General features: G+C 63.8%; 41 protein-coding genes (1 of these 41 running past the window's edge). 23 read left to right on the top strand and 18 right to left on the bottom strand.

The genetic code is table 11. From position 1 onward, the window contains the following. A protein-coding gene (locus CKW22_RS14140; protein ID WP_033697075.1) for a hypothetical protein crosses the window boundary here: on the bottom strand, window positions 1-181 show its 5' portion. Its footprint begins 65 nt before the window's first position; the window shows 181 of its 246 coding nt (coding positions 1-181); it begins with the start codon at window positions 179-181; its stop codon lies beyond the left edge, outside the window. A 362-nt stretch (window positions 182-543) separates the two neighbouring features. Here CKW22_RS14140 and CKW22_RS14135 point away from each other — a divergent pair, with 362 nt between their 5' ends. From CKW22_RS14135 to adhP, 7 genes are all read left to right on the top strand, one after another. Beyond that, entirely contained in the window at window positions 544-1,422 is an 879-nt protein-coding gene (locus CKW22_RS14135; RefSeq protein ID WP_033697079.1) for a YafY family protein, read from the top strand. 52 nt (window positions 1,423-1,474) lie between these two features. Continuing rightward, window positions 1,475-2,962: a hypothetical protein gene (locus tag CKW22_RS14130; RefSeq protein WP_033697081.1), complete on the top strand. Its 1,488-nt coding sequence runs from the start codon at window positions 1,475-1,477 to the stop codon at window positions 2,960-2,962. A gap of 274 nt (window positions 2,963-3,236) precedes the next feature. Further along, window positions 3,237-4,907, top strand: coding sequence for a hypothetical protein (locus CKW22_RS14125; protein WP_033697082.1), 1,671 nt, complete (start codon window positions 3,237-3,239; stop codon window positions 4,905-4,907). 85 nt (window positions 4,908-4,992) lie between these two features. Beyond that, window positions 4,993-5,322, top strand: coding sequence for a hypothetical protein (locus CKW22_RS14120; RefSeq protein WP_033697085.1), 330 nt, complete (start codon window positions 4,993-4,995; stop codon window positions 5,320-5,322). Between the two features lie 131 nt (window positions 5,323-5,453). Then, window positions 5,454-6,935, top strand: a complete 1,482-nt coding sequence (locus CKW22_RS14115; protein ID WP_160015177.1) for a GIY-YIG nuclease family protein — start codon at window positions 5,454-5,456, stop codon at window positions 6,933-6,935. Between the two features lie 3 nt (window positions 6,936-6,938). After that, the gene (locus CKW22_RS27835) at window positions 6,939-7,934 is read left to right on the top strand and encodes a hypothetical protein (RefSeq protein ID WP_241380881.1); all 996 of its coding nucleotides are present in this window, start codon (window positions 6,939-6,941) and stop codon (window positions 7,932-7,934) included. Between the two features lie 355 nt (window positions 7,935-8,289). Continuing rightward, window positions 8,290-9,300, top strand: a complete 1,011-nt coding sequence (gene adhP, locus CKW22_RS14105; RefSeq protein WP_033697090.1) for an alcohol dehydrogenase AdhP — start codon at window positions 8,290-8,292, stop codon at window positions 9,298-9,300. A 61-nt stretch (window positions 9,301-9,361) separates the two neighbouring features. Here the strand turns inward: adhP and CKW22_RS14100 are convergent, their stop codons facing one another. The 5 genes from CKW22_RS14100 to CKW22_RS14080 all read right to left on the bottom strand — a co-directional run bounded on the left by CKW22_RS14100 (window position 9,362) and on the right by CKW22_RS14080 (window position 15,394). Further along, window positions 9,362-10,876 (bottom strand): DHA2 family efflux MFS transporter permease subunit, encoded by a 1,515-nt coding sequence (locus CKW22_RS14100; RefSeq protein ID WP_033697092.1) that lies wholly within the window; start codon window positions 10,874-10,876, stop codon window positions 9,362-9,364. Continuing rightward, window positions 10,866-12,020: an HlyD family secretion protein gene (locus CKW22_RS14095; RefSeq protein ID WP_033697093.1), complete on the bottom strand. Its 1,155-nt coding sequence runs from the start codon at window positions 12,018-12,020 to the stop codon at window positions 10,866-10,868. The genes CKW22_RS14100 and CKW22_RS14095 overlap by 11 nt, the downstream gene beginning before the upstream one ends. Next, window positions 12,017-13,372 (bottom strand): efflux transporter outer membrane subunit, encoded by a 1,356-nt coding sequence (locus CKW22_RS14090; protein ID WP_081874743.1) that lies wholly within the window; start codon window positions 13,370-13,372, stop codon window positions 12,017-12,019. Before CKW22_RS14090 ends, CKW22_RS14095 begins: the two co-directional genes overlap by 4 nt. Window positions 13,373-13,618: 246 nt before the next feature. Then, entirely contained in the window at window positions 13,619-14,350 is a 732-nt protein-coding gene (locus CKW22_RS14085; RefSeq protein WP_033697094.1) for a helix-turn-helix transcriptional regulator, read from the bottom strand. 114 nt (window positions 14,351-14,464) lie between these two features. Continuing rightward, window positions 14,465-15,394, bottom strand: a complete 930-nt coding sequence (locus CKW22_RS14080; protein ID WP_033699968.1) for a LysR family transcriptional regulator — start codon at window positions 15,392-15,394, stop codon at window positions 14,465-14,467. A 94-nt stretch (window positions 15,395-15,488) separates the two neighbouring features. Here CKW22_RS14080 and CKW22_RS14075 point away from each other — a divergent pair, with 94 nt between their 5' ends. Both CKW22_RS14075 and CKW22_RS14070 read left to right on the top strand, forming a co-directional pair. Next, entirely contained in the window at window positions 15,489-16,664 is a 1,176-nt protein-coding gene (locus CKW22_RS14075; protein WP_095064254.1) for an MFS transporter, read from the top strand. 187 nt (window positions 16,665-16,851) lie between these two features. Then, window positions 16,852-17,616: a hypothetical protein gene (locus CKW22_RS14070; RefSeq protein WP_047582014.1), complete on the top strand. Its 765-nt coding sequence runs from the start codon at window positions 16,852-16,854 to the stop codon at window positions 17,614-17,616. 55 nt (window positions 17,617-17,671) lie between these two features. Here the strand turns inward: CKW22_RS14070 and CKW22_RS14065 are convergent, their stop codons facing one another. After that, a complete protein-coding gene (locus CKW22_RS14065; RefSeq protein WP_033697098.1) occupies window positions 17,672-18,295 on the bottom strand; it encodes a glutathione S-transferase family protein in 624 nt (207 codons plus the stop codon). A 201-nt stretch (window positions 18,296-18,496) separates the two neighbouring features. On the opposite strand from CKW22_RS14065, the gene CKW22_RS14060 reads away from it, so the two are divergent. Beyond that, window positions 18,497-19,231, top strand: coding sequence for a hypothetical protein (locus tag CKW22_RS14060; RefSeq protein WP_095064253.1), 735 nt, complete (start codon window positions 18,497-18,499; stop codon window positions 19,229-19,231). A 13-nt stretch (window positions 19,232-19,244) separates the two neighbouring features. Here the strand turns inward: CKW22_RS14060 and CKW22_RS14055 are convergent, their stop codons facing one another. Then, a complete protein-coding gene (locus CKW22_RS14055) occupies window positions 19,245-19,787 on the bottom strand; it encodes a WYL domain-containing protein (protein ID WP_095064384.1) in 543 nt (180 codons plus the stop codon). A gap of 169 nt (window positions 19,788-19,956) precedes the next feature. On the opposite strand from CKW22_RS14055, the gene CKW22_RS14050 reads away from it, so the two are divergent. Next, the gene (locus tag CKW22_RS14050) at window positions 19,957-20,202 is read left to right on the top strand and encodes a type II toxin-antitoxin system Phd/YefM family antitoxin (protein ID WP_095064252.1); all 246 of its coding nucleotides are present in this window, start codon (window positions 19,957-19,959) and stop codon (window positions 20,200-20,202) included. A gap of 76 nt (window positions 20,203-20,278) precedes the next feature. Here the strand turns inward: CKW22_RS14050 and CKW22_RS14045 are convergent, their stop codons facing one another. Continuing rightward, window positions 20,279-21,199 carry a LysR family transcriptional regulator gene (locus CKW22_RS14045; protein WP_095064251.1) on the bottom strand — a complete coding sequence of 307 codons (921 nt, stop codon included), beginning with the start codon at window positions 21,197-21,199 and terminating at the stop codon, window positions 20,279-20,281. Between the two features lie 167 nt (window positions 21,200-21,366). Here CKW22_RS14045 and CKW22_RS14040 point away from each other — a divergent pair, with 167 nt between their 5' ends. From CKW22_RS14040 to CKW22_RS14030, 3 genes are read left to right on the top strand one after another with little or no spacing between them, the layout of a single operon-like run. After that, the gene (locus CKW22_RS14040) at window positions 21,367-22,671 is read left to right on the top strand and encodes an MFS transporter (protein ID WP_047582020.1); all 1,305 of its coding nucleotides are present in this window, start codon (window positions 21,367-21,369) and stop codon (window positions 22,669-22,671) included. A 30-nt stretch (window positions 22,672-22,701) separates the two neighbouring features. Next, the gene (locus CKW22_RS14035; RefSeq protein WP_033697105.1) at window positions 22,702-23,943 is read left to right on the top strand and encodes a Zn-dependent hydrolase; all 1,242 of its coding nucleotides are present in this window, start codon (window positions 22,702-22,704) and stop codon (window positions 23,941-23,943) included. Continuing rightward, window positions 23,943-24,965, top strand: a complete 1,023-nt coding sequence (locus tag CKW22_RS14030; protein ID WP_033697106.1) for a histone deacetylase family protein — start codon at window positions 23,943-23,945, stop codon at window positions 24,963-24,965. The genes CKW22_RS14035 and CKW22_RS14030 overlap by 1 nt, the downstream gene beginning before the upstream one ends. Before the next feature lie 127 nt (window positions 24,966-25,092). On the opposite strand, the gene CKW22_RS14025 is transcribed toward CKW22_RS14030, so the two are convergent. Continuing rightward, window positions 25,093-26,517 (bottom strand): PLP-dependent aminotransferase family protein, encoded by a 1,425-nt coding sequence (locus CKW22_RS14025; protein WP_095064383.1) that lies wholly within the window; start codon window positions 26,515-26,517, stop codon window positions 25,093-25,095. Between the two features lie 326 nt (window positions 26,518-26,843). Here CKW22_RS14025 and CKW22_RS14020 point away from each other — a divergent pair, with 326 nt between their 5' ends. Beyond that, window positions 26,844-28,253, top strand: coding sequence for an amino acid permease (locus CKW22_RS14020; RefSeq protein ID WP_033697107.1), 1,410 nt, complete (start codon window positions 26,844-26,846; stop codon window positions 28,251-28,253). A 3-nt stretch (window positions 28,254-28,256) separates the two neighbouring features. Here the strand turns inward: CKW22_RS14020 and CKW22_RS14015 are convergent, their stop codons facing one another. Next, a complete protein-coding gene (locus tag CKW22_RS14015) occupies window positions 28,257-28,448 on the bottom strand; it encodes a hypothetical protein (protein ID WP_033699973.1) in 192 nt (63 codons plus the stop codon). Between the two features lie 107 nt (window positions 28,449-28,555). On the opposite strand from CKW22_RS14015, the gene tam reads away from it, so the two are divergent. Next, window positions 28,556-29,332 (top strand): trans-aconitate 2-methyltransferase, encoded by a 777-nt coding sequence (gene tam, locus CKW22_RS14010; protein ID WP_095064250.1) that lies wholly within the window; start codon window positions 28,556-28,558, stop codon window positions 29,330-29,332. Here the strand turns inward: tam and CKW22_RS14005 are convergent. Both CKW22_RS14005 and CKW22_RS14000 read right to left on the bottom strand, forming a co-directional pair. After that, window positions 29,322-29,693, bottom strand: coding sequence for a DUF2784 domain-containing protein (locus CKW22_RS14005; protein ID WP_033697110.1), 372 nt, complete (start codon window positions 29,691-29,693; stop codon window positions 29,322-29,324). The two genes, tam and CKW22_RS14005, sit on opposite strands and share 11 nt — an antisense overlap. Before the next feature lie 63 nt (window positions 29,694-29,756). Next, complete coding sequence (locus CKW22_RS14000; RefSeq protein ID WP_033697112.1) at window positions 29,757-30,626, bottom strand: LysR substrate-binding domain-containing protein; 870 nt, start codon at window positions 30,624-30,626, stop codon at window positions 29,757-29,759. A 245-nt stretch (window positions 30,627-30,871) separates the two neighbouring features. Between CKW22_RS14000 and CKW22_RS13995 the strand changes: the two genes are divergently transcribed. From CKW22_RS13995 to CKW22_RS13975, 5 genes are all read left to right on the top strand, one after another. Beyond that, a complete protein-coding gene (locus tag CKW22_RS13995; protein ID WP_033697113.1) occupies window positions 30,872-32,188 on the top strand; it encodes an MFS transporter in 1,317 nt (438 codons plus the stop codon). Window positions 32,189-32,202: 14 nt separating this feature from the next. Continuing rightward, the gene (locus CKW22_RS13990) at window positions 32,203-33,594 is read left to right on the top strand and encodes an FAD-dependent oxidoreductase (RefSeq protein WP_095064249.1); all 1,392 of its coding nucleotides are present in this window, start codon (window positions 32,203-32,205) and stop codon (window positions 33,592-33,594) included. Between the two features lie 95 nt (window positions 33,595-33,689). Next, complete coding sequence (locus CKW22_RS13985; protein ID WP_033697117.1) at window positions 33,690-34,400, top strand: YebC/PmpR family DNA-binding transcriptional regulator; 711 nt, start codon at window positions 33,690-33,692, stop codon at window positions 34,398-34,400. Window positions 34,401-34,537: 137 nt separating this feature from the next. Next, a complete protein-coding gene (locus tag CKW22_RS13980; RefSeq protein WP_033697119.1) occupies window positions 34,538-35,482 on the top strand; it encodes a LysR family transcriptional regulator in 945 nt (314 codons plus the stop codon). 82 nt (window positions 35,483-35,564) lie between these two features. After that, window positions 35,565-36,977 carry a DOPA decarboxylase gene (locus CKW22_RS13975; protein WP_033697121.1) on the top strand — a complete coding sequence of 471 codons (1,413 nt, stop codon included), beginning with the start codon at window positions 35,565-35,567 and terminating at the stop codon, window positions 36,975-36,977. Between the two features lie 38 nt (window positions 36,978-37,015). On the opposite strand, the gene CKW22_RS13970 is transcribed toward CKW22_RS13975, so the two are convergent. After that, window positions 37,016-38,389 (bottom strand): MFS transporter, encoded by a 1,374-nt coding sequence (locus CKW22_RS13970; protein ID WP_033697123.1) that lies wholly within the window; start codon window positions 38,387-38,389, stop codon window positions 37,016-37,018. A 466-nt stretch (window positions 38,390-38,855) separates the two neighbouring features. Between CKW22_RS13970 and quiC the strand changes: the two genes are divergently transcribed. After that, window positions 38,856-40,763 carry a 3-dehydroshikimate dehydratase QuiC gene (gene quiC, locus CKW22_RS13965; protein ID WP_033697125.1) on the top strand — a complete coding sequence of 636 codons (1,908 nt, stop codon included), beginning with the start codon at window positions 38,856-38,858 and terminating at the stop codon, window positions 40,761-40,763. A gap of 75 nt (window positions 40,764-40,838) precedes the next feature. Here quiC and CKW22_RS13960 read toward each other — a convergent pair whose 3' ends face one another. The 4 genes from CKW22_RS13960 to CKW22_RS13945 all read right to left on the bottom strand — a co-directional run bounded on the left by CKW22_RS13960 (window position 40,839) and on the right by CKW22_RS13945 (window position 46,453). Then, on the bottom strand, window positions 40,839-41,507 hold the full coding sequence (locus tag CKW22_RS13960) for a bifunctional 2-polyprenyl-6-hydroxyphenol methylase/3-demethylubiquinol 3-O-methyltransferase UbiG (RefSeq protein WP_033697127.1): 669 nt from the start codon (window positions 41,505-41,507) through the stop codon (window positions 40,839-40,841). Between the two features lie 532 nt (window positions 41,508-42,039). After that, window positions 42,040-43,368, bottom strand: a complete 1,329-nt coding sequence (locus CKW22_RS13955; RefSeq protein ID WP_033697129.1) for a TolC family outer membrane protein — start codon at window positions 43,366-43,368, stop codon at window positions 42,040-42,042. Between the two features lies 1 nt (window position 43,369). After that, on the bottom strand, window positions 43,370-44,710 hold the full coding sequence (locus CKW22_RS13950; protein WP_050506031.1) for an HlyD family type I secretion periplasmic adaptor subunit: 1,341 nt from the start codon (window positions 44,708-44,710) through the stop codon (window positions 43,370-43,372). 6 nt (window positions 44,711-44,716) lie between these two features. Next, window positions 44,717-46,453, bottom strand: a complete 1,737-nt coding sequence (locus tag CKW22_RS13945; protein ID WP_033697131.1) for a type I secretion system permease/ATPase — start codon at window positions 46,451-46,453, stop codon at window positions 44,717-44,719. A 477-nt stretch (window positions 46,454-46,930) separates the two neighbouring features. Here CKW22_RS13945 and CKW22_RS13940 point away from each other — a divergent pair. Then, a partial coding sequence (locus CKW22_RS13940; protein WP_143500734.1) for a peroxidase family protein occupies window positions 46,931-57,671 on the top strand: 10,741 nt, incomplete at its 3' end.

The raw sequence follows: 57,671 nt of genomic DNA, 5'->3' as shown, positions 1-57,671 counted from the left end.
GCTCCGCGCGCAGGGCAGACCGCAACTCGTTGTTCTCCTGCTTGTGAATGCGCGCGGTTCGCTCCAGTTCGCGATCGCCCTGCAGCAGGTTCCACATTTCACCCTGGCGGGCATGTGTCAGGCAGGCAATCAGCAGGGTGATGCCGGTTGTGCCAAGCAGGGTGATTTCGAGGGCGTCCATGGTTGCTTCCTTGAGTAGTGGCGGTTTGCCTGTAGCGAGAAGATATGTCTAGTTTGGCTACATGTCTATATTGGAGACTTGTACAGGTAAAGGAATGGTGCAGGTTTTGCTGGTTTATTCACGGCAGTTGAAGGGGGGATGACAGGCGACATGGCAGCGTGTTCTGCGCGCATGGGCGCAGCTTGCGGGGCGTGGGCGCGGTACCAGGGGGTGTGCGAGTCGCCAGGGGGGGGGCAGGGCTGCATATGCCTGGTTAGTTTACATATCCAGCCAGCCTTGCATTAAAACTGGGTGGACACGTAATATTAAGCGACACGTAAATTGGCTGAGCATGCACTGCTGCTCCTCACGCAGGAACCCGTATGAAACGCACGCAACGCATGGAGCAAACCCGTTGGGACCTGGCCCTGCGCTACCGTCTGATTGAAACGGTGGTCTGGTGGGAAGGCCGCCTGACCACCAATCATCTGATGCAGAGCTTCGGCATCAGTCGTCAGCAGGCCTCGAAGGACATCAACACCTACATCAACGACTACGCGTCGAAGAACCTGGTGTACGACAAGCAGATCAAAGGCTACGTGCCGACGCGGCAGTTCAAACCTTTGTTCATCGACGACAGTGCCAGCGCCTACCTCGACCTGCTCAACCAGAACAACGAGCGCGCACCACACATCGAAGGCCTGGCGTTGGCCTACGCCCACACCGAGGTGCTCAAGGTTCCGGACCGCTCGGTCAAGCCCGAGGTGCTGCGGCCGCTGCTCAAGGCCTGCCGCGAGAAGCGGCGCCTGGATATCGAGTACGTGTCGTTCAAAAGCCCGGAGCCCGAAGGCCGTACCATCGCGCCGCATACCCTGGTGTACACCGGGATGCGCTGGCATGTGCGGGCCTATTGCGAAAAAAACCGCATGTACCGCGACTTCGTCCTCAGCCGTTTGCGCGGTGTACCAGAGCTGCACGACGCTGAAACGGAAAACGGCATCGAGCATGACCTTGAGTGGAACACCCCGGTCGATGTGATCTTCAAGCCGGACGAGCGCCTGACACAGGCGCAGCGGGCCATCATCGAGGTGGACTTTGGCATGGCCGACGGCCAGTTGCTGGTGCGCAGCTCGCAGGCTCTGGTGAAGTATGTGGTCAAGCGCTTCCAGGTGAACCCCAACGTGCATGATGCAAGGCCCGAGGCGCAGCAGTTGGTGCTGGCGAACAGGGCGGAACTCAAGCCGTGGTTGAACCTGGACTGAATCCACAGTGCCGCAGACAGCAGAAAATCTTCTTGTAGGGTGTAGTGAACAGATGGATCGAAACACGTTTCTTGCGCAGCCGGATGTGCGTGGCTTCATCGAATGGCTTCAGGTCAACTTGCCGACACTGGATGTGCACCTGCGCTTCAAGCCCAGCCATCAGGTCAAGGGTGGCCTGAATCAGCGGGTGGTGGGTATCGAACAGGTGCTCGCGCTGTATCGCTGGGGCAGTGCCTGGCAGGATGCACAAACCGGGCAGTGGGTCACGTCCATGGACTGGGCCAGCACCACCGCTTCGTTGCAGCTTTTGCGCAGCCGGTTGGCGGCAGCGTTGGCGTCAGGCTGCGATGATGCGGCCTACAACGCCTGCTGCGCCGTACTGAAGTGGGGCGGTGTACGCGGGGCCATCCCGTTCCTGGGGGCGCTACGCCAGCAACAGCAACTGGTGAGTTACCTCAAGGCGTGCATACCGTTGTTCGACCTGGGCGCAGGCCAAACGCTCTCTGCGCTGAATGCCGGCAGCATCCAGCGCTTCGATGCGGGGCTGACCAAGATCCACTCGCTGATCGACACCACCGGCTCGCCCATCTACGACAGCCGGGTCGGCGCCGCCATTGCCATGCTCTATGCGCTGTACCGCCAAGGCAAAACCACCCCTGCGCAATTGCGTTTCCCGTCTGGCGGGGCACGCGGTGACCAAGTGCGTGACCCGGGGGCGCTAGGCTTTGCAAAAGCACCGCAGTTCTTCACCAAGGCGGTGCCGGGGTATGCGTGGGCGCGCAGCCAGGTCGAGCTGGGGTGGATCATCCAGGCTACGCTGACGGGCGCTGGGCAGCTGTTCGAAGGTTCGCTGCAGGCGCGTAGCCACAGCTTCGAAGCGGCGTTGTTCATGCTGGGTTATGACCTGCGCTGCCTGCTTCCAGAGGCTGCCTATGCGCCCGCGTCCAGTGAAGGCGCCGGGGGCGGCAGCACCCGCTCGACCTGGGTGCCGACCAGCGTAACCTTCCCGCAGGTGTTCATCGACTATCTGCACTGCAGCCAGGCTGCCGGGCACAGCGTAAGCCTGAAGGACTTCCGGCAGTGGCAGGTCGAGGTCAAGGGCCGCACGGCCAACACTGCACAAGCGTACTGTGCACCTTTGCAGCCACGCGAGTTCGACCTGGTCAGTTTCAACCTCGAGCAACTCGCGTGCATCGCGCAGGGGGGCGCGCCAGGGTTGGAAGTGCTCAGTGGCGGCGTTGCGCAGTTCATTGCAGGTGACGAGTACGAGCAGGTCTATCTGACCAACGTGTACCTGAGTGGCAAGGTTGCCGAGCTGGCGCTTGAGCATTCGGTATCGCCTGCCGAGTTGCTGGTGCGCTCAGGGTTAGCAGGCAACCCTGATACTGCGAAGCCTGAAACCGCGAAGCTGATTCTGCGCACGGGCCGTGCACTGGGAGAGCATTTTGGGTTACTGGAAAACCAGCGGCCGACGGACTTGTTCAAGGCCTTTTTTGGCGAAGCCTTGACGGATCTGGACAATCAGTTGATGGCTGTCTGAGCCAGCTGGGGCCGCGAAGTGGCCCCACAGGTTTCAAAGCCAGCAGCAAACAGACCATTAGCTTTGCCATTATTAGGCCGCTATGTATAATCCCGCCAAAACCCGCATCCCAGAGCGTTTTTACATGGATGGTCAGCTTCTTGATGCGCTTCTAATAGAGGCCCCTCCAGCCGCACTGCCCGCCACTGCATAACCCCGTTACACCCAGGCCAGTACTGAGCGTTGGCGAAGCCATGCCCAGCACCAGCCCGCACGCATTTCTACAAGGATATTCATGAAAAAGCGTTTCGTTCTCTGTGCCCTGGCGTCCGCCTTGGCAGGCTGCAACTCCGAATACAACTTCGACGAAGTCACCAGCTACACCGGCACTGTCGGTTCGCCACATGCGCTGTACCTGGAGCGCAAGTCCGGCGAGCGGCTCAATGGCACCGTGGTGCACAAGGTAGGTGACCGGGTACTGCAGTCGTTCAAGGTGGAAGACGGCAAGGCGGTCGGGGAATGGAAGGAGTTCGACCAGGATGGCAAGCTGCTGGTCGAAGGCCAGTTGCAGGACGGTGCCTTCGTCGGCCCCAAGAAAACCTGGTGCAAGGGTGAATTCGCCGACCATCTGGAAAACGTTCTGACCCTCGAAGGCGGCCGCCGCAGCGAGCAAAGCTACGACTGCGCCACCGGCCTGCAGGTCGCTGACAGCACGGTGCTTCCGACCGTTGATTTCCGCAAGCCCTCCATCCGTGTGGGCACCCAGCGCGAGTGGCGGGTCATCGACGGCGAGCAGAAGCTCACCCTGCTGGAAACCTTTGCCAGTGACGGTACCGGCAAACTCGATGGCCCGGTGGAGCACTATGACTACAAGGGCAACCTGAAAGACCGCGCCACCTACAAGGCCGGCGAGCTCGAAGGCGTGCGTGAGACCTGGACGGCGTTCACCGATGGCACGTCGGTACCGGCCAGCAAGGTCACCTACAGCGCAGGCAACAGGAACGGCCTGTCCGAGATGTACTTTGTCCGCGGCTGGCCGGCCGGCACCGTGGCGGAGAAGGGCAGCTACAAGGACGACAAGCAAGTGGGCGTGTGGGTCAGTTATCAGCCTGGGTATGCCCAGGTGCGTGATATCGACAGCCCGCCAGACACCTCGCCCATGGCCATGCGCGTATGGGATGCCGCACAAGGCCAGGCGCGCAATTCGGACTGGGCGAAAGAGATCAAGGACCTGGACGCCTTTGCCTACCTGCTCAAAAGCTCCGGCATCAACGTCAACCAACGTATCCATCATGAGAACAAGCCGCTGATCGTCGGCGCCGCCGACAACGCCTATGACTACCTGGTATCGATTGGCGCCGACCCGATGGGCCGGGATGTCAACGGCAACACTCGCCTGATCGACTGCCTGGCAGGTAGCGACTACAACAGCTGCAGCTTCGCCCACATGATCACCCTGGCCGGCAAGGAAGACCTCAAGGCCCACAACGTCTATGGCGACACCGCGCTGTCGACCTTCTGCAAAAAAGCCGGCGAGCTGCAACGTCGCCGTGGCGCGGGTCAGCAACCTGAAGCGCTGTTCCAGGCACTGCTCAAGGGCAGTGACGTGAACGCCAAGGCCTACGGTGGCGAGACGGCCCTGCACGCCTGCATGGCCCAGCGCGACCATAGCTACGCCGAGGCGTTGATCGCGGCTGGCGCGAACTTGAATGCGGCGGATGTCGATGGCACCACGCCCGTGGCCGCAGCCTTCTTCGACGGTTACAACCTGGCTGCAGGCGGGCACCGCGTGAGCTGGTCGGACAACGTGATTCGCTTCGCTGCCAGCTACCAGGGCAAGTCCGACTTCACCTTCGACACGCCGCTGGCAGGGTTCGGCAAGTCCATTCGCCAGCTGGTGCTGGAAAACGGCGATACCGCCTCGGCGATGTTGATCGACTCCCTGGTGGGTACCGCCAAGGGTTGATTGCCGTTCTGGCGGCACCCGGCTTTCGCCTAGGGCGCGAGGCGTGCCGCCGCCTCTTTAGATGAATGACTGACAAGGAATACCTATGCGTCGCTTCAAATACGTGCTGGCAGCATTGCCATTCTGTGTACTGGCTGGCTGCGGCAACGATGCGCTGGATGGCACCTACGAGGCCGAGACCACCGTGATGGGCTTCAGCGCTGGCAAGCAGACTGTCGAGTTCTCCAGTGACTACATCGTCTCTGCGGGCAACAAGATCAAGGTCGACGAGTGGGAGCGCAAGGACGATGTGGTCGTGGCCCGTGATGCCAACGGCGTTGCGCTGATCAACGTGCGCGTGCTGGACGGCGGCAAGCGGCTGGAGTCGATTGGCGGCAACAACATGGCCAAGCAGGTGTTCGTGCGGGTGGATTGATCGCCCGCGTCTTGGGGCTGCCATGCAGCTCCAAAACGCCAGTTTTCCACATTTCAAGCATCCCGGCAGTGGATCCGATGATGTCATTTTGATAGCTTTCCGCCCATGATCGAGCTATCCGGATAGGGATGATGAACCAGCCATACCAACACAGGACGCTGTCGCCGCTCGCCAACCTGATTGTCGACCGTGCGATCGAGAACACCAACCGCAAGCTCGTGGCCGGTTTTCGCAACAAAAAGAATTCCCAGCCCAACGCCAAGTCACCGGACCCGCTACAGGCCGGCAAGGACACCCTCGCTGCCACCTCGGCGCAAAGCGCCATGCAGGTTGCCAACCGGGGTGTCGCCTGGAAAGAAATCCTCTTCAAAAGCCTGTCGGCCGGTATCGGTTCGCTGGCCACGCTGCAATTCGACGGCGCGCTCTCGGTAAGCGCCAACGACGCCTCCAGCCTCAACGACTTGCCCGACAAGCCCGGCGTGTACGTGGTGTACGACGCCAGCGGCCAGCTGGCCTACATCGGTGACAGCACCAACATGCGTCAGCGCTGGCAGGACGGGCACATGAACGAATACCGCGGCCGGGCCAACAGCGAAACCCGCAAGCCCTACAAGCTGGCGGACCAGCTTGAGGGCGGGTGCACCGTCAAGTTCGTGGTCATGGATTCGGCCGAAACCGCCGCCGCCCTGGAAGCCTTCCTGATCAAGAACGAAAAGCCGCCGGTCAACCGCAAGCAAGAGCTGAAGGAAGAGCAGGGCATCCGCAGCAACATCGAAGCCAAGAAAATGAAGGACGCGATGGGCAGTGCCGGCGAGGTGGCCATGGGCGCTGGCAAGGAGGCGCTGAAAAACTCGGGGTGGCAGGTATTCGAGCAACTGACCGCTGCCGCGATCATCGCCATCAAGGATGAACTGGTCGACCTGTTCATGGGCGGCACTGCGCGCCTCAAGGCCCGAGTCGAGCGCTTTCTGCAGAAGATCTGGGCCGTGGTCGAGCGTATCGTCGCCGCGCCCCTGAAGCTGCTCAACGGCGTGGTCGAGTTCATCGTCAACGCCCTGTCCAAGGCGGTCCGCCAGGTCTACAACCTGAGCCGCAACCTGTTCGACCTCGCCCATGGCGCCTGGCAGCTCTACAAGGGGGCCCAGTCCATGCCAAGGGAAGAGCTCATCCAGAAGATCGTCGAAACCGTGGTGGTCAGTGGCACGCTGATTTTCTGGGACGGCATCGAGCCGGTCATCGAGGCGCAGTTGCTGCCCTTGGTTGGCGTGGCTGCGCCGTACATTCCCTGCGTGATCGCGGCCATCGGTTTCGGGCTGTGCAGTTACCACCTGCAAAAGGTCGTGCCACCCATCGTGGCCTTCCTGGTGGACTTCAAGAGCGGCTGGCACGAAGCGCTGGAGGCCAAGCGCGCGGCGGCGTTGCAACTGATCCAGGTACAAGAGAACGAATGGCTGATGGCCGAGGGCCTGATGGAATACGCCCAGTCGGTCGACACCCTGGCCCGTGAGGCCGGCGCCCACCGCGAGCGCCTGGCGCAGCATCGGGCAGTGCGGGCGATCGACTACTCGGCACTGCTGCAATCGAACAAAAACCGTATTACCCAGGAGTCCTGACAGGTGTTCAACACTACAACCGACCTCGCCGCCAAGCTCTTTGGCCAAGTCAGGCTGGCCGAGTCGCTGCCCGTACCCGCCCCTGCGTCGCTGCCGGCGCCCCGCGAGGAGCACGACCAGCTCAAGGACTTCGAGCACGGGCTGCGCAAGCTGCACGAGGCCATCGTCAACAACAAGGGGGCGCGCGAGCAGCTCGAGGCGTTCAAGCAGCAAGGCACCTGGGATTCGTTCTGGGGCGGCCTGACGGGCAAAAACGACAAAGACCTGGCCGACATGGTCAGGCAGGTGGGTGAGAGCCTGGCCGTGACCCAGAGCGTGGTGCAGTTGTTGACCCAGTTGCACACGGCCAACAACAAGGTACTGCGCGGCTTCAATGACGCCCTGGTGCGTGAGATCGAACGCCTGCAGGCCGACGCGGTGACGCTGGAGGGCAACCAGGAAGGGGCCCTGGTGGTGCTGTGCGAATTCAAGCAGCAGATCGACGACCTGCTGGCGATGGCCGATGGCTACGCCTATTGCACCCAGGAGGTGGAGCGGCTGGCCTGGGCCCAAGGCAAGCAGGAGACCGAACTGACGGCCCTGGATGCCAAGATCGATGCGCAACACCAGAAGCTGGTGACCAGCACCCTGGCCCGGGTGCAGAAAGAGGCCGTGATCAGGAAGAACCTGGAGCACCATCAGCACAAGATCGCCGCCCAGGAAGGGCAACTTGAGGAGCTGAAGAAAAACCTGAACGCCAGCAACCTGGCCCGGGAAAGCCTGTCGACCACCGTGACCACGGCATTGAAGAAACTCGCCCTGGCCACCAGCACCCAGGCCCAACGCGTGGACCGCATGGAGGCGCAGCTGGCCACGCTGCTGGACAACCAGCGCCAATGCCAGGCCCAGCTGGCGCAACTGGCCGCACCGGGTTGGGTTGCCTACCTAGGCCGCAATGCCGTGTCGCTGGTTGCACTGGCTGCGGCGGTGTTTGCCTTGGGGCTGAATCTGCGGGGGTGAGGCGAAGCGCTCCTGTATCCGATATCAAATAGTGTCAAAGACGCCTCGAATTCAGGCTCTGCTGCCGCGTTGCGGCATTTGGGGCCACCAGGTGCCTGGCTTGGCATTTACAGCGCCTATCAGATCGAGCGCCGCCCCACCTCCAATCCCACGACAGGCACCTAGCCGCCATCACCCTATCTCCCGACTAGCACATAGCAGCCCAACTTCCTGACATTCCGTGAAGTAACCTACCGCGCGGCCTTCCTTGACCCACTGTTCAAAACCTGACCTGCAGCAACGCCTCTTCATCAATCCGCCACTATGCTGACCCGGGCACTCTCTCAAGCTCACTCAGCCAGACACGGAGGTATTTATGAAAGCTGCTGTTGTTGCCAAAGGGCGTCGCGTGGACGTGGTGGAAAAAACACTGCGGCCGCTGGCGCACGGGGAAGCGTTGCTGAAGATGCAGTGTTGTGGCGTTTGCCATACCGACCTGCATGTCAAGAATGGCGATTTCGGCGACAAGACCGGTGTGATCCTGGGCCACGAAGGGATTGGCGTGGTCGTGGAAGTGGGGCCGGGCGTGACCTCGCTCAAGCCAGGTGACCGGGCCAGCGTTGCTTGGTTCTTCCAGGGCTGCGGGCATTGCGAATACTGCAACAGCGGCAACGAGACACTGTGCCGCGCGGTGAAGAACTCCGGTTACACGGTCGATGGCGGCATGGCCGAGGCGTGCATCGTGGTGGCGGACTATGCGGTAAAAGTGCCGGACGGGCTGGACTCGGCGGCCGCCAGCAGCATCACCTGCGCCGGTGTGACCACCTACAAGGCGGTGAAGTCGTCGAATATCCGCCCTGGGCAATGGCTTGCCATCTACGGCCTCGGTGGCCTGGGCAACCTCGCCCTGCAGTACGCCAAGAACGTCTTCAATGCCCGGGTCATCGCCATCGACGTCAATGATGAACAACTGGCCTTCGCCCGCGAAATGGGCGCCGACCTGGTGGTCAACCCGCGCGATGAGGACGCAGCCAAAGTCATCCAGGCCAAGACCGGCGGCGCCCATGCGGCGGTGGTCACGGCCGTGGCCAAAAGCGCCTTCAACTCGGCGGTCGATGCGCTGCGTGCTGGCGGTCGGCTGGTCGCGGTTGGGCTGCCACCTGAAGCCATGAGCCTGGACATTCCACGCCTTGTGCTCGACGGTATCGAGGTGGTGGGTTCGCTGGTCGGTACCCGTCAGGACCTGCAAGAAGCCTTCGAATTTGCCGCGCAAGGCAAGGTGGTGCCGAAGGTAACGCTGCGCCCGATCGAAGACATCAATGACATTTTCGAAGAGATGCAGGAAGGCAAGATCAAAGGCCGCATGGTGATCCACTTCGCCGATTAGCCCAAAGCCGGCCCGCGTTCGCGGGCCGTTTTTACACGTGCGCAGCGGGTTACAAACATGCTCATGCCGGTTGCCGGGAGCGCAGTAACAGTGCCGCTACTGCGCAGCCGATCAATGCCAGGCACGCCAGGTAGAAGGCATCACTGTAGGCCATCAAGTAAGCCTCGCGCCTGATGGTCGCGGCCAACCCTTCCAGCGCCTGTTGCTGGGCCGGCAGCCAGCTCTGCACGGTCTGGCTGATGCGCTCCTGCACACTGGGTGCGAACACCGTGACATGTTCGTGAATGCGCTCACTGTGATAGCGCTCGCGTGTTGCCACGATCTGCGTCAGCGTGGCGGTGCCGATGGCGCCACCCAGGTTGCGCAGCATCGAAAACACCGCCGAGGCCGAGCCCGCTTCACGTTTTTCCAACCCTGCCACCGCCAGTACCGACAGCGCGACCATGATGAACGGCTGGCCAATGCCGCGCACCACCGTGGACGGGATGATGACGTTATCGGCGCTGTCGATGTTCAGGCTCGCGCCCAGCCAGCAGCCTGCAGCCATGATCAGAAAACCACTGGCCACCATGAACTTGGCGCTGGTCCAGGCCATCAATTTTGGCATCAACGGCGCCAGCAGCAGTTGCACCACGCCATAAGCGATCAACGCGACCCCCACATCCCGGGCGCTGTAGCCCTGCAGCTGGGAGAGGTAGTTGGGCACCAGGAACACCAGGCCAAAGGTGGCGGCGCCAAAGATGAACATGGCGATGCTGGCGACCCCGAAGTTGTAGCGCCCCAGCAAGCGCAAGTTGATGAATGCGCGCTGGCCGTACAACTGGGTGAACACGAATACCGCCAACGCCAAGCCTGCGATGATCGACATGCCGACGATGTACGTCGAGCCGAACCAGTCCAGCCGGCCGCCTTCCTCCAGCACGATCTGCAAGCCGCCCAAGCCCAGGACCATGGCCGCTATGCCCACCCAGTCGCCCCGACGCAACAGGGCCAGTTGCATGGGTTTGGCTTCGATCGACCAGGCGATGGCGAGCAGCAGTGCGACGCCGGGAAACAGCTGCAGGTAGAAAATCCAGCGCCACGAATAGACATCGGTCAACCAGCCGCCAATGGAAGGCCCCGCCGCCTGGGCCACGCTGTTGGCCAGGCTGAACAGCGCCATGCCCATGGCCATCTTGCTGGCGGGCAGTTCGGTGATGATCAACTGAAAGGAGAGGGGGATGAGCACTGCGCCGGCTGCGCCCTGGATCACCCTGAGGGTGATCATTGCCTCCAGATTGGGCGCCCACGAGCAGGCGATCGATGCCAGTAGGAAGATGAACGACCCCGTCCACATCACCCGGCGCATGGAAAACACCTCGACCAGCCAGGCCGTCAGCGGAATCATGACAATCTCTGCCACCAGGTACGCGGTGGAAATCCACGAGCCCTCTTCGAAGCTGGCACCCAGCGAACCGCGGATTTCAGGCAGCGCCGCGCTGGTGACGTGCACGTTCATGCCGGCCATGAAGCACCCAAGCAAGCCGCCGAACACCGCCACCCAGGCCCGCAACGGTACCCTTTGCTCAGTGCTCATCGGCCGGCTCCACGGGGCGCGTGTCGACCGTGGTCACCACCGACATGCCGGGCAGTATCTGCACGCCGTCTACGGGTTGGTCGAGCACGATGCGCACCGGAAAACGCTGGACGATCTTGGTGAAGTTGCCGGTGGCGTTGTCCGAAGGCAGCAGCGCAAAAACATTGCCGGACGCCGGCGAGAAGCTCGCCACGCGGCCTTGCACAGGCTGGCTGGCGAAGCTGTCGATACGCACCTGCACCGGTTGCCCCGGGCGCATGTGGGCCAGCTGGGTTTCCTTGTAGTTGGCGACCACGTAAGTCTGCTGCAACGGCACCACCGCCAGCAACGGCTGGCCTGGCACCACATACTGCCCGGCGCGAACGCGGCGCTGACCGACTACGCCATCGATGGGCGCGCGGATGACGGTGTCCTGTTCATCCTGTTCGGCCAGCGCCTGGCGGGCCTGGGCACGGCTCAAGGCCGCCGTGCGTTGCTTGATGTCGGCATCGGCCGCCAGCGCCAGGGCCTTGGCCATCGTCAGTTGCGAACGCTGTTCTCGTAAGCGTGCCTGCGCGCCCTGCAGCGCGGCACCCGCTTGTACGGCACTGGCATTGGCCGCTTCCAGGCGCTGCACGGTGGCTGCGTTGTCACGCACCAGGCCACGGTAGCGCTGCATGTCCAGCTCGCTGCGCTGGCGCTCGGCGCTGGCACTGTGCACGGCCGATTCGGCCTGGAAGATGGCCTGCTGTTGCTGGTTGATACGCTCGCCAGCCACTTGCTGGCTGGCCTGCGCCGCCGCCAGCGCGGCCTGTGCTTCGGCCACCCCGGCAGTGGCCTGGTCGAGGCGTGCACGGTAGTCGCGGTTGTGCAGGCGCACCAGCACATCGCCTGCCTTGACGGGCTGGTCGTCCTCCACTTCAACCTTGGCCACATAGCCGGCCACGCGCGCGCTCAGGGCCACCCAGTCGGCGCGTACATAGGCATCATCGGTGGTCTCCAGGTAGCGCCCGGTAGTGAACCAGTACCCGCCGAAGGCCAGCGCTGCCAGCAGCGTCAGGCCACCACCGGCGTACAGTGCCAGGCGGCGACGGGGCCTGCGGGCAGTGACAGCCGCCTGGGGCTGGTCACCCGCCAGCGTGTTCTTTGTAACGGCAACATTCATGATTGGCTTCCAGTAGCGGGAGTGGAGCGACGCACCCGGCTTGGGGCCGGTGCCGGTGATGATTGCCAGCGCCCGCCCAGGGCGCGGAACAGGTTGATCTGGGCACGTGCCAGGCGGCCTTGGGCCTCGACATGGCTGGCCCTGACTGCGATCAGGTCGCGCTCGCTGTCCAGCAGCGCCAGTGCGTCGAGGGTGCCGGCGCGGTAGCTGCTTTGCGCCAGGGCAAAGCCGCGTTGGCCCTGCACCAGGGCTGCTGCCAGGGCCTGGGTACGTTGCCGTTCACCGTCAAAACGGGCCAGGGCCTGGCGTACATCCTTGAGTGCCGCCAACGCCACCCCGCGGTAATGAGCGATTTGCGCCTGTTGCAAGGCCTGGGCCTTGCTCACCCGTGCGCGGTTGGCCTTGATATTGGGGAACTCCCAGCGAATCAACGGGCCGATGGCAAACATCAGCGCACGGCTGTCGCCCAGGTTGGCCAGGTGGTGATCCGACGAGGTCAACGAGGCGCCGAAGCTGACCTTCGGATACAGGTCAGCCTTGACGATGTCGACTTCCAAAGCGGCAGCCTGCAGCTCGCGTTCGGCCTTGCGCACGTCTGGCCGGCGTTCGAGCAGGCGCCAGGCGTCGCCAGCAGGCAACGGCGCGGCGAGGGTCGGGATGGTCTGGCAGGGGGCGCCGTTGTCGATCAGCGCCGCCGGTTCCTGGCCACTGAGCATGCTCAGTTCGTACAGGGCCATGCGCCGGCGTGCCTCCAGCATCGGCAGTTGCGCCTGTACCTGTTCGCGTAAACCCACCAGGCGCACAGCATCGAGTTCGGTGGCGACGCCAGCCTGACGCTGGCGCTCGCTGAGCTGCACACTGCGCTGCAACGTGTCCAGGGACTGGCTGGCTGCCGCGATGCGGGCGCCGTAGACGCATTGGTCGATGTAGGCGCGGGTGGTCTGGCTGACCACCTGCAGGTGCACCAGCTCCAAGGCCTCGCGGCTGGCCTCGGCCTGTACCCGTGCCCGTTCGATGGCCGCGCGCACCTGGCCCCAGACGTCTACCTGGTAGGCCAGCTCGATGGCCGGGTTGAACGCCCATTGCGATGGCGCATGGCTGTCGGTGGCCTCGGCCAGGGTCTGGTCATCGGCGCTCTTGCCATAGCTCGCGGCAAACCCGAGGGAAGTGCTGGGCCAGCGCTTGGCGTCGAACTCGCCAATGCCGGCCAGCATGGCCTGCACATTGGCTTCGGCCTGCGCCAGGTCCTGGTTGTGCTCCAGGGCCTGCTGCACCCAGGCGTTGAGCTGCGGGTCGTGATACAACGCCCACCAGCGCGCGGGCAGCGCCTGGTCGCTGACGTCGGCAGGCAGGCGCAGCCCGGGCAATGCCTGGAAGGGGTTTGGGGGGAGGGCGCCTGTGGGGTGCCCAGTGCACGCCGACAGCACGCTGAACACGCCGATGGCGGCAGCCCGCCTGGCGGTGCTGGAAAGGGATCGAATTGGCATCACGCAAGCCGTATTAGGGGTCGTGAGGCCAGATTAACGAGGGCTGGGGTAGCCCCGCTGCCGCAAGCGGGACAACCCTGCGCGCAACTGGGACAACCTCAGCCTCGGCGCTCAGGGCGTTGGCGCGGCGCCCGTGCCTAGCACGTTGACCTGCCAGTCGCTGGGGTTGTAGCCAAGGATGCGCTTGAACATCGCGGCAAAGGCGCTGGCGCTCTGGTAGCCGTGGTCCAGTGCCACGTTCAGGATTGGCTTGCCATCGGCCAGGCACTGCTGGCTGAGGACCATGCGCGTGCGTGCTCGCCACTCGCCATACGACATGCCCACCTCACGCTGGAACAGCCGCGCCAGGGTGCGCGCGCTCATGTTCAGTTGCGCGCCGCACTGCTCCAGCGTCAGGTCCTGGGCCGGGTCTTCGAGAAAGCCCTCGCACCAGGCGCGCAGCCGTGCATGCTGCGGCACCGGCACGTAGGCATCGATGCGCTCGGCCGTTTCCAGCTCACGCTGGATCAGCGCCCGGGCGTGCTCGCCCAGCGGCTCGTCGCGCTGCAACATCCGTGACCCCGCCAGGATCAGCTCGCGCAGCAAACCGGACACGGCGATGACATGGCAGCGCGTGACGTGCGAACCCAGCAACAAGGTGCGCATCGACACTTCACCTTGCATGCGGATTTCGTGGCCGACCCCAGCAGGTATCCACAGTGCCTGCCCACGGGGGATCACCCAGTTACCGCCATCGCTGCACACCCGCATCACACCGTTGGCGGCATAGATCAGCTGATCCTCGGCGTGGCAGTGGCTGGCAACCACCTCACCGTGCCGATAGTCCATTCCCAAAGCTTGCATGCCGATCTCCCCAGCCCTGTGTGGCGCGCGATTGGATCCAATAATATCGCAAGGCAATCGGCTGTGGTTGCTAAGTGCGCAGGGGCGAGGGCGAGTTATGCATTTTAATTGCGCTCAGGGTTGCGATGTTGGCGGTGCGTGGCGCAGCGGCCAACCCTGATGATGCTCGACCAGAAAGTCCACGAACACCCGAACCCGTGCCGGCATCGCCGGGCCGCCGACGAACACCGCATGAATCGGCTCCCGGTCGCCGGGGTTGTAGGCCTCCAGCAGCGGCACCAGTTGTCCGCTGGCAAGGTCATCGCCCACCGTGAACGTACCGATGCGCGCGATGCCGGCCCCCAGCCTGGCCAATTGCGCCAGCGCCTCGCCGCTGCTGCACTCCAGGTTGCCGCTGACTTTAAGGGCAAACGCCTGCCCGTCACGGCGAAACGGCCAGTCGGGCTCGGCACGTCGGAAGTTGAAGCGCAAACAGTTATGGCGGGCCAGGTCTTCAGGTTCGTTCGGGGTGCCGCAGCGTTGCAGGTAATCGGGCGAGGCAACGATCACCTGGCCGGTGTCGCCAATGTAACGGGCACTCAGGGAACTGTCCGGCAGGTGGCCGAAACGCAGCGCGACATCGGCCTGGCCGCCGGCAATGTCGACCAGTTCGTCGCCTAGCGTCAGGTCGACCAGTATCTGCGGGTACAGGGCGCTGAACTGCGCCAGCAAGGGCACTACCGTAAGCCGGGCATGCCCCAGCGCGGCGCTCACCCGCAGGCGCCCGCGCGGTACGCCCTGGTCGGTGATAGCATCCTCGACTTCATCCATGTCGGCGAGGATGCGCCGGGCGCCACGCAAGTAGGCTTCGCCCTCCGGGGTAAGCGAAATGGCCCGTGTGGTGCGCAACAGCAGGCGGGTGCCCAGGCGCTGTTCGGTGCGCGCGATGATCCGGCTGACCGCCGATGGCGTCAGCCCCAGCGCCCGCGCCGCCGCAGACAAGCTGCCCGCGTGCGCGACCTTGGCAAAAATTTCCATCTCGCCGGACCTGCCGTTGAAGTCCATTTGTGCCTCGCGCGCAAAGGTGATTGGCAAAAATACGGTCTAGTGGATTAACGGAGTGGATCGTAGCATTTGCGGCACAGATAAGGAGCCCGTTATGCGCATCAATCCACCCCTCGTCGCACTCGCCATCGGTGCCTTTGGCATCGGTGTCACCGAGTTCGCCCCCATGGGCATGTTGCCCAGTATTGCCACAGACCTCGGGGTCTCGATACCTGCTGCCGGGCTGCTGGTCAGCGCCTACGCGGTGGGGGTGCTGATCGGTGCCCCGTTGATGACCCTGGCCACCGGCAAGGTGCCGCGGCGTTACCTGTTGATTGGGCTGATGGCCATTTTCACCCTCGGTAACCTGATGTCGGCGCTGGCGAGCGATTACGCCAGCCTGCTCGTGGCCCGCGTGGTGACCTCGCTCAACCATGGCGCGTTCTTTGGTATCGGCTCGATCGTGGCAGCCAGTGTGGTGCCGCCGGAAAAACGCGCAGGCGCCGTGGCCGCGATGTTCATGGGGTTGACGCTGGCGACCATCGGCGGTGTGCCGTTGGCGACCTGGTTCGGTGAGTTGTTGGGGTGGCGCACTTCTTTCTGGGGGATCGCGGGCCTGGGCTTGGTGGCCATGTCGGCGCTGTGGTACGCGCTGCCCAATGTGCCGCTGCCCAAAAGTGATGGGGTAATGGCCGAAATCCGCGTGCTCGGCCGTGGGCCGGTACTGGCGGCATTGGCGCTGACCGTGGTCGGCTCCAGCGCGATGTTTACCGTGTTCACCTACATTGCGCCCATTCTGCACAGCGAGGCCCAGGCCTCCACCACGTTCATCACGGTCATGCTGGTGTTGTTCGGTATCGGCCTGACCTTGGGCAACGTGTGGGGCGGCAAGGCGGCGGACCGCTCGGTCGATCATACGCTGATCGTCTCGCTGGCGGTGTTGATCGCTGTGCTGCTAGTGTTTCCGCTGCTGATGCCCTGGTCGCTGCCCACGGCACTGGCGGTGCTGGTGTGGGGGGCGGCCAGTTTTGCCTTGGTGCCGCCGCTGCAGATGCGCGTGATGGAAGCGGCCAAGGACGCGCCTAACCTGGCGTCTGCGGTGAATATCGGCGCGTTCAACCTTGGCAACGCAATAGGCGCTGCGCTGGGTGGGGCGGTGATCAATGCGGGGCTGGGTTACCCGGCGATTTCCCTGGCAGGTGCGTTGATGGCGGGTTTGGGGTTGCTGATGGTGCTGGCGTTTGCCTGGCGCGCGCGGGGCGTGGCAGCGTCGAAGGCCGCCTTGGTATAACACAGCCTGAATCGCGCCCCAGATGTTGGACACCCGCCCATCATTTGGGGCGCAGCTCAGGCGTTCCAAACCCTGGTCTGAACCTGGATAGGCGGATGGCGCTTGCCCGCAACGGCCATCGTCACTGTGCCCCGGAGCGCGCTTCAGCTAGCATGCGCTATCCCCCGCCTCAGACCTGAACCTCTGCATGACTGTCTTCTACCTCAAACTCTTCATGACCCCCACCCTGATGCTGGCCATTTCGCTGGCTGGCAAACGCTGGGGCACGCAAATTGGCGGGCTGCTTTCAGGGCTACCCGTTACCTCGGCGCTGGTCATGCTGTTTCTCAGCCTTGAACAAGGCGAGGCGTTCGCCTCATTGGCCGTACCAGGGGCATTGGCCGGGGTGGCTGCCGTGCAGGCAACCTGCTTGTTCTACTACGGGGTGACCCGACGTGTAGGCGCCTTGGTCGGCTGCATCGCAGCGCTGGCGTTCTTTGTGTTGGCGGCGTTGGCAACCAGCCACCTGGGCGGGGTGGCGTTGTCGGTCATTGCCACGCTGCTACTGGTCATCGCCATCGTCGTGGCCACCGCCAAACCGGCAGACGCCAGTGCCGCACGCTACGTGCCGACGCCTCGCTGGGTCATCCCGATGCGCATGATGACCGCCACCTTGCTGCTGCTGGTGATCACGGCCAGCGCGACCTTGCTCGGCCCTGTGGTCAGCGGGATGCTGGCGCCGGTCCCAGTCATCGCCTGGCCGCTGGCGGTGTTCGCCCACGTCCAGGGCGGGCGCCAGGAGCTGGCTGCGATCATACGCGGCAACGGCATTGGCGCCGTGGGCGTGGTCGGCTTTTACCTGACCTTGCAACACACGCTGTTGCAGTGGGGCGCGGTCATGTCGATCGCCATTGGCGTGTTGCTGGCAGTGGTGGTGACCTTCGTATTGGCGAAGGTGCTGGAGGCACGCTGAGCAGGGGGCGGCTTCAGTCAGTGCCTCCGGCCGCCCCAGCGTTAAAGGCCTGTGTTTAAGGCGTGCCGTTTCTGCCATGCAGGCAAAACGCGCGGCGCTGGCTCAGCCGCTCGTAGTAGGCCCTGACTGCCGGCAGGTGAGGGTGCTCGAACGGGGTCTCGAACCAGCGGTTGACCGACAGGCCGATAGGGATGTCGGCCAGCGTGAACCGGCTACCGGCCACATAAGCGCCGGTGGCGGCGAGCTGGCGCTCCAGAATCTGCATGTGGCGGCCCCATTCTGCGCAACCGGCGGCCAGTGCTTGAGGGTCCTGGTGGGCAGGGGAGTGCCTGACCAGCGACATGAACGCGTAGCTCCACGACCGGTTGAGGTCCGATGCTTGCCAGTCGATCCATTGATCGATGCGCGCCCGCGCTTGTGCCTCGGTGGGGTAGATGGCGCCCTGGTCATGGCGCGTTGCCAGGTAGCGGATGATGGTGTTGGATTCCCATAGGGTGAAATCGCCGTCCTGGATCACCGGGATCATGGCGTTGGGGTTCAGTGCCAGAAATTCGGGCGTGTTGGTGGGTTGGAAGCCCGAACCCCAGTCTTCCCGCTCGAAGGGGATATCGAACTCGGCACAGGCCCAAAGGACTTTTCGCACATTGATGGAAGAAGCTCTGCCCAGTATCCGTAACATGGTTTGCGTCCTTGTCTGTGGAAGCCTGATCCTCGTTCACGGCATGACCATGGTCAAGGACAAAGCGAATACGGTGATCAGGCCTATGCTGGTAGCGTCACTGCCCGTACTACCGGGGCGTTGAATGCTTGCCTGGGCGCCACGAAATTGGCACCCTTGGGCCGCTTGAATCGTCAGTACCACGACAGAAGGAAGTTTGTGTTGAGCTGGGACAAAGTCGGGAAATGCCTCGTAGCGCTGCTGATTGGCCTGATGGTCATACTGGTGGCCTATGTGGTGATCAAAGGCCGCCCTCGCCTGGAAGCCTCCCTGACCTATGCCTACCTCACTTACCCGAGCCAGTTCAGCGAGCGGATCAGCAAGGCCAGCGAGCTGCTGAAGTACGAGCAGTTGCAAGGGCGCATCAACAGTATCGGCCAGGGCGAGTTGAGCCATGAGCAGGTCGACCGGTTGATCGAACTGGCCCAGGCGCCTTATGCCCAACTGTTCGCCAAGCCGTTCGAGGCGGGGTTGGTGGACCACCGCACCGGTCTGCTCATCGACCTGCGCAACACGGGTGATGCGCCGGTGCGCCAGGTAACCATCCGCCTGCCGGCCAAGGGCCTGGTGCAAGTGCGCGATGCCGCGGGTAACGACACCATCATCGAGGCCGCCACGCCCGTGGTCGAAATACCGGCCATTGAGCCGGGTGGCGCCTGCAAGGTGTGGGTGTACTTCGATGCGGACTACTCGCAGATCCGCCAGGGCGGCGTCAGCATCCGTTACGCCGACGGCGTGGCCGATGTGCAGGTGTACCGCGAGTTCAGCGGTTTTCCCGCGCTGGTGGCGCGCTACAGCCGTGAGCTGATGGTGCTGTTGGGGGTGCTGGGGTTCGGCGTGCTGGCGTTGGCCTACGCCTGCCTGTCACGCCGCCGCATGCCGGTGTTGCCGTCCTGACGTACGTGCCCAATCACTGACAGTCATCGTGCAGCGCCAGGCTCTGGCGCATTTGTTCCAGCAAGGCCTCGCGCAGCGCTTGCGGGCCCTGCACACGTATCGACCCTGCCTGTGAAAGCAACCAGCCCATCAACGCCCGGCCGTCGTCGACGGTCGCTTGCAGCGAGGCGCCGCCGTCCTGCTGCGGGGTGAGTTGCATGTCTGTGGACAGCGGCTGGTGTTCAAGACGACGGGCAAGTGCATCGTCGACCCAGGCATGTAGCACGACCTGGCGTACCGGGCTGAGGGCATCCGGTTGCAGGTGCCGCGCCTCGCCCAGGCTCAAGCCAGGTTGCCAGTACCAGCCGTAGGGCATGCCTTTGCTGTTGCAATGCAGTGGGAACAGCGCCGACAGCTCGACCAGGTCGCGCTCGACGGTGCGCTTGCTGGTGCTGTGGCCCACGGATGACAGAGCAGCCTGCAACTGCGTGGAGCTCATGCCGGGGTGGCGGCCTGGCAGTAGCTTGAGCAACTGCCACTGGCGGGCGATGGTGTGGCGGGTAGGGTGGCTGGGCAAAGGAGGCTCGTCCATGAATGCCAGGCGCTTGGCGCTCCTGGGTGGTGGCATTTGGCTATCTCGCAGAGCATACCTCGCCAGAGGATGGGATCCAAACTTTTAGCAGGCCATGGCATGTCATTGCCCGAGGCATTGACCAAAATATAGGTCTTAATTGAGGTCGATAAATATGCAGAATATCTTCGCCGATGTAGCGGTAAGCGTGTCGGAACTGAAAAAGAATCCAACTGCGGTCATGTCCGGTGCCGCAGGGATGCCCATCGCCGTGCTCAATCACAATCGGGTGATGGGGTACATGGTGCCGGCTGAGCTTTATGAAGCCATGATGGAGCGGCTCGAAGATATCGAGCTAAGCGAACTGGCAAAGTATCGACGAGGTGAAAAAGGCGTATCGGTGTCTTTGGATGAGCTATAAGTCATCCAAAAAGCGGTAGAGGAAGGTTCGTCGCAAGCACAGCTTCATAGTGCGCGGATGATCAACCAACCCAAATCTACAGATGCCCTTTCTCCAAACACTGTTGCAACGCCTGGATAAACACCTCTTCCGCCCGACTCAGCCGCTGCTCCCTGTTCCACAACAGGTGTATATCCACATCCGCGATCCCCTCCTGCGGCGGCAGCTTCCATAACAGCCCGGCGGTCACATCCGGCGCCACCACGTGTTCTGGCAGGCAGCCGATGCCGAACCCAGCAATCACCAGGCGGCGCACCTCTTCAAGGCTGGGCGAGGACGCCACGATGCGTCCGGAAAACCCTTGCTGGTCACGGAAGATGGTCAGCGGCGAGAGCATCCCGCCAATCTGGTCGCTGGTAAAACTGACGAAGTTCTCACGCTGCAGGTCGCCCTCAAGCTGGCCGAACAAGGCATGGTGCTTGCCGCAGAAAAACGCATAGCGCTGGCGCAGAAACAGCCGCTGCTCCAGCCGCGGTTGAGGCCTTCGGTTGAGGCTCAGGCCTGCGGTGGCGGTCTTCTCCTGCAAGGCGGCGACAATGTCGGAGCTGCGCATCACGTCGATTTCCAGCTCTACCCGGGGGTGCTGGCGGTGGAAGTCGGCGAGAAAGTCGTCAAAGCGCTCGCTGACGATGCGGCTGATGATCAGCAGGCGCACTTTGCCCACCAGTTCGTCAGCCGGTTGCTCCAGCAGCCCGCCGATCTGCGACATCTGCCCGTACACCTCGCCAGCCAGCAAGAACAACTGCTCGCCCATTTCGGTCAGCACGAAGCGCGGCCCGCGGCGGGCGATGAGTTGCCGGCCAAGCTGCTCCTCCAGGCGTTTGAGCGCCTGGCTCACCGCCGGCTGGGTAAGGTGCAGGCGGGCGGCGGCGCGGCTGATGGACAGCTCCTGGCCGATGACCCGGAAGGTGCGCAGCAGGTTCCAGTCGAGGCGGTCGTTGAGCAGGCGGTCAGGCATGGTCGGGCTCGAATGATAAGCGTGGCTAATAGTGCGAATAATAAATAGAAAATTGACTAATCATAGCCCGGGGACGATAAATCGCAGCCATGCATCGACCAGGCGCCACCAGAGCGCCCCGTGATTTCCGATAACTCCTGCCAGAAAAACAAGCAAAGGAGCCCAGCATGAAGCCCACCGCTTCGCCCCAGCCGCGCCGTGCCGCCGCCGCCGCGTTCATCGGCACCATGATCGAGTGGTACGACTTCTACATCTACGCCACCGCCGCTGCACTGGTGTTCGGTGCGTTGTTCTTCCCCTCCGACGACAGCCTGTTCAGCACCATGGCCGCCTTTGGCACCTTTGCCGTCGGTTTCTTTGCCCGCCCGCTGGGCGGCGTCATCTTCGGCCATGTGGGCGACCGCATCGGGCGCAAGAAGTCGCTGGTCATCACCTTGCTGATGATGGGCATCGTCACCGTCTGCATCGGCCTGCTGCCGACCTACGCGCAGATCGGCGCCACCGCGCCGGTGCTGCTGATTGTGCTGCGTATCGTCCAGGGCATCGCCGTGGGCGGGGAGTGGGGCGGGGCGGTGCTGATGGCGGGTGAGCACGCGCCCAAGGGTCGACGCAACTTCTTTGCCTCGTTTGCCCAGCTGGGTAGCCCGGCGGGCCTGATCCTCTCGCTGCTGGCCTTTGGCGCCGTAACCCGGCTGCCGGAAGACCAACTGATGAGCTGGGGCTGGCGTGTGCCGTTCCTGGCCAGCGCACTGTTGCTGCTGGTGGGCCTGGCCATCCGCCTCGGGGTCAACGAATCGCCGGAATTCATCGCCAGCCGCGAGCAGGCCGAAAAGGCCCACCGCAAGGAGCAGGCGCCGGTGTTCGAAGTGCTGCGCACCGCCTGGCGCCCGCTGCTGCTGTGCATCGGTGCCAATACCCTGGGCATTGCCGGGGTCTACTTCACCAACACCTTCATGATCAGCTACACCACCCAACAGTTGCACCTGGATCGCTCGCTGATCCTTGAATGCCTGTTCTTCGTGGCGGTCATCCAGTTTTGCCTGCAACCGCTGGCCGCCTGGTTGTCCGAGAAAGTCGGCGCTACCCGCTTCCTGGCCCTGGTCGCACTGCTGGCGATGGCCTCGCCGTATCCGATGTTCGTGCTGGTCAGCTCGGGCCAGGGCCCGTTGATCGTGCTTGGCATCGCCCTGGCGGCGGCCTGTATGGCGTCGTTCTATGCGGTGATCGCCGGTTACGTCAGCGGCATGTTCGAAACCCGCGTGCGCTACACCGCGATCTCCCTGGCCTACCAGATCTGCGGTGCAATTGCCGGGGGCCTGACGCCGCTGATCGGCACCTGGCTGGCCCACACCTTCAGCGGCCAGTGGTGGCCGATGGCGGTGTTCTACACCTTGATCGCCTCCATTTCGCTGCTCTGCGTGCTGGCCTTGGCGCGCCAGTACACCCGTAGTCAGCAGCTGGAAATGGCCTGATCCACCCGATTCGATCTGGAGTACCTGTACATGTTGAAAAGCAATGGCGAACGCCTGTGGGCGAGCCTGATGGCCATGGCCGAAGTCGGTGCCACGGCCCGTGGCGGCAGCTGCCGCCTGGCCCTGAGCGATGAAGACAAGGCCGGCCGAGAACTGTTCAGCCACTGGTGCCGCGAGGCCGGCCTGACCCTGTCGGTGGATGCCATCGGCAACCTGTTCGCCCGCCGCGCAGGCACCGATGCGCAGGCTGCACCGGTGATGATGGGCAGCCACCTCGACACCCAGCCCGAAGGCGGCCGTTTCGATGGTGTGTACGGTGTGCTGGCGGGCCTTGAGGTAGTACGCCGGCTCAACGACCTCGGCATCCGCACTCGCAAGCCGCTGGAGATTGCCGTGTGGACCAACGAGGAAGGCGCACGCTTCACGCCGGCCATGTTCGGCTCGGCAGTGTTCACCGGTACCCTTGACCTGCAGCAGGCGCTGGCTATTCGCGATGCTGCGGGCATCAGCGTCGCCGATGAGCTGCAACGCACGGGGTATGCCGGCCAGCGCCCCTTGGGCGGCAAGGTCGATGCTTATTTTGAAGCGCATATCGAGCAAGGCCCGATCCTTGAAGACAACGCCAAATGCATTGGTGTGGTCAGTGGTGGCCAGGCGATTCGCTGGCTCGACGTGACGGTCGAAGGCATGGCCGCCCACGCCGGCACCACGCCGATGCCGCTGCGCAAGGACGCCCTGTACGGCGCGGCACGAATGATCCAGGCGGTGGAGCAACTGGCCGCCGATTTCGCCCCCCAAGGCCTGACCACGGTGGGCGAGCTGTCGATTGCCAAGTCTTCGCGCAACACCATCCCAGGTGTACTGCGCTTCACCGTCGACTTGCGCCACCACCGTGACCAGGCCATTGAGGCGATGGAGCAAGAGCTTGGTCTGAAACTGCAGGCCATCGCCGCGCAGCGTGGCCTGCAGGTACGCATCGAGCGCCATTGGATGAGCCCGGCGACGCCCTTCGACGCCGCTTGTGTGGCCGCCGTGCAACAGGCCGTGGACGGCCTGGGCTATGCCCAGCAGGCGATTGTCAGTGGCGCTGGCCACGACGCTATTCTGCTCGCCCGTTACTGCCCGACAGCCATGGTGTTCATCCCCTGCGTCGGTGGCCTGAGCCACAACGAGGCTGAAGACGTGCTGCCCGACGATGCCCGCCAGGGCGCCGATGTACTGCTCAACGCCGTGCTGGCCCGTGCCGGCCGGGTCGAACAAGGAGAAGCCTGATGCGTTGCTACTTTCACCCCGAACAGCTGCTGCACCACCCGCGCAGCTACTACTCGCGCGGCGCCATGCGTACCCCGCAGGAAGTCCCTGAGCGTGCCCAGCGCCTGTTGCAGGCGGCCAAGGACCTTGGCTTCGACATTCGTCAGCCCGAAGATGCCGGCCTGGGCCCGCTCAAGGCGGTACACGGTGAGGCCTATCTGACGTTCCTCGAAGAGGCCCATGCACGCTGGAAGGAAGTGCCCGAGGAGTGGGGCGACGAGGTCATGTCCAACATTTTCGTGCGCGAGCCCAATGCCCTGCGCGGCATTCTCGCCCAGGCTGGCCGCTACCTGGCCGACGGCAGTTGCCCCGTGGGTGAGAACACCTGGCGCTCGGCCTACTGGTCGGCGCAAAGCGCAGTGGCCGCCGCCAAGGCCATTCTCGGGGGTGAGCCTGCGGCCTATGCGCTGTGCCGCCCACCGGGGCACCATGCGCGTTTCGATGCGGCTGGCGGCTTCTGCTACCTGAACAACGCCGCCGTCGCGGCCCAGGCCTTGCGCGGCCGTTATCGCCGCGTGGCGATCCTCGATACCGACATGCACCATGGGCAAGGGATTCAAGAGATTTTCTACGACCGTAATGATGTGCTGTATGTGTCGGTGCACGGTGACCCGACCAACTTCTACCCGGGGGTGGCCGGGTTCGCGGACGAGCGCGGCGAGGGTGTGGGGGAGGGCTACAACCTCAACCTGCCGATGGCGCACGGGGCCAGTGAGGCGGATTTCATGAATCAGCTTGAGATTGCGCTGAGTGCGGTGAAGGACTTTGGTGCCGAGGTGCTGGTGTTGTCGTTGGGGTTCGATATCTACCAGCTGGACCCGCAGAGCAAGGTGGCGGTGACCACCGATGGGTTTGCGGCGTTGGGTGAGCGGGTTCGGGCGCTGCGCTTGCCGTGTGTGATAGTGCAGGAGGGGGGGTATCACCTGGAGAGTTTGGAGGCGAATGCGCAGGCGTTTTTTGGGGATAGGGTGGATTGGCGTTAGGGTTTGGGTGGGTGTCAGGGCTGCCAGGTGTTCGCCACGGCAAATTCAGCGCCTGGGAGATCGAGCGCCGCCCGCGCGACGCTCGATCTTCCAGGCGCTGCAAATGCCATGGCAAGCCCTAAACCCACTAAACCCCACCCCGCCGCACATGCTTCACCAGCACCTTCTCCAACAACTCCCACATCGCAGGGTCGGTACTGAACGCCACATTGAACCGCATCCACCCCGTCGCCTTGGCATCCACCATGAACAACTGCCCAGGCCCAAGCATGATCCCTTGCTCCAGCGCATCGTCCAGCAACGCCGCGCTATCCGGAATCGCCGGATGCCGGGTCCAGATGTACATCCCTTCGTCCGACTCGGTGAACAACTCGAAACCCAGCCGATGCAAGTGCCGGCCCACTTCCTGGTGCGCCTCGGCCAAACGCTGGCGCAGCCGTTTGAGGTGCTTGCGCCAGCGCCCGTCGATGATCGCGGCATACACCACGCGCTCCATCACCTGCGAGGTGGTGAGGCCCGAGCGCATTTTCAGGTGTACCAGTTTCTGCATCAGCTCCGGGTTGGCCATCATGTAGCCAACCCGCACGTTGGGCGAAATGCTCTTCGAGTAACTGCCCACGTACACCACCTGCTGCAGGTGGTCGAGGCTGGCCAGGCATGGCTGCGGCTCGGAGACCATGTCGGCGTACAGGTTGTTCTCCACCAGGCGGAAGCCATGCTGGCTGGCCAGTTGCAGCAAACGGTGCAGCTGCGGCAGCGGGGTGCGTGAGCAGGTCGGGCTGTGCAGGTGCGGCTGGGTGAAGAAGGCCGTCGGGCTGTGGTGCGCCAGCAGTTGTTCCAGCTGGTTGAGGTCGTAGCCGTTGGGCGTGCGCGGTACGCCGACCAGCGTCGCGCCCTGGGTGCGCAGGATGCTCATCAGGTTGGGGTAGCCGGGGTCGTCCACCAGCACCACGTCACCTGGGCGTACCAGGGTGCGCGCGGCCAGGTCCAGGGCTTGGCTGGCGCCGTGGGTGAGCATCAGTTGCGCCGGGTTGGCGACAATCGACAGCTCCTGCTGCAGGTTCTGCGCGGTCAGCGCACGCAGTTCTGCCAGGCCCATAGGGTCGCCATAGCCAGACAGCTCCAGCGGGCTCCCGGCGACCTGGCGCAACCCGCGGCGCAGGCCGTCTTCGTACATCCAGTCATTGGGCAACCAGCCGCAGCCGGGCTTGAACGGCAGTTGGCGGATCTCGAAGATCTGCTGCAGGTACCATTCAGAGTTGAACGTTGGTCGACTGGTGTCGGCCTCGGCATTGTGTTTTTCCAGCAACTCGCCGGCCGCGCGATTGATGAAAAAACCCGCGTTGCCCCGGCTTACCAGCAGGCCCTGAGCGACCAGACGATCATAAGCCTCGACCACGGTAAAGGTACTCACCGAGTAAGTCGCGGCAAAGGCGCGGATAGACGGGACCTTGGCCCCAGGCTTGAGCGTCTGGTTGTCGATCAGCTCGCGCAGTCCATCGATGATCTGGTTGACCAGCGGGGTTGGGGAGTCTGGATGTAATTCGAACATTCGGGGGCCTTCAGGGTGCTTGGCGCCAGGCGCCTGCAAGGTGTATTGCATGGGCGGCCTGTACAGTGCAGTGCGAGATTCATGCCACTGTGCATGGCTCTCTGCGTCGGACATTTTTACATTAGGTGTCGGATATCGCCACATAAAGCATGTTCAGTTCGCTCGAAGGGCAAACCTTCGGGCGCGTCAGCAGGCCGCCATGGATGGCCTGCGTGTGTTTGTTCACACCATCCTGCCCGCATTAGCACTGATGTACAGGTGAGGCCGCTAGCCATCGGGGCCTCACAGTTTTCCTTGGATAAAAAGAAGCACGGGGTACACAACTGATGGACGCAACATCCACAACCACCACCGCGAAAGGCGGGCACGAGAGCAAGCTCAGTGCCTCCCTCAAGTCGCGCCACCTGACGATGATGTCGATCGCCGGGGTTATCGGCGGCGCCTTGTTCGTCGGTTCCGGCAGCGTGATCCACAGCGCCGGCCCGGCCGCTGTCCTGGCCTACCTGGCAGGCGGCATCCTGGTGGTGCTGATCATGCGCATGCTCGGCGAAATGGCGACGTCCTCGCCTGACACCGGCTCGTTCTCCACCTACGCCGACCGCGCCATTGGCCGCTGGGCCGGTTTCACCATCGGTTGGCTGTACTGGTGGTACTGGGTAATCCTCATGGCGTGGGAAGCCTACGTGGCGGGCAAGATCCTGCACGGCTTCTTCCCTGACGTCAGTGTCAACGTGTTCGTGCTGGCCACGACCCTGCTGCTGATCACCGTCAACTTCTTCAACGTCAAGCACTACGGTGAGTTCGAGTTCTGGTTCGCCTTGATCAAGGTGATCGCCATCGTCTGCTTCCTGGTGGTGTGCACCGCCGCCGTGATGAACGTCTGGCAGTTTGGTGAAGTGCGCGGCATCAGCCAGCTGACCGCAGAAGGCTTCATGCCTAACGGCATCACCACGGTGATTGGTGCCTTGCTTGGGGTGATGTTCGCCTTCCTCGGTGCCGAGATCGTGACCATTGCGGCATCCGAAGCCAAGGACCCGGCCGCACAGATCGTCAAGGCCACCAACTCGGTGGTATGGCGTGTGTGCCTGTTCTACGTCGGCTCGATCTTCCTGATCGTCTGCCTGGTACCGTGGAACGACCCGCACCTGGGCGTCTCGGGCTATGGCGCCTACCGCCGTACCCTGGAGCTGCTGGGCGTGCCGTATGCCGAGTTGCTGATGAACTTCGTGGTCCTGACCTCGGTCAGCAGCTGCCTGATCTCCGGTCACTACACCGCCTCGCGCATGCTGTTCTCGCTGTCCCAGCGTGGCGATGCGCCGTCGTTCTTCAAGATCACCCGCGCCGGCACCGGCGTACCGGTGTACGCGATCATGGGTTCGTGCGCCGTGGCGGTAGTGTGTGCGCTGATCAACTTCAGCGAGACCCTGCGCCCGAAAGACGTGCTGGACACCCTGATGAACACCACCGGCATGATCGCGTTGCTGGTGTACCTGGTGATCGCCTTCTCGCAACTGCGCATGCGCCGCAAGCTGATCGCCGAAGGCAAGGAAGTCCGCCTGAAGATGTGGCTGTTCCCGTGGCTGACCTACCTGGTGATCGCGTTCATCGTGGCCGCCCTGGTGACCATGGCGTTCATGCCTGACTACCAGATCCTGGTGATCTCCACCGGCATCGCTGCGGCGGTCGTGGTGGCCATGGGCGTCGTGCATCAGATCCGCAGCGCCAAGCGCCACTAAGCCTTAGTCGCTGTTCGAAACGGCCGGCTCCCTTGGGGACCCGGCCGTTTTTGCGTTCAGGGCCTGGCTTTTTTCACTCGCATGCCGGTCAGGCATGTGGAAGCGCTGGTTCATCCAGGGTGAGCCGAGCAGGGCGGCGGCAGCGATCAGGGTCAGGATGGCCAGGGCCAGGTATGTTTTCATAGGCATGCGCATGTAAGGACTGACTTCAAGCATAGGCAGTCAGTTCCGGCCTGCGAGGAACCCCTAACAGGCAGCACATGGCTTATGCTCAGCGCATTGCCCGCCCAAAGGAGCCGCACATGGCCTGGTCCGCCACCCAGTATTCCCTCTTCGAAAATGAGCGCACCCGCGCCGTACGCGACCTGCTGACCGCCGTGCCGCAACGCCCGGTGCGTCATGCCACGGACCTGGGCTGCGGCCCGGGCAACTCCACCGAAGTGCTGCTGCAGCGTTACCCCGATGCCCAGGTAATGGCGCTGGACAGCGACCCCGACATGATCGACAAGGCCCGTGAGCGCAAACGGTTGTGTGTGCCCCGGGTACGCTGCGCCATTGCCGACATTGGCAAATGGACCGCGCCGCAAGCACAGGACCTGATCCTGGCCAATGCCTCGCTGCAATGGGTGCCCAACCATGCTTCGCTGTACCCGCACCTGGTCAGCCAGTTGAGCGAGGGCGGCAGCCTGGCGGTGCAGACCCCAGACAACCTCGACGAGCCGGCGCACCGGCAATTGCGCGAGATCGCCAGCCAAGGCCCGTGGGCCGCCAAGTTTGCCGACTACCAACTGCCGCCCAGGCACAATGCGGCGTTCTATTACGACTTGCTCAGCCCACTGTGCACGCGGGTGGATGTGTGGCGTACCACTTACCATCACCCCTTGGAGGGTGGCGCCGAAGCCGTGGTGGAGTGGTTCAAGGGCTCGGCGTTGCGGCCTTACCTGGCCAGGCTGGACGAGCACGAGCAGGCAGGCTTCCTGCAGATGTACCTGCAGGCGATGCAGCGCGACTACCCGCCGTCCACCGACGGCAAGGTATTGCTGCCGTTCCCGCGGTTGTTCGTGATCGCTACCCGGTAGGGCGGCGCCAGCGCCAAAGCACGTAACCGTAAATGCCGACATTGAGCAGCAACACCACGGTGCCCAGCAGCAACTGGGTCTGTGGTGTCAGGCCGGCGGGGTAGATGAGCGGCCAGATGTAATGCTCGACGAAGCCGCCCTGGTAGCCCGCATCGCCAGCGGCGCTGCGCATGCGGTTTTCCCAGCTGGTCAGCGGGCAACCCAGGTGCAGGTATTCCACCGCCAGGCCCCAGGCCAGGGCTGGAATGTGCAGCAGCAGGGCAGGGCGCCAACGCAGCACCAGTAGGCCGCCGAACAGCACCAGCAGGATGAAGGCCAGGTGCAGCAGCACCAGCGTGTCGGCGGTCAGGCGAAAGAGCATTGGCAGTTATCCAGGCGGTAGGGTGACGCGAGCTTTGCGTTAGCGGGAAGCGATGGAGCGGATTTACAACCCTTCCTGCACCATTTGCAAGAACGTCGCCACCACCCGCCGTGTACGCTGCTCGCTCAGGCACACCAGCGTCTCGGTCAAGTGCCGCTGGCAATCGACGATCGGCAACGCACACACGCGCGCATCGGCGCCAAACTCCGCCGCCGACACCACCCCCACGCCAATCCCCACCACCACCGCTTCACGTGCCGCTTCCCGGCCCTCTACCTGGATCGCCGGCCGAATCCGCAAGCCGGCCCGCTGCATCTCTTCCTCCAGCGTCTGTCGCGTCACCGACCCAGGCTCGCGCAGCACCAGCGGTGTGTCATCCAGGTCCGCCAGGCTGATCGAGCCGCGGCTGGCCCACGGGTGGTGATGGGAAACGAACGCCACCATCGGGTCGCGGCGCAGTGGCAGGCAATGCAGGCGCTCATCGTCGACATCCCGCCCCAGCAGTGCCAGGTCGGCCTGGTAGCTGAACAGCCGGGCCAGCGACTCATCGGTGTTGCCGGTCTCGATCTTCACCTGGATACCCGGGTAGCGCTGGCAGAACCGGGCGATCTGCGGCAGCACATGCACCGGTGCATCCACCGCCAGCACCAGGCTGCCGGTGTGCAGGGCGCGCGAGTCCTGCAGCAGCTCAAGGGCTTCGGCTTCGCAGGCGAACAGGCGTTGGCTGATGCCCAGCAGGCGCTCGCCCAGGTCGGTCAATTGCACCGAGCGCTTGTTGCGGTGAAACAGCAGCACGCCAAAGCGCTCTTCGAGCTTGCGCACCTGGTCGGAGACTGCCGGCTGGGTAAGAAACAGCTTTTGCGCCGCACGGGTAAAGCTGCCGTGAACCGCCACCGCGTGGAAGGCCTTGAGTTGAGCGTGTGAGACCGACATGACGACTCCAGTAACAAGCTGAGCTTATGTGTGAAATACAATAAATCGATTTTATTTATCAGTCACCAGCTGTTTCCATAGCTCTCAGCCCAACGCTGGTGCCACAAGCGCCAGCCGGGCCATGGTGCTCTTGCAGCGCCATCTGACCCGATGACGGGCCACCGTCATCGCTGTGCGCAACACAAGAACAAGACAGGCGTTTCTTCACATTCTGCCGGCACACTTGAGCAAGAGGTCAGACTCACATGAACCATTCCCTAGCCACGTTCAAACGCTGGCGTATGCAGATTTTCGCAATTACCTGGCTGGCTTATGCCGCCTTCTACTTCACCCGCAAGGCCTTCTCGGTGGCCAAGCTGGGTATCGCCGAAGACCCAAGCTTCATGCTCGACAAGGCCGCCATGGCCAACCTCGATGCCATCTACCTGGCTGCCTATGCGGTGGGCCAGTTCACCTGGGGCATGCTTGCCGACCGCTTCGGCCCCCGCGTGGTGGTGCTCGGCGGTTTACTGATTTCGGCGGCGGCGGCCGTGGTGATGGGCAGCTACGCGACCTTCCCGATCTTCGCCACCTGCATGTTGATCCAGGGCTTGGCGCAGTCCACCGGCTGGGCCGGCTTGTGCAAGAACATCGGCAGTTTCTTCCCCGCCGCGCAGCGCGGCCGGGTGCTGGGCCTGTGGAGCTCGTGCTATGCCTTCGGCGGCCTGGTGGCCTCGCCGTTTGCTGGCTGGTGGGCCTACACCCTGGTCGGTACCTGGCACGCAGCGTTTTACTCCAGTGCCGCCGTGGTCGCGCTGGTGGCCGTGCTGTTCTTCTTCCTGCAGCGCAACAAACCTGAAGACGTCGGCTTGCCCGCCGTCGAACCCGAGCCGCAAAGCATGGCGCCGGGCGCCAACCTGTGCAGCGTCTGGGCGCCACTGCGCGAGATCATGCGCAACCGCACGGTACTGACCCTGGGCCTGGCCTACTTTCTGCTCAAACCGGCGCGCTACGCCATCTTGCTGTGGGGGCCGGTAATCGTCTTCGAGCAGATGCCATCGGTGGGCAAGGTCGGCGCGGCGATTATCCCGACCGCCTTCGAGCTGGCTGGGCTGTTGGGGCCGATCATGATTGGCCTGGCCTCCGACAAACTGTTCGGCGCGCGGCGCATGCCGGCCTGCGTGATCAGCTTGCTGCTGTTGACGGTGACCTTGGCGGCGTTCATGGCGGCCATGCACAGCGGCAGCGTCGTCATGGTGGTGGGCCTGCTGTTTGTCATGGGCCTGACCCTGTACGGGCCGGATTCGATGATCAGCGGCGCGGCTGCCATCGACTTCGGTACGGCCAAGGCCGGTGCCACTGCCGCGGGCTTCGTCAATGGTTGCGGCTCGGTGGGGGCGGTGCTTGGCGGCCTGCTGCCCGGTTACTTCGACAGCGTCACGGTGTTCATCGTGTTCGCCGGTTGCGCACTGTTCTCGGCCCTGGTGCTGTTGCCGCACTGGAACAGCCGCCCTGCCAGCCTGGCCGAAGCCAATGACGTGGCACCCAACACCAGCATGGCGATCAAGCCACTGCGTACCTAAAGGAAAGCGAGCGAATGAGACCCTTCTGGCTGCAACAGGCCCTGGATTCGGAGCAGGATGCGCTATGCGCGCCGCTGCAAGGCGACGCGCGTTGCGACGTATGCATCGTTGGCGGGGGCTACACCGGCCTCTGGACTGCACTGATGCTCAAGGAGGCGGCGCCGGCGCTGGACGTGATGCTGATCGAAGCAGACATCTGCGGCGCAGGTGCCAGTGGGCGCAACGGCGGTTGCGCGCTTTCCTGGTCGGCCAAGTACTTCACCCTCGAACGCTTGTTCGGCACGGCCGAGGCGGTGCGCCTGGTGCGCGAGTCGGAGCGCAGCATCGCGGCCATTGGTGCGTTCTGCGCGGCCAATGGCATCGACTGCGACTACCGCCTCGACGGCACCCTGTACACCGCCACCAACCAGGCCCAGGTGGGCGCGACCGATGCGGTGATCGCGGCGCTGGCGCAGCAGGGCATCAACTCATTCGAACGCCTGCCGCTGGAGGCTGTGCAGCGCCTGGCCGGTTCGGCGCGGCACCTGGAAGGCTGGTTCTCCCCGGCGGCCGCCACCGTGCAGCCTGGGCGGCTGGTGCGTGGCCTGCGCCGTGTGGCCTTGCAGCGCGGGGTGCGCATCCATGAAGGCACGGCCATGGCCAGCCTGGAACACGGCGCGCCAGTGCAGGTGCGTACCGCCCACGGGACGGTGCGCGCCGACCGCGTGGTGCTGGGCCTCAATGCCTGGATGGCGCGGGCCTTCCCGCAGTTCGAGCGCAGCGTGGCCATCGTCTCCAGCGACATGGTGATCACCGAGCCGTGCCCCGACCTGCTGCGCGAAATTGGCTTGAACAACGGCGTCAGCGTGCTCGACTCGCGGATCTTCGTGCATTACTACCACAACACCTCCGATGGCCGGCTGATGCTCGGCAAGGGCGGCAATACTTTCGCCTATGGCGGGCGCATGCTGCCGGTGTTCGACCAGCCTTCGCCGTACCGGCCGCTGCTGCGCGAAAGCCTGGGCGCGTTCTTTCCGGCCCTGGCCGAGGTGCCGCTGGCGGCCAGCTGGAACGGCCCGTCGGACCGCTCGGTGACCGGCCTGCCGTTCTTCGGCCGGCTGGACGGGCAGGGCAATGTGTTCTACGGCTTTGGTTATTCCGGCAGCGGCGTCGGGCCGTGCCACATGGGCGGGCAGATCCTCTCGTCGCTGGCGTTGGGGTTGGACAACCCGTGGTCCCGTTCGCCGCTGGTCAACGGCCCGCTGGGGTTGTTCCCGCCCGAGCCGATTCGCTACCTGGGCTCGCTGATGGTGCGCAATGCCATCCGTCGCAAGGAGCGCGCCGAGGACCGCGGGCAACGGCCACGGCACCTGGATGTGCGCCTGGCGCGTTTCGCGGCGGCGGCCGGCAAGGCCGACAAAGCATAAGATTTTTTGTCGATCACAGGCCCGAGGGCGTATAAACTGCACCCACTTTTTGGCCGGTCGCTTCCTGAACTGGCCGTTGAAACAAGAGAGTCGACATGGGCGCACAGTGGAAAGCCAAACATAGAGAAACAGCGGCCAATGCCAAAGGCAAGGTCATGGGCAAGCTGTCAAAAGAGATTCAGATCGCTGCCAAATCGGGCGCCGATCCCGACATGAACCCGCGCCTGCGCCTGGCCATCGTGCAGGCCAAGAAGGCCTCGATGACCCGCGAGACTCTGGATCGGGCAATCCGCAAAGGTGCTGGCCTGGACGGTGATGCCGTGCAGTACCATGCGGTGAGCTACGAAGGCTTCGCACCGCACCAGGTGCCGCTGATCGTCGAGTGCCTGACCGACAACATCAACCGTACCGTCGCGCAGGTGCGTGTGCTGTTCCGCAAGGGCCAGCTGGGTGCAAGCGGCTCGGTGGCCTGGGACTTCAACCACGTCGGCCTGATCGAAGCCACCCCGAACGGCGATGCCGACCCGGAAATGGCCGCCATCGAAGCCGGTGCCCAGGACTTCGAGGAAGGCGAAGAAGAGGGTTCGACCCTGTTCATCACCGACACCACCGACCTGGACGCTGTGCAGAAGGCCCTGCCGGAGCATGGCTTTACCGTGGTCTCGGCAAAGATCGGCTACACGCCGAAGAACCCGGTGAGTGCTGCCAGCCTGAGCGCTGAGGCGTTGGCCGAGGTCGAGGCGTTCCTCGAGGCGATCGACGAGAACGATGACGTGCAGAACGTCTATGTCGGCCTGACTGACTGATTTGTGCCTCTGGGGCCGCTTGGCGGCCCTTTCGCGACGCAAGGCCGCTCCTACTGGTACAGCGCTGTACCTGTAGGGCGGCCTTGTGTCGCGAAACGAGGGCGCAGCCCTCGCCTGCGGCCCGGAGACGAACACCCATGAACCCAACTTTCGCCTCCCTCAGCCTCGCCCACCTGCGTACCCTCGACCACCTGCTGCAGCTGAAAAACCTCAGCCACGCCGCCGAGCGCCTGGGCGTCAGCCAATCGGCCCTGAGCCGCCAACTGGCCCACCTGCGCGAAGCCTTCGACGACCCGCTGCTGGTGCGCCAAGGCCGTGGCTACGTGCTCAGCGAATATGCCGAAGCGTTGGTCGAACCCCTGCGCCAGGTACTCGAAGAACTCCAGGCCCTGCGCCAACCGGCCGTGTTCGACCCGGCCCGTTGCGAACGGCGCTTCTGCCTGGCGGCCTCCGACTACGTCGCCGAGCACATGCTGCCGTTGCTGGTGGCGGCGCTGGAGCACGAAGCTCCCGGCGTCAGCCTCGAATACCGCACCTGGCAAGCCGGCCAGTATGCCTTGCTGGCCAGCGGCGAAATCGACCTGGCCACCACCTTGTTCGACGAGTCGCCCGCCAACCTGCATGGTCGCTTGCTCGGTGAGGATCGCGCCGTCTGCCTGATGCGCCGCGATCACCCGCTGACAGCCCATCACACGCTCAGCCAGGCGGACTACCTGGCGCACAAGCATGTGCGTATCTCCGGTGGTGGCGACAAGGACAGCTTCATCGACCGCCACTTGCGCGCCCAGGGCCTGCAGCGGCGGGTCAGCCTGGAAGTGCCGTTTTTCTCCGCCACGGTGCAGGTGATCGGCAACAGCCAGGCGGTGGCGACGGTGCCCGAGCACATTGCCCGGCAACTGTGCCGCCTGCATGACCTGGCCTGGCGGCCCCTGGGCTTTATCGACCACAGCCAGCGCTACTGGGTGGTCTGGCACCAGCGCCTGCAGGCCTCGGCCGAGCACCGCTGGTTGCGCAACCGGGTGTTCGAATTGTGGCGCCAGTCGCAGTTCGGCGTGCACGGTGGGCATGCGCCAACGCCATAGGAGGTATGCGCGAAGCGGGGTTCATTGGGGGGCAGGCGGCACTTAGACTGAAAGGCAGCAAACTGCCCAAAGGAGACCGCCCGTGACCCCCGAACAATTCCGCCTGTACGGCCACCAACTGATCGACCTGATCGCCGACTACCGCCAAACCGTGGGCGACCGCCCGGTGATGGCCCAGGTCGAGCCCGGCTACCTGAAGGCAGCCCTGCCAGCATGTGCCCCGCAGCAGGGCGAACCGTTCGAGGCGATTCTCGACGACGTCAACAAACTGGTCATGCCAGGCCTGTCCCATTGGCAGCACCCGGATTTCTACGGCTACTTCCCCTCCAACGGCACGTTGTCGTCAGTGCTGGGTGATTTTCTCAGCACCGGCCTGGGCGTACTGGGCCTGTCGTGGCAGTCCAGCCCGGCCTTGAGCGAACTGGAAGAAACCACCCTTGACTGGCTGCGCCAGCTGCTGGGCCTGTCAGGGCAATGGAGCGGGGTGATCCAGGACACCGCCTCGACCAGTACCCTGGTGGCGCTGATCTGCGCCCGCGAACGTGCCAGCGGTTACGCGTTGGTGCGTGGCGGCCTGCAGGCCCAGGCCAAGCCGCTGATCGTCTACGTCAGCGCTCACGCCCACAGTTCGGTGGACAAGGCCGCACTGCTGGCAGGTTTTGGCCGTGACAACATTCGCCTGATCCCCACCGACGAGCGCTTCGCCCTGCAGCCGGCTGCCCTGCAAGCAGCCATCGAGCAGGACCTGGCGGCGGGTAACCAGCCGTGTGCGGTGGTCGCGACCACCGGCACCACTACCACCACCGCACTCGACCCGCTTCGCCCGATCGGTGAAATCACCCAGGCCCATGGCCTGTGGCTGCATGTCGACTCGGCCATGGCCGGCTCGGCGATGATCCTGCCGGAGTGCCGCTGGATGTGGGATGGCATCGAGCTGGCCGACTCGGTGGTGGTCAATGCGCACAAGTGGCTGGGCGTGGCCTTCGACTGTTCGATCTACTACGTGCGCGACCCGCAGCACCTGATCCGCGTGATGAGCACCAACCCCAGCTATTTGCAGTCGGCGGTGGATGACGAGGTGAAGAACCTGCGCGACTGGGGCATCCCGCTGGGGCGCCGGTTCCGTGCGCTGAAACTGTGGTTCATGTTGCGCAGTGAGGGTGTCGAAGCGCTGCAGGCACGCTTGCGGCGTGATCTGGAGAATGCCCAGTGGCTTGCCGAGCAGGTCGAGGCGACGCCGGGCTGGGAACTGCTGGCGCCGGTGCAATTGCAGACGTTGTGCATCCAGCATCGGCCGGCGGGGCTGGAAGGGGAGGCGTTGGATGCGCATACCCGCGGCTGGGCCGAGCGGCTCAATACGTCTGGGGATGCCTATGTGACGCCGGCAACCTTGAATGGCCGGTGGATGGTGCGGGTGTCGGTGGGGGCGCTGCCTACCGAGCGTGAGCATGTCGAGAAACTGTGGCGGGGGCTGCAGGCAGTGGTCAAGGGCTGAAAATGCAGGGGGCCGCAAAAGCGGCCCCCTACGGTCTATCAGTGGCTTACGGTCTGGAGGCTACCTTTACGGCTGGCCTCATACGCTTCTTTGTCCATCGGCTTGGCCTGCGGATTGCCCAGGTCTTCCATCGCCATGCGGTGGGTTTCCGGTGCAATGTACGCCGCCAGGGCGCAGATGCAGGTGATGAAGAACGCCATGCTACCGACCACCAGCGGAATGTTGTCCGAGCCTGGCGGTGCCACGATGGCGAACAGCGCGGGCAACATGGCGGTCAGCATGGTGCCGATGTTCTGCGCAATGGCCATGGCCGAAACACGGTAACGGGTGTGGAACAGCTCGGGGTAGAAGCTTGGGAACACCGCGTTGTAGCCCTGGTAGACCATGCCCCACATCACGATCGAGGCGGCGAAGGCCAGCGGCACGTTCTGGATGCTGATCGCATACAGGTAGACGAAGGCCAGCAGGCCTGAGCCCAGGCACCCGGCGATCATGGTCGGGCGACGGCCGATCTTGTCGGAAAGGTTGCCGACAAAAGGAATCACCAGCACCGCAACGATATTGCCGACCACCGGGATCCACAGGTACACGCTCTTGTCGAAGCCGATGCCATAGGCCGGCTGCACCGCGTAGGCCGCGCCGAAGATGGTGGCGACCACCGGAATCACGTTCATCAGTGCCATGAACATCACCAGCACCATGTGTTTCCAGCTATGGCGGAAGGCCTCGCTGACCGGCGACTTGGCGACTTTGTCCTGCTTCTCTTCCTTCACGAACGCAGGCGTCTCGTGCACTTCCTTACGGATGATGAAGCCGGCGATCAGCACCACGGCGCTCATCAGGAACGGAATGCGCCAGCCCCAGTCATTGAAGGCTTCGCTGGGCATGAAGTAGGCCAGTGGCAGGAATACCGCCGCCGCCAGAACCTGGCCGGCTTGCACGCCTTGCAGGGTGAAACTGGCGTAGTAGCCACGTCGGCCGAATGGCGCATGCTCCATGATCATCGAACTGGCCCCGGAAATCTCGCCGGCCACGGCAAAGCCCTGGATCAGGCGCAGCACCACCAGCAAGACGGGGGCGAGGATGCCGATGTCGTGGTAGGTGGGCAGCAGGCCCACAGCCATGGTCGACAGGCCCATCAGGAACATGCACAGCAGCAGTACGTTCTTGCGCCCGCGGGTATCACCCCAGTGGCCGAGCACAAAGGCCCCGACCGGGCGGGCCAGGTAGCCGACACCGTAGGTAGCCAGCGAGGCGATGATCGCCATCTTGGGGTCGGTATTGGGGAAGAAGATCTGCGGGAAGATCAGGGCCGCAGCCTGGGCATAGATGAAGAAGTCGTAGTACTCGAGTGCCGAGCCTATCCATCCACTGGCGGTCGCTTTCTTGGCTTGAGAGCTGGAGTGAGCCATCGTTGTCTCCGTTGTTCTTGTTGGTTCCCGCACGGCGCATGGCGAACGTGGGGTTATCTCGGGAGTGGGGTCAAACGTGAAGTGCGGGGGTATTCCGCGCCAAGGCCGTGACAGACAGCCAGGAGACAGGTGCGGAACGCAAGGCCAGAGCAGTGTTCATAGGTCGGTACCCGGTTTTATTGAACTTATTATGTTGTGACGTTGGGCTTGTCAGCGCAGGTTCTGCCGAACGACCGTCTTGGCAAAGGGCATCGGTCGGTGTGCCTGCGTCTGGTTTCATGTTGACCACGGGTTGGCGGTGTAGCAATTCGCGAAATCGGGTTTTGTTCGGTAATCGAACACAAAACTAACCATTCCGTACAAAGGGATTGATGAGGCGACTTTACCTGCGAATAATCGATCGTGCCAGGTACTGTCACAGTAGGTTTCCTGCGCCGTCGTCCTCTAACAACAAGGAAATCCCGCCATGCAGCGTTCGATTGCCACCGTGTCCTTGAGCGGCACCCTGCCGGAAAAGCTCGAAGCCATCGCCGCCGCCGGCTTCGACGGCGTCGAGATCTTCGAGAACGACCTGCTTTACTACGCTGGCAGCCCGCGCCAGGTTCGCCAGATGTGCGCCGACCTGGGCATCGCCATCACCTTGTTCCAGCCGTTCCGTGATTTTGAAGGCTGCCGCCGCGAGCGCCTGCAGAAGAACGTCGACCGCGCCGAGCGCAAGTTCGACCTGATGCAGGAACTGGGTACCGACCTGGTGCTGGTGTGCAGCAACGTTCAGGCCGACGCCCTGGGCGACGAACAGCTGTTGGTGGATGACCTGCGCCTGTTGGCCGAGCATGCCGGCCAGCGAGGCCTGCGCATCGGTTATGAAGCCTTGGCCTGGGGCCGCCACGTCAATACCTACCAGCAGGTCTGGAACCTGGTGCGCCAAGCCGACCACCCGGCCCTCGGGGTGATTCTCGACAGCTTCCATACCTTGTCGCTCAAGGGCGACCCCAGCGCGATCCGCGACATCCCTGGCGACAAGATCTTCTTCGTGCAGATGGCCGACGCCCCGATCCTGGCCATGGATGTGCTGGAGTGGAGCCGGCATTTCCGCTGCTTCCCGGGGCAGGGCGAAATGGACCTGGCCGGCTTCCTCGCCCCAATCCTTACCACCGGCTATCGCGGCCCGCTGTCACTGGAAATCTTCAACGACGGCTTCCGCGCCGCGCCGCCTCGGCAGAACGCCGCCGACGGCTTGCGCTCGCTGCTGTACCTCGAAGAGCAGACCCGCCTGCGCCTGGAGCAGGAGGCCGTGGCGGTGGAGCCGGGCGTGCTGTTTACCCCGCCTGCGGCCAGCGCCTACGACGGCGTGGAATTCCTCGAGTTCGCCGTCGACGAGGCGGTGGGCGCACGCCTGAGCAGCTGGCTGAAACGCCTGGGCTTTGCCGATGCCGGCAAACACCGCAGCAAGGCCGTGCAGCTGCTGCGCCAGGGCGACATCAACATCGTCCTCAATGCCGAACCCTACTCGTTCGGCCACAACTTCTTCGAGGCGCACGGGCCTTCGTTGTGCGCCACGGCGTTGCGGGTCAAGGACCAGCAGGCTGCGCTGAAGCGCGCCACCGCCTTCCGCGGCCAGCCGTTCCGCGGCCTGGTCGGCCCCAATGAATGTGAAGTGCCTGCCGTGCGGGCACCTGATGGCAGCCTGTTGTACCTGGTAGAGCCGGGCAGCGCTGGCCAGACGTTGTACGACACCGACTTCAGCCTGGACAAAACCGCCAATGCCAGCGGTGGCCTGCGCCGTATCGACCACATGGCGCTGGCGCTGCCGGCCGAGTCGCTGGACAGCTGGGTACTGTTCTACAAGAGCCTGTTCGATTTCGCTGCCGACGACGAAGTGGTGCTGCCGGACCCTTACGGCCTGGTCAAGAGCCGTGCCCTGCGCAGCCAGTGCGGCACCCTGCGCCTGCCGCTGAACATTTCCGAGAACCGCAACACGGCCATTGCCCATGCACTGTCCAGCTATCGCGGCTCGGGTGTGCATCACATCGCCTTCGATTGTGACGACATCTTCCGTGAAGTAGCGCGCGCCAAGCTGGCCGGTGTACCGCTGTTGGAGATTCCGCTCAATTACTACGACGACCTGGCAGCGCGTTTCGACTTCGACGACGAGTTCCTCAGCGAATTGGCGTACTACAACGTGCTGTACGACCGTGATGCCCAGGGTGGCGAGCTGTTCCACGTCTACACCGAACCGTTCGAGGAGCGTTTCTTCTTCGAGATCATCCAGCGCAAGGGTGGCTATGCCGGGTATGGCGCAGCCAACGTCGCCGTGCGCCTGGCGGCGATGGCCAAGGCCCGCAGCGGGGTGGCGCGCAAGCCGGTCCTGTAACTGCCTCAGAACTCATGTTTCATTGAGTCAGCAGGGGCGTGTGGCTGCACTCGTCGAAGATCCTTCGGCGTAGGCTCAACGCCCCTCGGCCACCATCAGCAGCGCCTGCGGCACCGCACTTTGCGGGTGCTGCGGCTCCTGCAGGCTGACCAGGCGCAGCCCGGCCATGTCCAATGCATTGAGCCAACTGGCCAGCGTGCGGAAATACCACGGCATCGGCCGCCAGGCCCCGGCAAACCCTGCGAACGACTCTTCCCGCCAGCCATCCTGATAATCGCCCGCTGCCACGCTCCAGGGGTGCAATGTCTGGATCACCAGAGCACCACCGGGTGCCAGCAAGCCCTTCAGTGCTGCCAGCAGTGCAATGATGTCCTGGTGCAGCAGCGCGAAATTGGCACAGATCAGGTCATAGTCACGGCCAACGTTGACGTCGCCCTCGGCTAGCTGGGCGTAGCTGGCAAGGTGCACCTGCGCGGACCCTGCCGCGCGTGCGGCGGCCACCAGAGTCTGATCGCCATCCACCCCGGCCGCCTCGATGCCGCGGTCGGCAAGTGCCCGCAGCAACCAGCCTTCACCACAGCCAAGGTCCAGCACGCGCTCGGGTTGGCGGCCCAGAATGGCCAGCAGGATGGCCTGGTCGGTAACCTGGCGGCGGCTCTCGATGGCGCCGCTGCGCACCGCGTCGATCCAGGCTTGGGCGTTGTGCTGCCAGCTGTGCAGCACGGTATCTTCGGGGTTGGGCATGAGGGTGTCCGCAGCAGTGGGTTGGTTCAAGCATAGGCCGCCATCGCGGCCCCTTGGGGGCTACACGCTGGCCGAGACATTGAACTTGATTTGCGCGCTGACGCTAATGTGGTGATTCAGAAATACCAATCAAAGTTACTTACCCAGGACCCGTGCCGCACGGGCGACTGAGGCCAGAATGGCCGTGGCTTTTTTAAGGGGGGTTGTGGATGCCTTGAGACTGTATGCGGGGCCACCAGGTGCCTGGCTTGGCATTTTCAGCGCCTATCAGGTCGAGCGCCGCCCGCGCGGCGCATCGCGACGCAAGGCCGCTCCTACATTTGTTTCGGGCCAATTATTCCTGGGGCATTGGCGCGCGGCCCCTTGGTGCCCCCTCAATATCGCGTCGTACAAACAAGGCGGTCGCGCGCAAATGCCACTGGCCTCACTGGCCCGAAACAAATGTAGGAGCGGCCTTGCGTCGCGATGCGCCGCGCGGGCGGCGCTCGATCTGCGCCCCACCTCCAAACCCAAGACAGGCACCTAGCCGCCATCACTTACTGACCATCAGTTCCGGCCCCAGGTAGTCGTTGACCAGCTCGATATCATCATCCCCCAGGCTGCCCACCGATGACGCCAGGCGCAGGCGCGACATCAGGTAGTTCAGCTTGGCCTCGAACAGGTCATGACGCGCGTCGAACAGCAGTTCTTCAGCGTTGAGCACATCCGAATTGGTGCTGGTACCACCCTCCTTGAAGCCCTTGCGCGTCGAGGTCAGCGAGCGTTCGTTGGACGCCACGGCCTTTTCCAGCGCCTGGATACGCATGGCCCCACTCTGCACACCGCGGTACTCACGGGTGGTGCCCGAGATGACTTCCTGACGGGTGGCGTCGAGTTCGTCCAGTGCTTTCGAGCTGTTGGCGCTGGCCTGACGGGTCAGCGCGCTGGTGCTGCCGCCGCTGTACAGCGGGATGTTCAGTTCCAGCCCGATCGAGTTGTACTGGTTGCGCTGATTCAGCTCTGAAATCGACTGGCTGCTACCTGCGGTGTAGCCCGCCACAAAGTCCAGCGTCGGCCAATGCCCGGCCCTGGCCCGGTTGACCTCTTCTTCGGCAAGCTCATAGCTGTGCCGGCGTGCGTGAATCAGCGGGCTGTCGGCCTGGGCCTTGACCAGCCAGTCCTGCAGGTTGCCCGGTAGCAGTGGCGGGGTGCTGAAGCCCGGCTGCAGGGTGGTCAGCGATGCCGGGGTTTCACCGATGTATTCCTCAAGCGTGCGGCGGGCGTTGACCAGGTTGTCTTGCGCCTCGATCAGGTCGGCCTCGGCCAGGTCGCGACGGGCGACCGATTCGTCGATGTCGGTCACCGTACCGGCGCCCAGCTCCATCCGCCGCTTGGCCGAGGCAAGCTGCTCTTCGAAGGCGTTCAGCTTGGCCTTGGCCAGGGTGATGGTTTCGCTGGCCAGAAGTACATCGAAGTAGCTGTCGGCCAGGCGCACCGCAGCATCCTGGCTCTTGGCGTCGAACACCGCGACGCTGTAGTCGGCACGCTGCTCGCCCTGGCGGTACTCAGCCATTTTCTGCTTGTTGAACAGCGGCTGGCGCAGGCGCACGCTGGCGCCCTTGGAGTCGTAGTCCAGATCGTTCTCGAGGCTGTTCTGGTGCTGGGTGCCATTGACCTTGTTGTAGTAGGCAGTGGCATTGATCTGCGGCAGCAGGCCGGCCTGGCCAATGGCCCGGTTCTCCATGCCGGCTTGTTTTTCATGCTCGGCGGCGCGGTAGACAGGGCCTTGGTATTGCAACAGGTCCCAGGCTTGTTTCAGGTCCATGGCACTGGCCGGCAAGGACAACCCCAACAGGCACAACAACAGGCAGTGTCGGTTCATTTCATTGCTCCTTGAAAGCACTGTCCACGCGTTCGAGCATTGGCTTGAGCAGGTAACTGAGCAGGTTGCGCTCACCGGTCTTGATGGTGACGGTGGCGGGCATGCCGGGCCGTATGTGGTTGCTGCCCAACAGGCTCATGCCGGCGGGCGAGACGTCCACCTGGGCCAGGTAGAAGGGTTGCTTGCTCTCTTCATCAAGCAGGCGGTCGGCAGAGATGGTCTTCACCCGGCCAGGAATGTTCGGTGTCTGGGCGTGGTTGAAGGCCGGGAAGGCGATGTCCACGGCAAGGCCTGGGACCATCTTGTCGATGGCCTGAACCGGGATCATCGCGTCGACCTGCAACGGCTCGTCCAGCGGGACCACTTCCATCAGCTTGGCGCCGGGCTGGATCACCCCGCCCACCGTGGCGATGCCCAGCGCCTGGACCATGCCGTCGATGGGCGAGCGGATCACCGTGTGGGTCACTTCGTAGTCCAGCGCCCGCAGGCGGTCGGCCAGCGTGGTGTTTTCCTTGGCGGTGTCGGTCAGTTGCGATTCGACCTCTTTCAGGTAGTCGTGCTGGCGCTGCAGAATGCGCAGCTTGATCTCGGTGGTCTGGCTGCGCACCCGGGCGATATTGTTGAGGTTCTCGGCCTGGCCGGCGGACAGGTCGGCGTTGCTGCGTTCAAGTTCCAGCAGGCGGTTGCGTGGCACATACCCTTCGGCCGCCAGCACGCGGGTGCCTTGCAGTTCCTGGCCGAGGAAGTTGATCTGCGAGGCGCGGGCGCCATACACCTGCTGCAGGCCCTTGAGCTGCACGGCCGATGCCGCCAAGTTCTCTTCGAGGATGCTGATTTCGCCAGCCAGGCCGGCGCGGCGGGTATCGAGCAAGCGTTGCTGCAAGTCCATGGCGGCCAGCAGGCGCGGGTCAGTGCCGAAACGCGTGAGCAAGGCCGGGTCGAAGTTCACCGTGTCGCGGCTGTCGCGCTCGGCTTCCAGGCGGTTTTCCACGGTCTTGCTGACAATGTACTGGGCGCTAACTGCGCCTTGTTCGGCGACAGCGCGCAGGGCATCGAGGCGCACCAGTTCCTGGCCCTTTTTCACCACTTCGCCTTCGCGCACCAGGATCGCCTCCACGGTGCCGCCACTCAAGTGCTGCACCGCCTTGCGGTTGCTGGTGACCTTGACCGTGCCGGTGGCGACCACGCCGGCATCCAGCGGCGCCAGGCACGACCACAGCAGGAAGCCGCCGAAGCCGGCAACGACCAGCCATACACCCCAGCGCGCCGGTTTGCCGGCATCCAGGTCGATCAGGTTTTTCGCCTCGGCGGGGATCAACTCGGTAGGTTGGCTCATGTGCATGATCGGTCACTCCCGTACTTTTACCGACGCCAGCGGCGCCGCTGTGCCCGCCGGTATCACGCTGGCTTTACGCAGCGCAGCGAAGACTTCGTCGCGCGTGCCCAGCATCTGCACGCCGCCGTCACGCAGCATCAGCACTTTGTCGACGGCGCACAGCACGTTGGGCCGATGAGAAACCAGTATCACCGTGGCGCCACGCGCCTTGAGTTCAGCCAGGGCATCGACCAGGGCCTTTTCACCGACGTCGTCGAGGTTGGCGTTGGGTTCATCCAGCACCACCAGGTTGGGTTCGCCGTACAACGCACGGGCCAGGGCAATACGCTGCTTCTGGCCACCGGACAGTGGGCTGCCATCGGTACTCAGGCGGGTGTCGTAACCCTGCGGGAAACGCAGGATCATTTCGTGCACACCGGTGCTCTTGGCGGCGCGGATGACCGCCTCGCTGTCCACCTCGGCAAACCGCGCGATGTTGTCGGCGATGGTGCCTTCGAACAGCTCCACGTCCTGCGGCAGGTAGCCGAGCCAGGGGCCGAGTTCGCTTTTGTTCCAGTTGAAAATGTCGGCGCCGTCCAGGCGCACCTTGCCGGCTTGGGTCGGCCAGACGCCAACCAGCAGGCGGGCGAGGGTGGACTTGCCCGAGGCGGAGGGGCCGATGACGCCCAAGCTTTCGCCCGGCGCCAGGCTGAAACTGACCCCACGCAGAATGGTGGTGTTGGTGCCGGGGGCGCCGGCGAACACATTCTCCACGGCGAGCATGCCCACCGGCCGTTGCAGCGACATGCTCGGTGGCCGGCGTGGGTAGTCCTGCAGCAACTCGTTGAGCCGGCCCCAGGCCGTGCGGCAGCCGAGCAGTTGCTTCCAGGAGGCGATCACCTGTTCAACCGGCCCCAGCGCGCGGCCGGTGAGGATCGAACAGGCGATCATCATGCCCGGGGTGATCTTGCCTTCGATTGCCAGCAGCGCGCCGGTGCCGAGAATCAGCGATTGCAGGGTAATGCGCACAAAGCGCCCGGTACTGCTGATCAGGGCTGCACGGTCGGAGGCCAGGGTCTGCATCTGCAGGATGCGCAGGTGGCTCTGGTACCAGCGCTTGCTGATCGACGGCAGCATGCCCATGGCCTCGATGACTTCGGCGTTGCGCAGGTTGTTGTTGGCGTAGTTGGCGGAGGACAGTGCCGCGTGGTTGGCCTCGGCCAGCGGTTTGTGCGTGGCCTTTTCGGTGAGGTACGCCAGGCCCGCGAGGATCATCGAGCCGATCATCGTGACCAGCCCGAGCAGCGGGTGGATCAGGTAGCAGACCAGCAGGTAGATCGGCGTCCACGGCGCATCGAAGAAGGCGAACAGGCCATTGCCGGTCAGAAACTGGCGGACCTGCGCGAGGTCTTGCAGGGCCTGGGCCGGGTTGCCCCCGGCGCGGTTCAGGTTGCGCTCGAAGGCGGCGCTGAAGATGCGTTGGTTGAGGTCCATGTCCAGGCAATTGCCTACCCGGATCAACACCCGGGTGCGGATCATTTCCAGGGCGGACATCAGTAGGAACAGCCCCACCACCAGCAGGGTCAGCATCGTTAACGTGGTGATATTGCGGCTGACCAGGGCGCGGTCATAGACCTGGAGCATGTACACGGCTGGCGTCAACATCATGACGTTTATCACGCCGCTGAAGCCTGCCAGGGCGTAGAAGCTGCGGCGCAGGCGAAAAAGCGCCTCGGCCAATTCGGAACGGGTGCGCGGCTGCTTGTGCATCTGGGGCCTCCCTCTTCACAAAACCGGAGGCCGTTGCGGCGTCCCGGACAGCTCTAGCTGTGGCTTCTGATCGGCTCGCAGGCGGGTCGCTCTATAGGCGGGTTGTCCGAAAACGCTGCGTTGCTCCCACAAGCAGCAGCGTAGGTTGCAGAGAAATGTCTTGTAATATCATTTTGCTCTATAAATGCATTGAACTTCTCATAAGTCACGTAAAAACAGCGAGTTGCAACGCATTATCATCGAGGGTCATTTTTACGGCGGCTTATTGACAAGGTTTGACTCTACGACTTTAGTCTTGGTTATTCGGGCCCTGAATGGTTACCGGCAAGGCCGTACCTACAGGGATCGCGTTTGACCAGAAGTCATCGCCTGTACATCCCCGGAAAACCGAACCACGCACTGCGCACGTCAAACGACTGGGCGCGGGAAGGACCCTGTTGCCCCGCTTGTTTCTTCGATACATCGAGGGCAATTGAAATGGCCAATTTCAGCAAGTCGGACCTGGAGTTCATCCTCAAGCAGATCTTTATCGCCGAAGCCCACGCCAAGGGCGCCAACCTCATCGATCTGCTGCCCAATAGCCAGGTGCCGTTCGGCTTGCGCACCGTGGACGGCAGCTTCAACAACCTGGTGACCGGGCAAAGCGAGTTCGGCGCTGCCGACAACGCCTTCCTGCGCCTGCTCGACCCCGCCTACCGTGCGGCCTACGCCGGCACCGGCACGGTGGTCGACAGCCAGCCCCGCACCATCAGCAACCTGATCGTCGACCAGACCGCGAACAACCCCGCAGCGGTTGAGGCCAACGGTGGCGCCGCGCCGGTGATCAGCCCCGGCCTGGATGGCGTGTTCGGCACCGCCGACGACAAGCCTGTGTTTTTCATCCCCAACCAGTCGGCAGACGCGGGCCTGACCGCCGGCTTCAACGCCTGGATGACCTTCTTTGGCCAGTTCTTCGATCATGGCCTGGACCTGGTGACCAAAAGCGCCACCGACATCGTGTTCATCCCGCTGCAGCCCGATGACCCGTTGTTCGTGCCCAACAGCCCGACCAACTTCATGGTGCTGTCACGTGCCGTGCGCACGGCCGGCGCCGATGGCGTGGTCGGCACGGCCGACGACAGCCAGCCCAATACCACCTCGCCCTTCGTCGACCAGAGCCAGACCTACAGCTCGCACCCCTCGCACCAGGTGTTCCTGCGCGAGTACATGCTCAACGCCGCCGGCGACCCGATTGCCACCGGGCGCCTGATCACCAACCGTGACCTGGGCGCCGACGGCATATTCGGCACGGCCGACGACGGCGATGGCGAGAGTGGCGGCATGGCCACCTGGGCCGTGGTCAAGGCCCAGGCCCGCGACGTGCTCGGTATCAACCTGACCGATGCCGACGTGCATAACGTGCCGCTGCTGGCGACCGATGCCTATGGCAACTTCCTGCGGGGGCCCAACGGCATGCCGCAGGTGGTGATGCGCATCAGCAACGGCGCCGACGGTATTGCCGGGACTGCCGATGACGTGACCCAGTTGGTCGAAGGCAATCGCGCCGCGCCCATCAGCCTGGCCAACGCCGTGAGCACCGGGCATGCCTTCCTCGACGACATCGCCCACAACGCCGCGCCGGTGGTGGTCGGCGGCGTGCTGCAGGCCGACGCCGACAGCGACGTGGGCAATGCGCAGCCGGTGGGTGCAGGTGGCAACAACCTGACCTATGACAACGAACTGCTCGACGCCCACTACATCGCTGGTGACGGCCGGGTGAACGAGAACATCGGCCTGACCGCCGTGCACCACGTGTTCCACTCCGAGCACAACCGCCTGGTCCAGCAGTCCAAGGACACCATCCTTGCCGCGGGCGACCTGGCCTTCCTCAACGAGTGGCTGGTGGATGACGTTGCCGCGATACCGACCACACCCGGCGCTATCGCGGCCTTGGTGTGGGATGGCGAACGCCTGTTCCAGGCTGCCAAGGTCGGCACCGAGATGCAGTACCAACACCTGGTGTTCGAGGAGTTCGCACGCACCATTCAGCCGCAGATCGACGAATTTCTGGCGCCCAATGGCTATGACACCTCGATCAACCCGGCCATCCTCGCCGAGTTCGCCCACGTGGTGTACCGCTTCGGCCACTCGATGCTGACCGAAACCGTCGACCGCCTGGACCCTGAGTTCAACCCGATCCTCACCGACCCCAACAACCCCGATCAGCAGCTTGGCCTGATCGCCGCCTTCCTCAACCCATTGGCGTTCGCCGGCAGCGGGGCGACTGCGGATGAAGCGGCAGGGGCGATCATTCGTGGCGTGACGCGCCAGGTCGGCAACGAGATCGACGAGTTCGTCACCGAAGCGCTGCGCAACAACCTGCTGGGCCTGCCGCTCGACCTGCCGGCACTGAACCTGGCACGCGGGCGCGATACCGGCATCCCCACCCTGAACGAGGCCCGCCGTGAGTTCTGGGCCGCGACCGGCGACAGCCAGCTCAAGGCCTACATCAGCTGGGTCGACTTTGCCGACCACCTCAAGCACCCCGCATCGCTGGTCAACTTCATCGCCGCCTACGGTACCCATGCCTCGATCACCGGGGCGACCACCATGGAAGACAAACGCGCCGCCGCCATGGCCCTGGTGTTCGGGGGCGAGGGTGCGCCGGCCGACCGCCTCGACTTCCTCAACGGCACCGGTGCCTGGGCCAACGTGACCCTGGCCGGCAAGGACGGGGTACTGGGCACTGCAGACGACGTGACCGGGGTGACCATCACCGGCGTTGACACCATCGACTTCTGGGTCGGTGGCCTGGCCGAGCAGAAGATGCCGTTCGGCGGCATGCTCGGGTCGAGCTTCAACTTCATCTTCGAAACCCAGATGGAGGCGCTGCAGAACGGCGACCGGTTCTACTACCTGTCGCGCATGGCGGGCACCAACTTCGGCACGGAGCTTGAAAACAACTCCTTCGCCAAGCTGATCATGCTCAACTCCGATGTCACCCACCTGTCCAACACCGTGTTCCTGACGCCCACCTTCACCCTCGAAGTGAACCAGGCCAACCAGTTCACCGGGCTGGGTGCCGACGGCAAGGCCGACCCGACTGGCGGCATCATGATCTACGGCCAGGAAATCGTGCCCCTGGTGATCCGCGACAACCCCGATACCGTGGGCGCCGACAGCAACTACCTGCACTACACCGGCCTGGATCATGTGGTGCTGGGGGGTACTGCAGGCAATGACATCATCATTTCCAGCGAAGGTGATGACACGCTCTACGGCGACGGCGGCAATGACCGCCTCGAAGGCGGCGCGGGCAACGATGCGGTGTTGGGCGGCGCGGGCGATGACATCATCACCGATTCGTTTGGCGACAACCGCCTGGAAGGCAACGCCGGCAACGACGTGATCGTCGCCGGCAGCATGGGCGTTGCCGGCAACCTGATCCTGGGCGGCGACGGCCAGGACTTCATCATCACCACCGAAGACATCAGCACCACCTTCGGCGGCCAGGGCGACGACTTCATCCTCGGCGCCAAGACCAACCTGCCACCCACCGGCAACGAGGGCGATGACTGGATCGAGAAGGGCACCCAGGACGGTGCGCCCGGCGACAACTTCGCGCCACTGCTGGGTGATGAAGTGATCGGCAACGACATCTTCGTCGGCGGCGGTGGCTTCGACGAGATGATCGGCGAAGGCGGTGATGACATCTTTGTCGGCAGCGATGCCCAGGACAAGATGGACGGCATGTCCGGCTTCGACTGGGTCACCTACAAGAATGACCAGGTCGGCGTGACCGTCGACCTGAGCCTGGCCGCACTGGCGCAGCCGCATGGGAACGCGCCGAACCAGAACGCCGGGGTGTTCAACCCGGTCGGCGCCTCGCCGGCCTCGATCCTCGACCGCTTTGCCGAAGTCGAAGGGTTGTCCGGTTCCAGGTTCGGCGACGTGCTCAAAGGTGACGACGTCGATGCAGTCACCATCCTCAACCACGGCGGAGCCACGGGCAGTGCGCTGACCAACGTGGCATTGATTCGCGGGCTGGAGCAATTCCTCGCCGATGCAGGTTTACCGACCACCGGCTTTGCCACCGGCAACATCATCCTGGGCGGCAACGGCAGCGACCTGATCGAGGGCCGTGGGGGCGATGACCTGATCGACGGTGACAAGTGGATCAACGTGCGGATCGCGGTGTACGCCGCCGACGACGTCAACCACACCGGGCCGGAAATCGCCAGCTTCGACAGCATGGTCGACATGATCCCGTTCATGCTCGACCGTACTTACAACCCCGGCCAGCTCAAGGCCGTGCGGGAAATTCTGCCGGGCAGCTCGACCGGTGGTGCAGCCTTCGATACCGCGGTGTTTTCCGGGCTTCAGGCCGACTACGTGGTCACCCAGAACACCCGCGGCACGGCCGATGTGGCGGACGATGTGTGGACGGTAACCGATACCGTCGGCAATGACGGCACCGACACTCTGCTGCATATCGAGCGCCTGCAATTCTCCGACGGCCAGCGCGTGCTGGTGGCGGGCGTGAACGCTCAGCCTACCGGCAGCCCGACCATCACCGACAGCAATGCCGGCGCGATCACCGTGGGCGACATGCTGACCGTGAGCATGGCCGGGGTACTGGATGGCGACAACATTTCACCGACCAACCCACAAGGGCTGCTCAACAACACGTCGGTGTCCTACTACTGGCAGTTCGAGGCCGACCCGGGCAGCGGTGTGTTCGAAGACATCATCCTGTTGCCGGCCGGCGACCTGGCGTTCCAGAGCGCCGATGGCACCGCGTTCAAGGTCTCGCCGGACCTGGCCGGGTTGTCGCTGCGGGTCAAGGCGATCTACCAGGATGCCCACGGCACCACCGAAGTGATGTTCTCGCAGCCCACTGCCGTAGTCGAAGCGGGCGCGCCCGTGGTACCAACTGCACCAACGCCGGTGGTCGATGCCAGCGAAGGGGGAGAGGGTCTGCACATGGTCCGCTCCGACCTGAACTTCATCCTGGCCCAGATCAAGATTGCCGAGGCCGATGCTGCCGGGCAGGATATCCTCTCGCTGATACCTAACATCCGGGCGGCCATGGGTCTGCGGACGGTCGACGGCTCGAACAACAACCTGATGAACCTCAACGGTATCAACAACACCCAGTTCGGTGCTGCCGACAACGTCTTCCCACGGCTGACAGACCCGGTGTTCAACCCGGCCGAAGGCGCGCCGGCCGGCTTCTTCGGCCCTGGCTCGCCGGCCATTCCCGGGTCTTCCTATCAGCAGACCAGCGGAGCGGTGTTCGACTCGCAGCCGCGTACCATCAGCAACCTGATCGTCGACCAGACCTCGAACAACCCGGCAGCTTATGCCACGGCCTACGACCCAGGCGCGGACGGTGTGCTCAACTTCGGCACGCCGGGTAACGACGACGTGCTCAAGGATGGCGTACGGGTGGTCGCCAGCCCTGGCATGGATGGCCAGTTCGGTACCACTGACGATCGCGATGTCTACCTGTTCGAAAACACCACGGCGGATGCTGGGCTGTCTGCACCGTTCAATGCCTGGATGACTTTCTTCGGGCAGTTCTTCGACCACGGTCTGGACCTGCTAACCAAGGGGGGATCAGGCACGGTGTTTATTCCATTGCAACCGGATGACCCGCTCTACGTGCCTGGTGGCAACACCAATTTCATGGTGCTGACCCGCGCCACCAACCAGCCAGGGCCAGATGGTCTTCTCGGCACCGCCGACGATATCCGCGAGCACACCAACACCACCACGCCGTTCGTTGACCAGAACCAGACCTACAGCTCGCATCCCTCGCATCAGGTATTCCTGCGCGGCTACCAGATGACCGACCAGGGCCCCGTCGCCACTGGCCGGCTGATCACCAACCGTGACCTCGGTACCGATGGCAAGTTCGGCAGTGCGGACGACAGCGAAATTGGCGGCATGGCGACCTGGAAGGTGGTCAAGGCGCAGGCTAACGACCTGCTCGGCATTCACCTCACCGATGCCGACGTCGGGAATGTTCCGCTGTTGGCAACTGATGCCTATGGCAACTTCGTCAAAGGGCCCAATGGCTACCCGATGGTGGTGATGAAGGGCGCCGATGGGCTGGGCGGCACGGCGGATGACGTGCTGGTCGAAGGCAACCCGCTGGCGCCGATCGACCTGACCAATGCCGTGCGCACGGGCCACGAGTTCCTCGCCGACATCGCCCACAATGCCGTACCGGTGTTCAACGCTGGCGTGCTGGCGCCCGATGGCGATGCCCTGGTGGGCAACGCCGTGCCGGTCAACCCGCAGACAGGCGCCAACCTGGCCTACGACAACGAGCTGCTGGATGCGCATTACATCGCGGGCGATGGCCGGGTCAACGAAAACATCGGCCTGACCGCCGTGCACGCGATCTTCCACGCCGAGCACAACCGGCTGGTGGCGCAAACCATGGACACCGTGCTCGATGCCGGCGACGTGGCCTTCCTCAACGAGTGGCTGCTCAACCCGGTGACCGCACTGCCTGCCAGCCAGGCCGAGATCGATGCGCTGGTGTGGAATGGCGAGCGGTTGTTCCAGGCGGCCAAGTTCGGCACCGAGATGCAGTATCAGCACCTGGTGTTCGAGGAGTTCGCGCGCACCATCCAGCCTCGCGTCGACCTGTTCTTCGCCCCGACCCAGGTGTATGACGTCGACCTCGACGCCTCGATCGTTGCCGAGTTCGCGCACACCGTGTACCGCTTCGGCCACTCGATGTTGACCGAGACCGTCGACCGTTACGATATCGACTTCAACGTGGTCAAGGACCCGGCCAGTGCCAACCCCGAGCAGCAACTGGGCCTGATCGCCGCGTTCCTCAACCCATTGGCGTACGCCGCCAGTGGGGTCACGCCAGAGGATGCGACCAGTGCCATCGTGCGCGGGGTGACGCGCCAGGCCGGTAACGAAATTGACGAGTTCGTCACCGAGGCGCTGCGCAACAACCTGCTGGGCCTGCCGCTCGACCTGCCGGCGATCAACATCGCCCGTGGCCGCGATGTGGGGATTCCTTCGCTCAACGCCGTGCGCCGCGACATCTACGAGCAAACCGGCGATACCCAACTCAAGCCGTACACCAGTTGGGTCGATTTGGTGCAGCACCTCAAGCATGCGGAGTCGTTGATCAACTTCATTGCCGCCTACGGCACGCACAGCACCATCACCGGTGCAACCACCCTGGTGGACAAGCGCGCGGCAGCCATGGCGCTGGTGTTCGGAGGCGACGGAGCGCCGGCGGACCGCCTGGACTTCCTCAACGGCACTGGGGCCTGGGCCAACGTGACACTGCCCGGCAAGGATGGTGTGCTGGGCACTGCCGATGACCTGAGGGCTGTGACAGTGACCGGGGTCGATGCCATCGACCTGTGGATCGGTGGCCTGGCCGAAGCGAAAGCACCCTTCGGCGGCATGCTCGGCTCGACCTTCAACTTCGTGTTCGAAAACCAGATGGAAAAACTCCAGGACGGCGACCGCTTCTACTACCTGGAGCGCACCTCTGGCCTGTCGATGAATGCCGAGCTGGAAAGCAACTCGTTCGCCAAGCTGATCATGGCCAACACGTCGGCCACCCACTTGCCGGGCCTGGTGTTCTCGGACCCGGCGTTCTACCTCGAAGTGGACCGCAGCAAGCAGTTCAACGATGGCCTGGGCAATGCCGACCCGCTGGGCGATAACGGCCAGCAGGTGGTGTTCCGCGACAACCCGCTGACTGCAGGGCCCGACACCAACTACATCCGCTACGCCGGTGAAGAGCACATCGTGCTGGGCGGCAGCAACGGCGATGACATACTCGTCTCTGGCGGTGGCGACGACACGGTCTGGGGCGATGCCGGCAATGACCGCATCGAAGGCGGCAACGGCAACGACCAGCTGCGCGGCGGTGCCGGTGACGACATCATCAGCGACGTGGGCGGCGACGACAATATCCAGGGCGGCGACGGCAACGACGTGCTGCACGGCGGTAATGGCATCAACCTGATCATCGGTGGTTTTGGCAACGACTTCATCGTCACCGGTGAAGACGCCTCCGAAGCCATTGGCGGCCAGGGCAACGACTTCATCCTGGGTAGCAAGGCCAACGAACAGGACATGGGCAACGAAGGTGACGACTGGATCGAGAAGGGCACCTCGGACGGTGCGCCTGGCGACAACTTCGACCCGCTCGGCAACGACCCGGTGATCGGTAACGATGTGTTCATCGGCGGCAACGAGAACGACAAGTTCAACGGCGAAGGGGGCGACGACATCATGGTCGGCAGCCTCGGTTTCGGTGACCGCTATATCGGCGGCTCGGGCTACGACTGGGCGACCTTCAAGGGCCTCGCCCAAGGCGTGACCATCGACTACACCGACCGCTTCTTCGATGTGCCGCCGGTGCCGGGCTCGGGTGCTTCGGCACTGGTACGCTTCGACATCATGGAAGGCCTGTCGGGTTCGGCGCACGGTGACTTCCTGCGTGGCGACAATGAAGATGCCGCCTCGCTGCCCACCGCCGGTGCCACCGGCAGCGTGCTGACCAACATCAACCTGATCAACGGCCTGGCCGACCTGCTGGCTGCCGGTGCGACCTTCTACGACGGCGGCAACATCATCCTTGGCGGCAGCGGCAGCGACCTGCTTGAAGGGCGCGGCGGCGATGACATCCTCGACGGTGACAAGTGGCTCAACGTGCGCATCAGCGTGCGCGCCAACAGCGATGGCACCGGCCCGGAAATCGCCACGTTCGACAGCATGGAGCCGATGGTGCCGCTGATGCTCAACGGTACTTACAACCCGGGCCAGCTGGTGATCACCCGGGAGATTGTCAGCGGTACCGACAACTATGACACCGCCTTGTTCTCGGGGGTTGCGACCGACTACAGCGTCGTGGTCGATGGCAATGCGGTCATCGTCACCGACCTGGTGGCGGGGCGTGATGGTGTCGATCGGCTGACCGGCATCGAGCGGCTGCAGTTCTCTGACCGCGCCATTGCCTCTGGCGTCGGCACGGCCGTCAACGCCGACCCATCGGGCCACCTGGCGATCCTTGACGATGCCACGGGCGGGCGTGAGGACACACCGGTTGCCGGCCAGTTGCTGCGTGTCTCTGACTTGGCGGTGCACGATGCCGACAACGTCAGTGCGGCCAACCAGACGGGTGCGGTCAACGGGCCTGTGGCCTACTACTGGCAGGTCGAGCAACTGCCGGGCTCGGGTGTCTATGAGGACATCACCTTCGTCGCCGCAGGCGAAGCATCGCGGGCGATCGGCAGTACCTATCGGGTGACGGACGATGTGGCGGGGTTGAGCATTCGGGTGCGGGCGGTGTATCAGGATGCCAAGGGCACTCTGGAGATCGTCGACTCCGCGCCGAACAGCGCACCGAGCGCCGGGCCGGCCGTGACCGGGCTGCTGGTGCAGAACCAAACACTGACGGCCGACCCGGCGACCATCGTCGACGCCGACGGCCTGAGCAATCCGCAGTTCAGCTTCCAGTGGCAGTCGAACCGCGGTGTCGGTTGGGTCAACATCGCGGGCGCCATCGGCAGCACCTTCGTCCTGACCCAGGCGCAGGTGGGGCAGAACATGCGGGTGGTGGTCAGCTACGTGGATGACTTCGGCGTGCAAGAAAGCATTGCCTCCGACATCCTCGACCCGGTGGCCAACGCCAATGATGCACCGACCGGTGCGGTCCTGATCAGTGACACTACGCCAGTCCAAGGGCAGACGCTGACGGCCCTAACCGGCAGCATTGCCGACCTGGACGGGCTGGGGGCGTTCAGCTTCCAGTGGCAGCAAGGCACTGGCGGCGTCTTCAGCGACATCATTGGCGCCACTGCGGCCACCTTCACCCCGGGCCTCAACCATGGGAACCAGCAACTGCGGGTGATCGTGCGCTACACCGACGGCTTCGGCACCCCGGAGACACTCACCTCGGCGGCGACTGCTGCAGTGCCAGGGTTGACGCTGGTCGGCACCAACGGTAACGACATTCTGATCGGCAGTACGGGCGATGACGTGATCTCCGGCCTGGACGGCGCCGACCTGCTGTTTGGCGGGCTTGGCAACGACATCCTCAACGGTGGGCTTGGCAACGACAGCCTCGACGGCGGGCTTGGCGCGGATACCATGACCGGCGGTGATGGCAACGATACCTATGTGGTGGATAACGCTGGGGATGTGGTGATCGAGGCGGCGGCGGGCGGTTCGGATACTGTGCGTACCACGTTAGCCAGCTACAACCTGGGTGCCAACGTCGAGAACCTGACCTATACCGGGGTGGGCAACTTCGTCGGTAGCGGTAACGCGCTGGACAACATCATGGTCGGCGGTGTCGGCAACGACCTGCTCAATGGCGGTACCGGTGCCGACCGCCTGGTGGGTGGTCTCGGCAACGACACCTACGTGGTGGATAACGCCGCAGATGTGGTGATCGAGGTCGCGGGGGCCGGTACGGATACCGTGCGCACCACGCTAGCCAGCTACAGCCTGGGTGCCAACCTCGAGATCCTGACCTATACCGGGGTGGGCAACTTCGTCGGTAGCGGTAACGCGCTGGACAACATCATGGTCGGTGGTGTCGGCAACGACCTGCTCAATGGCGGTGCCGGTGCCGACCGCCTGGTGGGTGGCCTCGGCAACGACACCTACGTGGTGGATAACGCCGGGGATGTGGTGATCGAAGCCACAGGAGCTGGTACGGATACCGTGCGTACCACGTTAGCCAGCTACAGCCTGGGTGCAAACCTCGAGAACCTGACCTATACCGGCATAGGCAACTTCATCGGTAGCGGTAACGCGCTGGACAACATCATGGTCGGCGGTGTTGGCAACGACCTGCTCAATGGTGGTGAGGGTGCCGACCGCCTGGTGGGTGGTCTCGGCAACGACATCTACCTGGTAGACAATGCTGCAGATGTGGTGATCGAAGCTACAGGGTCGGGTACGGATACCGTACGTACCACGCTAGCCAGCTACGGCATGATCGACAATCTTGAGAACCTGACCTATACCGGCGTGGGCAATTTCGTCGGTGCCGGTAACACGCTGGACAACATCATGGTCGGCGGTGCTGGCAACGACCTGCTCAATGGCGGTGCGGGTGCCGACCGCCTGGTGGGTGGTCTCGGCAACGATAACTACGTGGTGGATAACGCCGGGGATGTGGTGATCGAAGCCACGGGGGCCGGTACGGATACCGTGCGTATCACGCTAGACAGCTACA

Source organism: Pseudomonas sp. Irchel s3f19, from assembly GCF_900187555.1.
Taxonomy (GTDB): Bacteria; Pseudomonadota; Gammaproteobacteria; order Pseudomonadales; family Pseudomonadaceae; genus Aquipseudomonas; species Aquipseudomonas capeferrum.
This window is presented reverse-complemented; position numbering and strand designations above follow the sequence as displayed.

Coding starts and splice junctions, on each gene's coding strand:
- CKW22_RS14135 (WP_033697079.1), top strand. CDS start 544: ATGAAACGCACGCAACGCATGGAGCAAACCCGTTGGGACCTGGCCCTG.
- CKW22_RS14130 (WP_033697081.1), top strand. CDS start 1,475: ATGGATCGAAACACGTTTCTTGCGCAGCCGGATGTGCGTGGCTTCATC.
- CKW22_RS14125 (WP_033697082.1), top strand. CDS start 3,237: ATGAAAAAGCGTTTCGTTCTCTGTGCCCTGGCGTCCGCCTTGGCAGGC.
- CKW22_RS14120 (WP_033697085.1), top strand. CDS start 4,993: ATGCGTCGCTTCAAATACGTGCTGGCAGCATTGCCATTCTGTGTACTG.
- CKW22_RS14115 (WP_160015177.1), top strand. CDS start 5,454: ATGAACCAGCCATACCAACACAGGACGCTGTCGCCGCTCGCCAACCTG.
- adhP (WP_033697090.1), top strand. CDS start 8,290: ATGAAAGCTGCTGTTGTTGCCAAAGGGCGTCGCGTGGACGTGGTGGAA.
- CKW22_RS14100 (WP_033697092.1), bottom strand. CDS start 10,876: ATGAGCACTGAGCAAAGGGTACCGTTGCGGGCCTGGGTGGCGGTGTTC.
- CKW22_RS14095 (WP_033697093.1), bottom strand. CDS start 12,020: ATGAATGTTGCCGTTACAAAGAACACGCTGGCGGGTGACCAGCCCCAG.
- CKW22_RS14085 (WP_033697094.1), bottom strand. CDS start 14,350: ATGCAAGCTTTGGGAATGGACTATCGGCACGGTGAGGTGGTTGCCAGC.
- CKW22_RS14080 (WP_033699968.1), bottom strand. CDS start 15,394: ATGGACTTCAACGGCAGGTCCGGCGAGATGGAAATTTTTGCCAAGGTC.
- CKW22_RS14075 (WP_095064254.1), top strand. CDS start 15,489: ATGCGCATCAATCCACCCCTCGTCGCACTCGCCATCGGTGCCTTTGGC.
- CKW22_RS14070 (WP_047582014.1), top strand. CDS start 16,852: ATGACTGTCTTCTACCTCAAACTCTTCATGACCCCCACCCTGATGCTG.
- CKW22_RS14065 (WP_033697098.1), bottom strand. CDS start 18,295: ATGTTACGGATACTGGGCAGAGCTTCTTCCATCAATGTGCGAAAAGTC.
- CKW22_RS14050 (WP_095064252.1), top strand. CDS start 19,957: ATGCAGAATATCTTCGCCGATGTAGCGGTAAGCGTGTCGGAACTGAAA.
- CKW22_RS14045 (WP_095064251.1), bottom strand. CDS start 21,199: ATGCCTGACCGCCTGCTCAACGACCGCCTCGACTGGAACCTGCTGCGC.
- CKW22_RS14040 (WP_047582020.1), top strand. CDS start 21,367: ATGAAGCCCACCGCTTCGCCCCAGCCGCGCCGTGCCGCCGCCGCCGCG.
- CKW22_RS14035 (WP_033697105.1), top strand. CDS start 22,702: ATGTTGAAAAGCAATGGCGAACGCCTGTGGGCGAGCCTGATGGCCATG.
- CKW22_RS14030 (WP_033697106.1), top strand. CDS start 23,943: ATGCGTTGCTACTTTCACCCCGAACAGCTGCTGCACCACCCGCGCAGC.
- CKW22_RS14025 (WP_095064383.1), bottom strand. CDS start 26,517: ATGTTCGAATTACATCCAGACTCCCCAACCCCGCTGGTCAACCAGATC.
- CKW22_RS14020 (WP_033697107.1), top strand. CDS start 26,844: ATGGACGCAACATCCACAACCACCACCGCGAAAGGCGGGCACGAGAGC.
- CKW22_RS14015 (WP_033699973.1), bottom strand. CDS start 28,448: ATGCGCATGCCTATGAAAACATACCTGGCCCTGGCCATCCTGACCCTG.
- tam (WP_095064250.1), top strand. CDS start 28,556: ATGGCCTGGTCCGCCACCCAGTATTCCCTCTTCGAAAATGAGCGCACC.
- CKW22_RS14005 (WP_033697110.1), bottom strand. CDS start 29,693: ATGCTCTTTCGCCTGACCGCCGACACGCTGGTGCTGCTGCACCTGGCC.
- CKW22_RS14000 (WP_033697112.1), bottom strand. CDS start 30,626: ATGTCGGTCTCACACGCTCAACTCAAGGCCTTCCACGCGGTGGCGGTT.
- CKW22_RS13995 (WP_033697113.1), top strand. CDS start 30,872: ATGAACCATTCCCTAGCCACGTTCAAACGCTGGCGTATGCAGATTTTC.
- CKW22_RS13990 (WP_095064249.1), top strand. CDS start 32,203: ATGAGACCCTTCTGGCTGCAACAGGCCCTGGATTCGGAGCAGGATGCG.
- CKW22_RS13985 (WP_033697117.1), top strand. CDS start 33,690: ATGGGCGCACAGTGGAAAGCCAAACATAGAGAAACAGCGGCCAATGCC.
- CKW22_RS13980 (WP_033697119.1), top strand. CDS start 34,538: ATGAACCCAACTTTCGCCTCCCTCAGCCTCGCCCACCTGCGTACCCTC.
- CKW22_RS13970 (WP_033697123.1), bottom strand. CDS start 38,389: ATGGCTCACTCCAGCTCTCAAGCCAAGAAAGCGACCGCCAGTGGATGG.
- quiC (WP_033697125.1), top strand. CDS start 38,856: ATGCAGCGTTCGATTGCCACCGTGTCCTTGAGCGGCACCCTGCCGGAA.
- CKW22_RS13960 (WP_033697127.1), bottom strand. CDS start 41,507: ATGCCCAACCCCGAAGATACCGTGCTGCACAGCTGGCAGCACAACGCC.
- CKW22_RS13955 (WP_033697129.1), bottom strand. CDS start 43,368: ATGAACCGACACTGCCTGTTGTTGTGCCTGTTGGGGTTGTCCTTGCCG.
- CKW22_RS13950 (WP_050506031.1), bottom strand. CDS start 44,710: ATGCACATGAGCCAACCTACCGAGTTGATCCCCGCCGAGGCGAAAAAC.
- CKW22_RS13945 (WP_033697131.1), bottom strand. CDS start 46,453: ATGCACAAGCAGCCGCGCACCCGTTCCGAATTGGCCGAGGCGCTTTTT.